The organism is Ruegeria sp. BA12 (assembly GCF_056539625.1).
Genome location: NZ_JBQFVF010000011.1, coordinates 1 through 57,508 on the forward strand (window position 1 = coordinate 1; position 57,508 = coordinate 57,508).

Annotated in this window: 53 protein-coding genes (1 of these 53 cut by a window edge); 14 read left to right on the forward strand and 39 right to left on the reverse strand. The window is 59.1% G+C overall.

What is annotated here, in order from left to right; translation table 11 throughout:
* The 11 genes from ACR0B0_RS17625 to ybgC form a co-directional block, all read right to left on the reverse strand.
* Window positions 1–148 (reverse strand): formate--tetrahydrofolate ligase (locus ACR0B0_RS17625; RefSeq protein ID WP_480648903.1); only part of this gene is annotated, 148 nt, incomplete at its 3' end.
* Between the two features lie 163 nt (window positions 149–311).
* Window positions 312–890, reverse strand: coding sequence for an MOSC domain-containing protein (locus ACR0B0_RS17630; protein ID WP_480648911.1), 579 nt, complete (start codon window positions 888–890; stop codon window positions 312–314).
* 105 nt (window positions 891–995) lie between these two features.
* Entirely contained in the window at window positions 996–2,912 is a 1,917-nt protein-coding gene (gene ftsH, locus ACR0B0_RS17635) for an ATP-dependent zinc metalloprotease FtsH (RefSeq protein WP_170362401.1), read from the reverse strand.
* A gap of 76 nt (window positions 2,913–2,988) precedes the next feature.
* Complete coding sequence (gene tilS / locus ACR0B0_RS17640) at window positions 2,989–4,242, reverse strand: tRNA lysidine(34) synthetase TilS (protein ID WP_480648913.1); 1,254 nt, start codon at window positions 4,240–4,242, stop codon at window positions 2,989–2,991.
* Window positions 4,239–5,069 (reverse strand): tol-pal system protein YbgF, encoded by an 831-nt coding sequence (gene ybgF, locus ACR0B0_RS17645; protein ID WP_170351825.1) that lies wholly within the window; start codon window positions 5,067–5,069, stop codon window positions 4,239–4,241. Before ybgF ends, tilS begins: the two co-directional genes overlap by 4 nt.
* A gap of 4 nt (window positions 5,070–5,073) precedes the next feature.
* On the reverse strand, window positions 5,074–5,583 hold the full coding sequence (pal, locus tag ACR0B0_RS17650) for a peptidoglycan-associated lipoprotein Pal (protein ID WP_170351705.1): 510 nt from the start codon (window positions 5,581–5,583) through the stop codon (window positions 5,074–5,076).
* 88 nt (window positions 5,584–5,671) lie between these two features.
* On the reverse strand, window positions 5,672–6,991 hold the full coding sequence (gene tolB, locus ACR0B0_RS17655; protein ID WP_170351706.1) for a Tol-Pal system beta propeller repeat protein TolB: 1,320 nt from the start codon (window positions 6,989–6,991) through the stop codon (window positions 5,672–5,674).
* The gene (locus tag ACR0B0_RS17660) at window positions 6,988–8,088 is read right to left on the reverse strand and encodes an energy transducer TonB (RefSeq protein ID WP_480648915.1); all 1,101 of its coding nucleotides are present in this window, start codon (window positions 8,086–8,088) and stop codon (window positions 6,988–6,990) included. Before ACR0B0_RS17660 ends, tolB begins: the two co-directional genes overlap by 4 nt.
* Window positions 8,089–8,097: 9 nt before the next feature.
* Entirely contained in the window at window positions 8,098–8,574 is a 477-nt protein-coding gene (gene tolR / locus ACR0B0_RS17665; protein WP_170351708.1) for a protein TolR, read from the reverse strand.
* Between the two features lie 2 nt (window positions 8,575–8,576).
* Window positions 8,577–9,272 (reverse strand): protein TolQ, encoded by a 696-nt coding sequence (gene tolQ / locus ACR0B0_RS17670; RefSeq protein WP_170351709.1) that lies wholly within the window; start codon window positions 9,270–9,272, stop codon window positions 8,577–8,579.
* Window positions 9,273–9,381: 109 nt separating this feature from the next.
* On the reverse strand, window positions 9,382–9,777 hold the full coding sequence (ybgC, locus tag ACR0B0_RS17675; RefSeq protein ID WP_480648917.1) for a tol-pal system-associated acyl-CoA thioesterase: 396 nt from the start codon (window positions 9,775–9,777) through the stop codon (window positions 9,382–9,384).
* A 180-nt stretch (window positions 9,778–9,957) separates the two neighbouring features.
* Between ybgC and ACR0B0_RS17680 the strand changes: the two genes are divergently transcribed.
* Window positions 9,958–11,664, forward strand: a complete 1,707-nt coding sequence (locus ACR0B0_RS17680) for a SulP family inorganic anion transporter (RefSeq protein ID WP_480648919.1) — start codon at window positions 9,958–9,960, stop codon at window positions 11,662–11,664.
* Between the two features lie 3 nt (window positions 11,665–11,667).
* Here ACR0B0_RS17680 and ACR0B0_RS17685 read toward each other — a convergent pair whose 3' ends face one another.
* The 4 genes from ACR0B0_RS17685 to ruvC all read right to left on the reverse strand — a co-directional run bounded on the left by ACR0B0_RS17685 (window position 11,668) and on the right by ruvC (window position 14,549).
* Window positions 11,668–12,291, reverse strand: a complete 624-nt coding sequence (locus tag ACR0B0_RS17685) for a hypothetical protein (protein ID WP_170351712.1) — start codon at window positions 12,289–12,291, stop codon at window positions 11,668–11,670.
* 62 nt (window positions 12,292–12,353) lie between these two features.
* Window positions 12,354–13,373, reverse strand: a complete 1,020-nt coding sequence (gene ruvB / locus ACR0B0_RS17690) for a Holliday junction branch migration DNA helicase RuvB (RefSeq protein WP_058283170.1) — start codon at window positions 13,371–13,373, stop codon at window positions 12,354–12,356.
* A gap of 4 nt (window positions 13,374–13,377) precedes the next feature.
* Complete coding sequence (ruvA, locus tag ACR0B0_RS17695) at window positions 13,378–14,055, reverse strand: Holliday junction branch migration protein RuvA (RefSeq protein ID WP_170351713.1); 678 nt, start codon at window positions 14,053–14,055, stop codon at window positions 13,378–13,380.
* Window positions 14,052–14,549 carry a crossover junction endodeoxyribonuclease RuvC gene (gene ruvC, locus ACR0B0_RS17700; protein ID WP_170351714.1) on the reverse strand — a complete coding sequence of 166 codons (498 nt, stop codon included), beginning with the start codon at window positions 14,547–14,549 and terminating at the stop codon, window positions 14,052–14,054. Before ruvC ends, ruvA begins: the two co-directional genes overlap by 4 nt.
* Window positions 14,550–14,878: 329 nt before the next feature.
* Here ruvC and ACR0B0_RS17705 point away from each other — a divergent pair, with 329 nt between their 5' ends.
* Window positions 14,879–15,091 carry a DUF1127 domain-containing protein gene (locus ACR0B0_RS17705; protein ID WP_170351715.1) on the forward strand — a complete coding sequence of 71 codons (213 nt, stop codon included), beginning with the start codon at window positions 14,879–14,881 and terminating at the stop codon, window positions 15,089–15,091.
* Between the two features lie 100 nt (window positions 15,092–15,191).
* On the opposite strand, the gene ACR0B0_RS17710 is transcribed toward ACR0B0_RS17705, so the two are convergent.
* From ACR0B0_RS17710 to ACR0B0_RS17725, 4 genes are all read right to left on the reverse strand, one after another.
* A complete protein-coding gene (locus ACR0B0_RS17710; RefSeq protein WP_170351716.1) occupies window positions 15,192–15,536 on the reverse strand; it encodes a hypothetical protein in 345 nt (114 codons plus the stop codon).
* Between the two features lie 98 nt (window positions 15,537–15,634).
* Window positions 15,635–16,513 carry a 50S ribosomal protein L11 methyltransferase gene (locus tag ACR0B0_RS17715; RefSeq protein WP_480648921.1) on the reverse strand — a complete coding sequence of 293 codons (879 nt, stop codon included), beginning with the start codon at window positions 16,511–16,513 and terminating at the stop codon, window positions 15,635–15,637.
* A gap of 66 nt (window positions 16,514–16,579) precedes the next feature.
* The gene (locus ACR0B0_RS17720; protein WP_170399256.1) at window positions 16,580–17,812 is read right to left on the reverse strand and encodes an MFS transporter; all 1,233 of its coding nucleotides are present in this window, start codon (window positions 17,810–17,812) and stop codon (window positions 16,580–16,582) included.
* Window positions 17,813–17,890: 78 nt separating this feature from the next.
* A complete protein-coding gene (locus ACR0B0_RS17725; protein ID WP_480648923.1) occupies window positions 17,891–20,086 on the reverse strand; it encodes a primosomal protein N' in 2,196 nt (731 codons plus the stop codon).
* 90 nt (window positions 20,087–20,176) lie between these two features.
* Here ACR0B0_RS17725 and fsa point away from each other — a divergent pair, with 90 nt between their 5' ends.
* From fsa to ACR0B0_RS17745, 4 genes are all read left to right on the forward strand, one after another.
* Complete coding sequence (gene fsa, locus ACR0B0_RS17730) at window positions 20,177–20,830, forward strand: fructose-6-phosphate aldolase (RefSeq protein ID WP_480648925.1); 654 nt, start codon at window positions 20,177–20,179, stop codon at window positions 20,828–20,830.
* Between the two features lie 198 nt (window positions 20,831–21,028).
* On the forward strand, window positions 21,029–21,736 hold the full coding sequence (locus tag ACR0B0_RS17735; protein WP_480648927.1) for a DUF484 family protein: 708 nt from the start codon (window positions 21,029–21,031) through the stop codon (window positions 21,734–21,736).
* Complete coding sequence (locus ACR0B0_RS17740) at window positions 21,733–22,653, forward strand: tyrosine recombinase XerC (protein WP_480648929.1); 921 nt, start codon at window positions 21,733–21,735, stop codon at window positions 22,651–22,653. Before ACR0B0_RS17735 ends, ACR0B0_RS17740 begins: the two co-directional genes overlap by 4 nt.
* A gap of 83 nt (window positions 22,654–22,736) precedes the next feature.
* A complete protein-coding gene (locus ACR0B0_RS17745; protein WP_170351723.1) occupies window positions 22,737–23,450 on the forward strand; it encodes a CDP-alcohol phosphatidyltransferase family protein in 714 nt (237 codons plus the stop codon).
* Here ACR0B0_RS17745 and ACR0B0_RS17750 read toward each other — a convergent pair.
* From ACR0B0_RS17750 to ACR0B0_RS17795, 10 genes are all read right to left on the reverse strand, one after another.
* Window positions 23,435–23,902 (reverse strand): hypothetical protein, encoded by a 468-nt coding sequence (locus ACR0B0_RS17750; protein WP_170362413.1) that lies wholly within the window; start codon window positions 23,900–23,902, stop codon window positions 23,435–23,437. The two genes, ACR0B0_RS17745 and ACR0B0_RS17750, sit on opposite strands and share 16 nt — an antisense overlap.
* A 75-nt stretch (window positions 23,903–23,977) precedes the next feature.
* A complete protein-coding gene (locus ACR0B0_RS17755; RefSeq protein ID WP_170517813.1) occupies window positions 23,978–24,433 on the reverse strand; it encodes a methylated-DNA--[protein]-cysteine S-methyltransferase in 456 nt (151 codons plus the stop codon).
* Between the two features lie 75 nt (window positions 24,434–24,508).
* A complete protein-coding gene (ileS, locus tag ACR0B0_RS17760) occupies window positions 24,509–27,421 on the reverse strand; it encodes an isoleucine--tRNA ligase (RefSeq protein WP_480648931.1) in 2,913 nt (970 codons plus the stop codon).
* A 165-nt stretch (window positions 27,422–27,586) separates the two neighbouring features.
* Window positions 27,587–30,274, reverse strand: coding sequence for a DUF2339 domain-containing protein (locus ACR0B0_RS17765; RefSeq protein ID WP_480648933.1), 2,688 nt, complete (start codon window positions 30,272–30,274; stop codon window positions 27,587–27,589).
* Window positions 30,275–30,367: 93 nt separating this feature from the next.
* Window positions 30,368–30,847, reverse strand: coding sequence for a DUF2269 family protein (locus ACR0B0_RS17770; RefSeq protein WP_480648935.1), 480 nt, complete (start codon window positions 30,845–30,847; stop codon window positions 30,368–30,370).
* Entirely contained in the window at window positions 30,847–32,154 is a 1,308-nt protein-coding gene (locus ACR0B0_RS17775) for an SDR family oxidoreductase (protein WP_480648937.1), read from the reverse strand. Before ACR0B0_RS17775 ends, ACR0B0_RS17770 begins: the two co-directional genes overlap by 1 nt.
* Window positions 32,155–32,247: 93 nt before the next feature.
* Window positions 32,248–32,958: a VIT1/CCC1 transporter family protein gene (locus ACR0B0_RS17780; RefSeq protein WP_170351729.1), complete on the reverse strand. Its 711-nt coding sequence runs from the start codon at window positions 32,956–32,958 to the stop codon at window positions 32,248–32,250.
* A gap of 54 nt (window positions 32,959–33,012) precedes the next feature.
* On the reverse strand, window positions 33,013–34,002 hold the full coding sequence (locus ACR0B0_RS17785) for a YcjF family protein (RefSeq protein WP_170351730.1): 990 nt from the start codon (window positions 34,000–34,002) through the stop codon (window positions 33,013–33,015).
* Window positions 33,995–34,450 (reverse strand): GNAT family N-acetyltransferase, encoded by a 456-nt coding sequence (locus ACR0B0_RS17790; protein WP_170351731.1) that lies wholly within the window; start codon window positions 34,448–34,450, stop codon window positions 33,995–33,997. Before ACR0B0_RS17790 ends, ACR0B0_RS17785 begins: the two co-directional genes overlap by 8 nt.
* Window positions 34,447–35,859 (reverse strand): YcjX family GTP-binding protein, encoded by a 1,413-nt coding sequence (locus tag ACR0B0_RS17795; protein WP_480648939.1) that lies wholly within the window; start codon window positions 35,857–35,859, stop codon window positions 34,447–34,449. Before ACR0B0_RS17795 ends, ACR0B0_RS17790 begins: the two co-directional genes overlap by 4 nt.
* A gap of 107 nt (window positions 35,860–35,966) precedes the next feature.
* Between ACR0B0_RS17795 and truA the strand changes: the two genes are divergently transcribed.
* Entirely contained in the window at window positions 35,967–36,734 is a 768-nt protein-coding gene (gene truA / locus ACR0B0_RS17800; protein ID WP_170414207.1) for a tRNA pseudouridine(38-40) synthase TruA, read from the forward strand.
* Here the strand turns inward: truA and ACR0B0_RS17805 are convergent.
* From ACR0B0_RS17805 to ACR0B0_RS17815, 3 genes are all read right to left on the reverse strand, one after another.
* The gene (locus ACR0B0_RS17805) at window positions 36,731–37,666 is read right to left on the reverse strand and encodes a nickel/cobalt transporter (RefSeq protein WP_170414205.1); all 936 of its coding nucleotides are present in this window, start codon (window positions 37,664–37,666) and stop codon (window positions 36,731–36,733) included. The genes truA and ACR0B0_RS17805 overlap by 4 nt on opposite strands.
* Window positions 37,651–38,298, reverse strand: coding sequence for a DUF1007 family protein (locus tag ACR0B0_RS17810; protein ID WP_480648941.1), 648 nt, complete (start codon window positions 38,296–38,298; stop codon window positions 37,651–37,653). The genes ACR0B0_RS17805 and ACR0B0_RS17810 overlap by 16 nt, the downstream gene beginning before the upstream one ends.
* 73 nt (window positions 38,299–38,371) lie before the next feature.
* A complete protein-coding gene (locus ACR0B0_RS17815) occupies window positions 38,372–39,178 on the reverse strand; it encodes a thioesterase family protein (protein WP_480648943.1) in 807 nt (268 codons plus the stop codon).
* A gap of 152 nt (window positions 39,179–39,330) precedes the next feature.
* On the opposite strand from ACR0B0_RS17815, the gene ACR0B0_RS17820 reads away from it, so the two are divergent.
* Window positions 39,331–40,266, forward strand: coding sequence for a 2-hydroxyacid dehydrogenase (locus ACR0B0_RS17820; RefSeq protein ID WP_480648945.1), 936 nt, complete (start codon window positions 39,331–39,333; stop codon window positions 40,264–40,266).
* Window positions 40,267–40,273: 7 nt separating this feature from the next.
* Here ACR0B0_RS17820 and ACR0B0_RS17825 read toward each other — a convergent pair whose 3' ends face one another.
* Window positions 40,274–40,630: a hypothetical protein gene (locus tag ACR0B0_RS17825; RefSeq protein WP_170351738.1), complete on the reverse strand. Its 357-nt coding sequence runs from the start codon at window positions 40,628–40,630 to the stop codon at window positions 40,274–40,276.
* Between the two features lie 363 nt (window positions 40,631–40,993).
* Between ACR0B0_RS17825 and ACR0B0_RS17830 the strand changes: the two genes are divergently transcribed.
* From ACR0B0_RS17830 to ACR0B0_RS17845, 4 genes are all read left to right on the forward strand, one after another.
* Window positions 40,994–41,317: a hypothetical protein gene (locus tag ACR0B0_RS17830; protein ID WP_170351739.1), complete on the forward strand. Its 324-nt coding sequence runs from the start codon at window positions 40,994–40,996 to the stop codon at window positions 41,315–41,317.
* A gap of 54 nt (window positions 41,318–41,371) precedes the next feature.
* The gene (locus ACR0B0_RS17835; protein ID WP_480648947.1) at window positions 41,372–42,358 is read left to right on the forward strand and encodes a type I glyceraldehyde-3-phosphate dehydrogenase; all 987 of its coding nucleotides are present in this window, start codon (window positions 41,372–41,374) and stop codon (window positions 42,356–42,358) included.
* Window positions 42,359–42,652: 294 nt separating this feature from the next.
* Window positions 42,653–44,458 carry an autotransporter assembly complex protein TamA gene (locus tag ACR0B0_RS17840; RefSeq protein WP_480648949.1) on the forward strand — a complete coding sequence of 602 codons (1,806 nt, stop codon included), beginning with the start codon at window positions 42,653–42,655 and terminating at the stop codon, window positions 44,456–44,458.
* Window positions 44,455–48,537 (forward strand): translocation/assembly module TamB domain-containing protein, encoded by a 4,083-nt coding sequence (locus ACR0B0_RS17845; RefSeq protein WP_480648951.1) that lies wholly within the window; start codon window positions 44,455–44,457, stop codon window positions 48,535–48,537. The genes ACR0B0_RS17840 and ACR0B0_RS17845 overlap by 4 nt, the downstream gene beginning before the upstream one ends.
* Here the strand turns inward: ACR0B0_RS17845 and ACR0B0_RS17850 are convergent.
* From ACR0B0_RS17850 to ACR0B0_RS17870, 5 genes are all read right to left on the reverse strand, one after another.
* Window positions 48,534–49,046, reverse strand: a complete 513-nt coding sequence (locus ACR0B0_RS17850) for a thioesterase family protein (RefSeq protein ID WP_480648953.1) — start codon at window positions 49,044–49,046, stop codon at window positions 48,534–48,536. The two genes, ACR0B0_RS17845 and ACR0B0_RS17850, sit on opposite strands and share 4 nt — an antisense overlap.
* Window positions 49,039–49,830: a cyclase family protein gene (locus ACR0B0_RS17855; RefSeq protein WP_480648955.1), complete on the reverse strand. Its 792-nt coding sequence runs from the start codon at window positions 49,828–49,830 to the stop codon at window positions 49,039–49,041. Before ACR0B0_RS17855 ends, ACR0B0_RS17850 begins: the two co-directional genes overlap by 8 nt.
* A 112-nt stretch (window positions 49,831–49,942) precedes the next feature.
* Window positions 49,943–52,726 carry a formate dehydrogenase subunit alpha gene (fdhF, locus tag ACR0B0_RS17860; RefSeq protein WP_480648957.1) on the reverse strand — a complete coding sequence of 928 codons (2,784 nt, stop codon included), beginning with the start codon at window positions 52,724–52,726 and terminating at the stop codon, window positions 49,943–49,945.
* 13 nt (window positions 52,727–52,739) lie between these two features.
* Window positions 52,740–54,443 carry an NAD(P)H-dependent oxidoreductase subunit E gene (locus ACR0B0_RS17865; protein ID WP_480648959.1) on the reverse strand — a complete coding sequence of 568 codons (1,704 nt, stop codon included), beginning with the start codon at window positions 54,441–54,443 and terminating at the stop codon, window positions 52,740–52,742.
* Between the two features lie 85 nt (window positions 54,444–54,528).
* Complete coding sequence (locus ACR0B0_RS17870; RefSeq protein ID WP_170399292.1) at window positions 54,529–55,410, reverse strand: LysR family transcriptional regulator; 882 nt, start codon at window positions 55,408–55,410, stop codon at window positions 54,529–54,531.
* Between the two features lie 237 nt (window positions 55,411–55,647).
* On the opposite strand from ACR0B0_RS17870, the gene ACR0B0_RS17875 reads away from it, so the two are divergent.
* A complete protein-coding gene (locus tag ACR0B0_RS17875; RefSeq protein ID WP_170362432.1) occupies window positions 55,648–56,079 on the forward strand; it encodes an ester cyclase in 432 nt (143 codons plus the stop codon).
* A gap of 54 nt (window positions 56,080–56,133) precedes the next feature.
* Here ACR0B0_RS17875 and ychF read toward each other — a convergent pair whose 3' ends face one another.
* Window positions 56,134–57,231, reverse strand: a complete 1,098-nt coding sequence (gene ychF / locus ACR0B0_RS17880) for a redox-regulated ATPase YchF (RefSeq protein ID WP_170399188.1) — start codon at window positions 57,229–57,231, stop codon at window positions 56,134–56,136.
* A 198-nt stretch (window positions 57,232–57,429) separates the two neighbouring features.
* Between ychF and ACR0B0_RS17885 the strand changes: the two genes are divergently transcribed.
* Window positions 57,430–57,508, forward strand: the beginning of a protein-coding gene (locus ACR0B0_RS17885) for an acyloxyacyl hydrolase (RefSeq protein ID WP_226688947.1). 407 nt of this gene lie beyond the right edge of the window; 79 of the gene's 486 nt are visible here — the first part of the coding sequence; its start codon is at window positions 57,430–57,432; the stop codon falls past the right edge of the window.

Below are 57,508 nucleotides of genomic sequence, written 5' to 3' on the forward strand. Positions count from 1 at the left end.
CCGAGTTGATGAAGTCCTGGCTGACCTTCGCCTTGTCGTGGCCGTAAGGCAGCAGATCGTCACTGGAGATGCCAATTTTCGCACCGATTTCCTGAATCGGCTTCTTGTTCGCCTCACGGGCGATTTCGATGTCGGATTTGTAGCTCATTGGGCAGGGTCCCTGATTGAATGCCGTGCGTGCCGACGCAATACGTCGGTGCTGATCAATCCATACCGTCGTGTACAATCGCAATGGATATGAATTCCGACATAATCATGGCGTGAAACGGCGTTGACCCAGTTCTGGCGCTGTTAGCGCAACATTCCGAGGCTTATGAGGGTTCCCACGCGCGCTGATCCGGCACAAAAAGCGAGACGGAGTCGTTCAGCTTCAACGTTCCCGGACGTTCGATCCAGGCCGTGACGCCGCGACGGCCCCTGGCGGCGGGTTTGAACGTCTTGCCATAGCCTGGAATGTCAGATTCGATTTCTTTCCCTGGATAGATGCAAGGGCGGTTCTCCATATCAACGGTCATCGTAAGCCCATCGAGGGCCTGCAGCCGCGATGAGGGCGGAATATGGGTAAAATCCGGTATTCCCTTTAGCACGATTGACGCCCCCAAATAGGTGGGGTCGAGCGTTTCCAGCCCCATTTCACTTGCGATCTCGTCCATTTCTTCGGACGACAGAATCGTCAACTGACGCACATTTCGAATTTCAGTATCTTCGGGGTACAGGTTCTTCATACGCATACATGAGGCTCGATTGACCCCTGCGTGACGGGCGCCTGTTTCCCCGGCAAAATCAAGATCCAACCGATCGACCGGACGGGCGCGCAGCGAGCCACCTGACGGTACATGCCCCAACCAGACAACCTGCGCCGAATACTCGGTTTTTCGCATCACCGGCATGTGGGGCCTCGCTCCAAATTCCTGACAACGGCTCTTCGCACCGTACGTATCCCGACTGTGAAGTGAAGCAAAAAAGACCCGGGACAATGCCCGGGTCTGATGTACTTAAGCTGAAGGTTCCGGCTCCATCCCACCATCGGGCGGAGACTTCTTGACCTTTGTCTTAGGAATCGCTGTCACGCTGGGCGCGCTGCCCTCGTCGGGATTGTCACCATCATCATCACCCTCGCTGGGCGATTCACCGTTCATGACGCGCTTGATCTCGTCCCCGGTCAGCGTCTCATATTCCAGAAGACCCTGTGCCAGACGCTCCCATTCCTCGTTCTGTTCGGTCAGAATCTGGTGGGCGCGCTCGTAACCCTGCTGGATCAGACGCTTCACCTCTTCCTCGATCAGCTCTTTGGTATGGGCCGAAACCGAGAACCCGGCGGTATTGCCAGAGTATCCATCATGCGCCTCGGCATAGTCGATATTGCCGACCTTGTCCGACATTCCCCAGCGCATCACCATGGCGCGCGCCAGTTGGCTGGCCTGCATGATGTCACCGGCAGGACCGTTCGAAACATGGTCTTCGCCGTACTTGATCACCTCTGCGGCTTTGCCCGCCATGGTCATGGCCAGCTTTTGCTCACATTCGTCACGGTGATAGTTCAGGCGATCCATTTCCGGCAGCGAAACAACCATGCCCAGCGCACCACCGCGCGGGATGATCGTCGCCTTGTAGACCGGATCACACAGCGGCAGAGTCAGGCCGACAACGGCGTGACCGGCCTCGTGATAGGCGGTCTTTTCCTTCTGATCCTGTGTCAGCACCATCGAGCGACGCTCGGCCCCCATCATCACCTTGTCCTTGGCATTCTCAAAATCTTCCATGGTGACAAAGCGACGGCCCACGCGCGCGGCCATCAGCGCGGCCTCGTTAACGAGGTTCGCCAAATCCGCACCCGAGAAGCCTGGTGTACCGCGCGCGATGATGCGCAGGTCCACATCGGGGCCCAGAGGCGTCTTGCGTGCGTGAACGCCCAGAATCTTTTCGCGGCCTTTGATGTCGGGGTTGCCGACAGTCACGTTACGATCAAACCGGCCCGGACGCAGCAGCGCAGGGTCCAGAACGTCCTTACGGTTGGTGGCTGCCAGAATGATCACGCCTTCGTTGGCCTCGAACCCGTCCATCTCGACCAGCAACTGGTTGAGGGTCTGTTCGCGTTCGTCATTACCACCGCCATAACCGGCACCACGATGGCGACCCACGGCGTCGATCTCGTCGATGAAGACAATACAAGGCGCGTTCTTCTTGGCCTGTTCGAACATGTCGCGGACACGGGATGCACCGACACCAACAAACATCTCGACAAAGTCAGAGCCCGAGATGGTAAAGAACGGCACACCCGCCTCACCAGCAATGGCACGGGCCAGCAGCGTTTTACCAGTACCCGGGGGGCCAACCAACAATGCGCCTTTCGGAATCTTACCGCCCAGACGGCTGAATTTCTGCGGGTTGCGCAGGAATTCCACGATCTCTTCCAGCTCCTCCTTGGCCTCATCAATGCCCGCGACATCGTCAAAGGTCACGCGGCCATGCTTTTCGGTCAGCATCTTGGCCTTGGACTTGCCAAAGCCCATCGCGCCGCCTTTGCCACCGCCCTGCATCCGGTTCATGAAGTAAATCCAGACACCGATCAGCAGCAGGAAAGGCAGCAGCGTGATCAGGAAGGACTGAAACCCGGATTGCTGCTGTTTCACGGCCTGAACGGGAATGTTTTCATCGATCAGCAGCTTGGTGACTTCGGCATCGGCGGGTTTGATGGTGACATAGGTCGCGCCGCTTTGCGTGGAATAGCGAATCTGTTCACCGTCCAGCGTCACATTTTTGACTTCGCCGCTTTCAACTGCGCTGACAAAATCGGAATAGGTTCTTTCATTGCTCTGAAGCGTTCCGCCCTGGCCACTGAAGAAATTGAACAGTGCAAGGATCAGCAGAAAAAGAACGACCCAGAAGGCGATGTTACGAGCGTTGCCCAAGGAATATCTCCCAAAAGATTTCGGCAGGTGCGGGTCTGCCGGTTTGCCCTATAAAATAGAGATGATTCAAGCATGTTCAATGCGATAAAAGCGAAGAGTAAAACTCGGGCCTTTGTGGGGCCATTTCGGCTGTCCAACCGTTGGAATAATCAACTAGGGGTGCAGCAAGCAGGTTTTCACCGCTCCACACGGCAGGCGAGGCCAAAAGCGCCATACGTGGTTTGCCCAATGCGCGCCATTCCGGCACCTGCGGCAAACCAGTCTCACCCAGCGCACGCACCTCGGCGCCCACGGCCCGAGGGCCGGACAGAACCCAGCGGTCATCCCAAAGCTTTTCCGGGGCGGTGATTTCTGTCGCCACGGCGTTTAGCTCTCTGCAAAACCACATTTTATCGCCGTGTGGGATCAACAAACAGCCCGCCAGAGTCAGGGTCTTTGCATCCCGAACGGCTGCCACGGCCTGATCCACCGCAGCCCCGCGCGGCGGATAGCCCGGTCCTGCGATCCACACGGTGATTCCAATGACCAGCCGCCGTTGAATCTCTGCCGGAAGCAGTTCAAAGCCGTTGCGGTCCACGCAAATGTCCCCGCTATCCACATCAGTAACTCGTCGTGCGGATTCCTGCGTATAATGCGCCAGTGCTTCACGCGCTTGTGCAAGATTTTCGGCCACGCGCGACAGCGATTGTGCAGAAATCCCCAGCGGTTCCAGCCCTATCAGGGCTTCACGCGCTTTGATCCGGTCGAATTTGAAGTCCTGATTCGACGGGTCTTCGATCCAACTTGCGCCGATCCGTGACAGGTAGCCGCGCAGGGCTTGCCGGGTGATTCCCAGCATCGGGCGCAGCAGCGACACGCCGTTTTGGTCCCGCACCCAAGGCATCCCCGACAATCCCGTCACACCGGCCGCCCGGCCCAACCGCATCAGAACGGTCTCGGCCTGATCATCGGCTGTATGCCCCAAAGCAATCGCCGGGATGTCATTCCGGTTCGCCCAGTCTGTCAACAATCGATACCGCGCCTGACGGGCCTGATCCTGCAGGTTGCCTGCACCATCCCACCCCCGCCACCGCAGCGTTTCGTGCGAGATATTCAATCCAGCGGCCTGTTCGGCCACGCAAATAGCCTCAGATGCCGATTCGGGGCGCAATCCATGATCCACGGTCGCAGCGAACAGATCGACCTGCTCGGACCGCGCGATTTCATGCAACACATGCATCAGCGCCACCGAATCCCCGCCACCAGACACGGCGATACCCAAACGTGGCGGCAGTCGGTCAGGAAGCCGCTTGCGGAGTTCAGATCGAAGTGTTTCGCCCTCGCCCGTCAAGAACAGCCCAGCGAAGCCATTTCCTGAGTGGCGGCGGATACTGTGGCCGAGGCCGGGAACCGCACGCCAACCTCTGTCAGGGTGATACAAGCCTGTTCGGTTTGTCCCAGACGCCCCAACGCGGCACCCAGTTCAAACAGGGCCTCGGGGGCAAACGCACCTTCGGAGTCGCCGGTGAAGCTGGCCAGGAACGCCCGCGCGGCCTCACGCGTGTCGCCCAATCCGTCCAGCGCCTGCCCGCGCTTCAAATGTGCTTCGGGCGCAAGCGGGCTGCCTGGATACGACGAATCGAACTGCGCGAACTGGTCGGCTGCGGCCTGAAAATCCCCTTCGGACAGGGCCAGCGCAGCAGCTTCGAAGTCTGATTGTTCACCGATCGCCAGTTCCCCCTGCTCACTTACCGAAGAGGGCGTTGGTGAAATGGGTGCCGCAGAACCGACCGTAGCTCCTGAATCACCACCCAGGGTCGAGGTTTCGCCAAGCGTACTCAGATCTCCGCCTTCCAGTTCGACCAGACGGAACTCCAGGTCGCCGATCCGGTTGGTGCCATCGGTCACGACGTTCTGAACCCGCTGATTAAGCTGCTCGGTCTGGCTCGTGAGGCGTTGCAACTCGGCCTCGATCGCGTCGACTCGTTCCAGAATGGAACTGCCAGACAGGTTCGGCGCCGGAGATCCGGTCGTCGAAAACTCACGCTTTAGACGTTGAATCTCCACGTGCAGCACTGTCAATTCCTGACGGATATCCGCCAGCGTCTGCTGATCCTGTGCTTGTGCCACACCGGCGGTCGCAATAACTGCGGCCAGAACCCATCCTGCAAGTCTCATCATTTTACCCCAAGGTTGAACCGGTCAGCACCGTAACCGCGCGGCGGTTCTTGGAATAGCATTCCTCGGTGCTGCAAATCTCAATCGGGCGTTCCTTGCCGTAGCTGACTGTTGTCAGGCGGTTCCCTGCCACCCCGCGCGAGATCAAATAGTCGCGGGCCGCATTCGCCCGTTTCGCGCCCAGACCAAGGTTATACTCGCGTGTGCCTTGTTCATCTGCATGACCCTCGATAGTAGCCACGAAATCCGGGTTGGCCAAAAGCCAGTCTGCCTGCCCCTGCAAGACCGTTTGCGCCTGTGGCGTCAGTGTGGACTGATCCACTGCAAACAATACCCGGTCGCCAACAGTTTGCTGGAAATAGGCGGGCGAGCGCGGATCGCTGGGCGAGCCCGGCGCAATGGCACCATTTGCGCCATTTCCAAAACCGCCACCCAGTGCCGATGGATCGTTGTTGGTACAGGCGGCGATTACACTCAGCGCGCCTATAGCCAGAACTTTGCCCAATACGTTCATTTCAAGTGCCTCGTTGTTTTATCGGTTTATTGCCGTCTCTGTATCACAGTGCAGGATTTTTGTGAACTTTTCCAACCGCCTGCCCCGATCAATTCTGCAATGGCCCCCAAGACGGATCGCTGCCGCCATCCGGAGTGCGCACCGGATGCAAGTTCCGCCCCGAAATATCCACGGAATACAGCGTCGCCCGCCCGCTGGCCCCCTGCGTTTCGCGGGTAAACATGATGACGCGGCCATTGGGGGACCAGGTCGGCCCCTCATCAAGGAAGGATGAGGTCAGCAGTCGTTCTTCACTGCCATCCGTACGCATGACACCGATGTGAAAACGGCCCTTGTTTTGCTTGGTAAACGCAATCAAATCGCCACGCGGCGACCAGACCGGGGTGCCGTAGCGGCCTTGACCAAAGCTGATCCGTGTTGCCTCACCCCCATTGGCGGGCATGATATACAGCTGCGGTGTGCCCGAGCGGTCGCTTTCAAACACGATCTGCGAACCGTCCGGGGAATAGCTAGGCGCGGTTTCAATGGCCGTCGTATTGGTCAGACGAACGCTTTGGCCCGAGGCCAGGTCCATCTTCCACAGGTCGGTATTGCCGCCCTGAATCAGCGAATAAACAATCGAGCGGCCATCGGGCGAAAAGCGTGGGGAAAAGCTCATCGTGCCTTCTTGCGTCTGCAATTCGGTTCTTTTCACTCGGTCGACGTCCAGAACATAGATGCGTGGCTGACCGGTTTCATAACTGGTATAGAGCAACCGATCGCCCGACGGCGAAAAGCGCGGGGCAAGGACGATGGCGGCACTGTCAGTCAGGTACTGCACGTTGGCTCCGTCATAATCCATGATCGCCAAACGTTTCAGGCGCTGATCCTTGGGCCCGCTTTCGGAAACAAAGGCCACGCGGCTGTCGAAATATCCGCCCTCTCCCGTGATGCGGCTGTAAACCTGATCGGCTACTTTATGCGCCATGCGTCGCCACCCTTCGGTAGTGCCTGCAAATTGCAGACCGTTGCCCAGTTCCTGACCCGAAAACACATCCCACACCCGGAATCGCACAGTCAGCCGGTTGCCGGAGACGTTCACAGCACCCGTCACCAGCGCATCTGCGTTGATGGCTTTCCAGTCGGCAAACTGGACCGGCGCATCAAAACTACTGACCCGACTGATGAATGCGTCCGATGAGATTTCGCGGAACAGCCCCGTACCGGTCAGGTCGGCGGCTACGACTCGAGAGATGTCGTTGGCATATTGCGCCGCGGCTGGCCCGTCAGGCACAAAATTCGGAACCGCAAAAGGCAAGGGTTCAATGATCCCCTGATCCAGTTCCAGACGCAGCGGTCCGCTCTGTGCGTATACCGGCGCTGTCATAATCGTCAGGCCAAGCAATAGGCTGGTCAGAAATCTCATCATTTGATCCGCATCCTCTCGGGATTGAATGTAATCTCAATATCTTGCCACTGAGCATATTTGTCAGCAGGCAGGTCGTATCCTTTGGCGCCACAGCGCAATATTGCCCGTCTGGCGGCTTCGTAAGCTTGTTTAGCAGACGCCGTTGTTCCGCCCGAGCTATCGATCATACGCAGGCTACCGCCTTCCACCTTCCCTTCACGGGTCAATGAAAATCCAACGACTACAACCGTTTGCAAGGCATCCGTGGACAATGACCCCACGTTCCAACACTGTGACACAGCCAGACGCATTGCATCTTTTTCACCGCTTGTCAGTGGAGGACCAGCAGGCTCACTACTCTCTTGCAAAGCCTCGGCCAAAGCATCTTCAACGGCGCTTTCGTCAACTTGTGTTGGTGGCGTCGACTCCTGCTCCTCAGGTTCTGCCACTACCGGATCTGCCGGTGGCGCGGGTCGGTTTGGCCGCTCCTGCGGTCGCGGGGACGTACGCGGAGCGTTCTCTTTGGTTTCCTCGGCTTCGGTCACGATCTGATCCGTGGCCTCTTCCGGAGCGGTTTGATCCTGCTGTTCCTGCTGGGTATCCGCACCCTCATCCAGCGACACAGCGGGCGTTTCCACTTCGTCCGGTTCCGCCTCGGGCGGTGGTGGCGCAATGGGTTCCGGTGCAACCTTGTCAGCGGGGCGCGGCTGCGCCTCGGGGCCCGGAGCCACGGGCAGCACTTCGGTCACTGGCTCGGGCTGATCCAGTGTCGGCGCTTCGTCGACCACTTCGGGTTCTGGCGGAGCCTCGACCGGTTCGGGTACGGGATCGGGCTCGGGTTCAGCTGGGGTCACAACCTCGGGTGGGGTTTGTTCTTCTTCAACCGGTGCGGGCGGTGTCACATCTTCGGTGGGCACTTCGGGCGGTTGCAGGGCAACGGGTGTCGACACCTCAGGCGCGGTGCGCTGTGCGGTTAAAGCATCGAACTGATCAACCGAGACCACCGACACCTCCTGCACAGCCATAGGCAGGGGGTCGGACCGGAACGTGCCGCCGAAAAAAGCCCATCCAATCAAGACGACATGGGCAATAGCCGAGATCTTGGTGCCGGTATCCACCGCGCGGCCTCACTCTCCACCTTCGTCCAGGGCCGGCCCGCCGCTATCGGTCACAAGACCCACATTGGAAAACCCACCCGCATTTAACGCACCCATTACCTGCATCACCTGCGCGTAAGGAATCGCCCCGTCGGCCCGCAGGAACACGCGATCACTGCTGCGTTCTGCCGCAATGGCGCGCAGTTTGCCAATCAACTCTTCGCGCACCACGTCCGTCGTCTGGATCTGCACGCGTCCATCCGCGGTCAGTGTTACGGTCAGTGGTTCTTCGTTATCGCCGGGCAAGGCACTGGCCGCCGTTTTCGGCAAGTCTACAGGCACCCCAACGGTCAAAAGCGGGGCCGCAACCATGAAAATAATCAGCAACACCAGCATGACATCCACAAACGGCGTCACGTTGATTTCGGCCATTGGCTGCGCCCGGCCGCGACGCCGCCCGCGTCTGCGCCCGTTCCCACCACCGTTTTGCTGAACTGCCGCGCCCATCGTTAGCTGTCCAACTGTCGCGACAGGATGGTGGCGAACTCGTCAGCAAAGGCTTCGTACCCGCCAACGATCCGGTCACTATCCGCACTGAGCTTGTTGTAGAAAATGACCGCCGGGATCGCCGCCAGCAGGCCCAGACCCGTGGCCAGCAACGCCTCGGCAATACCCGGCGCCACAACGGCGAGGTTTGTGTTCTGTTGCTCGGCAATCTCGATAAAGGCGTTCATGATGCCCCAAACGGTTCCAAATAGACCAATAAACGGCGCGGTCGAGCCGACGGTCGCCAGAATAGGAAGGCCCTTTTGCAGCGTCTCAGCCTCTTTCGCGATGGCAACGTCCATGGATCGGTCGATCCGCGCCGTGGCCCCGGCGATCAGCCCGCCATCAGTGCGATGAGACCGCCGCCATTCGATCATACCGGCGGCAAAAATCTTTTCCGAACTGCCATCAGGCTGCGTTCCAATCTGTTCGAACAGCTCATCAAGGGGGTTCCCTGACCAGAAGCTTTCATCAAACACCTGGGCCTCACGTCGTGCCGCGCGGTAGTTGATCAGCTTTTGAATGATGATGCCCCAGGACCAGATAGATGCGCCGATCAGCATCAGCATCACCAGTTTGACGATAAAGGTCGCGCGGGCATACAGCCCCCACATGGAGAAATCGATCTCCTGCGCCAGCGCCAGCGTTTCAGCTTCCATGAACCTGCTCTTTGTTTTGCCTGTTGGCCGTTCGTTTGGCCTTGTTTTGCCAAACGCTAACCCAGATGGTCCTGAAAAGCCAACAGAACCACCCCAACGCCGCAATTTGTTACAGCAATGCGCGAATCTCTGCCGGAAGCCGCACCGGTTTGCCCTGTGCATTCATGCAAACGGCGGTGACAGTGGCACGAAAAATCTCGGTTTCGCCTCTTTTCACCAACTGCCCCATCGTAAGCCGCACGCCCGAGCGTGAAATGAAATGAGTTTCGATGGTCAACTCATCGTCGAACTTGGCCGGGGACAGGTAATCCGCCTCAATCCGCCGGATGACCCAAACGATCCCATCATCGCGCATCGCATTTTGGTCATTGCCCAACCGGCGCACATAGTCCGACCGGGCGCGCTCGATGTATTTCAGGTAATTCGCGTGATAGACCACGCCGCCCATGTCGGTGTCTTCATAATAGACGCGAACCGAATAGATGTGCTTTTGCGGGTCGGTCATACTGGCATTCCATCCTGTTGAAATCTTTGGAACGGGGCAGGACATGCCTCACACAGATACAGGCCAACGCGCAATCCCTATAAGGTTACAAAAAATCAGGTCACCCAACACTTGGTATCGAAATTTATCCCCTAGCTGGCTAGGCTGACCAAATAGAGGTTTGAATTTAAAGGGGATCCCATGGCCACCCCCCACCGAGAAGAGGGCAAATTCCCACTGCCCATCCTGCAGGGTATCGTGCCGATCAAACGGTCGTCCCTGCCGACTGAGGTTCTTGCCGGACTGACCTTTGCCTGTCTCGCGATCCCCGAGGTGATGGGCTACACCAAAATCGCAGGCACCCCTGTGGTGACGGGACTGTACACGATCCTGATACCGATGGCGCTGTTCGCCTTGTTCGGATCATCGCGGCATCTTGTCGTCGGGGCGGATTCCGCCACGGCGGCCATAACTGCGTCTGCTCTGGCGGGTATGGCGGTGTCAGGATCTTCGGAATATCTGGCGCTGGCCTCTCTGCTGGCGCTGATGGCAGCAGTGCTGTTGATTGCCGCGCGCCTGATCGGCCTTGGCTTTCTAGCCGATTTCCTATCTCGGACAGTACTGGTTGGCTTTCTGACTGGCGTAGGCATTCAGGTGGCCACGGGAGAGGTGCCCGGAATGCTGGGGATCGAGGCGTCGGGCCACGGAACGCTGGCCAAACTTCAGGGCTTGATACAGCACTATGACCAGACAAGCTGGCCAACGATCGCGGTATCCTTGTCCGTTCTGGTCGTCGTCATTGGGTGCAAAAGTCTATCGCCCAAAATACCCGGCCCGCTGATCGCAATTTTGGGCATCATCCTTTGCAGTTGGACTTTCCAGTTCAGCGCGGCAGGCGTCACCGTGCTGGGCGCGGTTCCCGGTGGCCTGCCCGCCCTTTCAATCCCGGATGTGGATTGGAACTGGGCTCTGTTCAAGCAACTGACCCCTACCGCCCTGTCGATCTTTGTGGTGATCCTTGCCCAGAGCGCCGCAACCTCGCGCGCTTATGCGGCCCGGTACGAGGACAAGTTCAGCGAAAACACCGATCTTGTCGGGTTGGGTTTGGCCAATCTCGGCGCGGCCTTTACTGGCACTTTCGTCGTCAACGGCAGCCCCACCAAAACCGAGATGGTGGCCAGCGCCGGAGGCCGCAATCAAATCGCACAACTAACGACGGTGGCGATTGTTCTGGTGGTGATCCTGTTTCTGACCGGGCCGCTTGCGTTCCTGCCAAATGCCGCGCTGTCCGCGGTAGTCTTCCTGATCGGTGTAAAGCTAATCGATTTGAAGGGCCTTGCTGCCATTTATCGTCAGGCACGGTCAGAATTCTGGATCGCGGTGGCCACAGCAGGTGTTGTGGTTCTGATCGGGGTCGAGCAAGGGATCATCTTTGCCATGGTTCTGTCGCTGATCGACCACACGCGCCGGGGGTACCACCCCAAGAACGCGATCATCGCCCAAAGCCCTGATGGCGGCTGGCATATAAGTCCCGTCACCACGTCAAACCAGTTCAAACCCGGCCTGGTGATCTATCGCTTTTCCCACAGCATTTATTACGCCAACACGCAACGACTGTCGGACGAGGTCGCTTCAATCGTCAATAGGGCCGACCCCAAGTTGCGGTGGTTCTGCATCGAAGCTTCTGCCATTGATGATGTGGATTTCACCGCAGGTTACTCATTGCGAAATATCCACGGCTTGCTGCAGTCCAAGAACATTCGACTGGTTTTTCTGCTGGTCGAACCGGATGTCCGCAAAGAACTGGACCGCTACGGTGTCACCGATCTGGTCGGGCCTGACGCATACTTTGACACCGGCAGCGATCTAATTAAGGCGTTTCAGCACCAGAGCAAACCACCTGCCTAGGCTTTATTGCGGCGCTTGTAGCCGCGCAAACAGCCTCAGCGCGTGTGACGCATCCTGCGCAGCCCCGGGCAGGATCGGGTCATAGGCCGCGCGGATCACCTCGGCGATTTCGGGTCGCAGAACGGTTGTTTCCCCGGCAACAGCCAATGGGGATTGGGTTCGAAATGCGGTGTCCGACCATAGCAAGATGGTCTGCACCACCTGGCTAAGCGCCAGTGTTTCCGCCGGAACCTTGGACAGTTCCTTGTCCATTCTCAGAAAAACAAAAGCCGCGCGGATCGCTCCGTCTTCTTCAAAGCGGAAAATCCGGTACTGGTTGGCATCCGCAGCCATCAGACGATCCACCAGGGGTGCCAGATCGGGAATCAGCCGATCCAGATCGGGAACCTCCAGCAGCTCTTGCCAGTCGCGGAAAAAGAACACCATGCAATTGGCACCTAGTTCCGGATCCGTTTCGGCCATCTTGTGCCCGGCCAATGCCACCACGGCCTCGATCGCGCCTTTGACGGTTGCCAGTGTTTCATCCTCAACACCAAAGACAATCGGCACGATGGGGCGCCCCCAACGGGCAAACAGAAACTCACCACTTTCGCGCGTAAACAGCGCCTCGATCTGATCGGGTGTCACGCCCTGCCCCTTTTCTGAATCTAATACGGCCGCCGGTGGCATAAAATCTAATGGTGCGTACTTCAACCAAACAGATCGCTCTGTCCCTTCGGCGCGGCCATGCCCAGATGCGTCCATGCCTTTTGCGCCAACATCCGGCCACGCGGGGTGCGTTGGATTAGACCCTGTTGCAACAAGAAGGGCTCGATCACCTCTTCCAGCGAATCGCGGCTTTCCGACAGCGCCGCCGACAGGGTCTCAATCCCCACCGGACCACCTGCGTAATTCTCGGCAATCAGCTTCAGATAGCGCCGGTCTGCGCCATCCAGCCCCAGATGATCCACGCCCAGCCGCGTCAAGGCCCCGTCCGCCAGTTCGCGCGTGATCCGGCCGTCGCCTTCGACAATGGCGAAATCGACAACCCGCCGCAGCAGCCGCCCAGCAATCCGCGGTGTTCCGCGCGAACGTCGCGCAATCTCGCGCGCACCGTCATCATCCGCAGGTGCCCCCAGTTTTCGGGCGTTGCGGGTGACAATCTCATGTAACTCGTCGACCGTATAAAACTGCAGCCTGGTCGGTATCCCGAAGCGGTCGCGCAGCGGCGTGGTCAGCAGACCCATCCGCGTGGTCGCACCGACCAGCGTAAAGGGCTGCAATTCAATCCGAACGGTCCGGGCGGCAGGGCCTTCGCCGATCACCAGATCCAGTTCGAAATCCTCCATCGCCGGATACAGCACTTCTTCGACCGCTGGGTTCAGTCGGTGAATTTCGTCGATAAACAGCACGTCCCGCGATTCAAGATTGGTCAGGATCGCCGCCAGATCCCCCGCCTTGGCCAGAACCGGCCCCGAGGTCATGCGGAAATTCACCCCCAACTCACGCGCCATAATCTGCGCCAGAGTGGTTTTCCCCAGCCCCGGAGGGCCGTGAAACAACGTGTGATCCATTGCCTCGCCCCGCTGACGGGCGGATTGGATGAAGATACGCAGATTGGCGCGTGCCTCGGCCTGACCGATGAATTCGTCCAGACCCTGCGGACGCAGGGCGCGGTCATTATCCTCGGGCATCGGCTCGGGCCGCAGGGTGGGATCTGCATCTACCATTCAATCACCCCTTCGGAGCAAGCAGTTTCAGCGCTGCTCGGATCAGATCAGCCTCACCCGCGTCAGGCAGGTTGGCTGCCGCTTCGGCCACGGCGGATGCCGCGTCAGACGGCCCATACCCCAGATTTGACAGCGCCGACAACGCCCCTGCCGAGGCCGCCGCAGCCCCCGAAGCCTGCTTAACCGCTCGCTTTGGCGCGGGTGCCGGTTCCGCCAGTTCGACAACCTCTAGCTCTGGGCCGTCCATTGCCTCGGTCACGGTTCCGCCCATGGCCATCACACCCGGCGCCTTGTCCTTGAGGTCCAGCACAATGCGCTGCGCGGTCTTTGGTCCGACACCCTTGGCCGCCTTAACCGCGCCCCAGTCGCCCAGAGCAATTGCACGGCTGACCCCATCGGGGCCCAATGCCGAAAGGATAGCCAAAGAAACCTTGGCCCCAACCCCCTGCACCGAGCACAGCAGCCGGTGCCATTCCTTTTCGACCAATGACAGAAAACCATAAAGCTGCATCAGGTCCTCTCGCACCACCATGTCGGTGTAGATCGAGACAGCCTCACCCACCCCCGGCAGCGCCGCCATCGTCCGGTCCGAGCAATAGACGAGGTAACCCACGCCGCGAACGTCGATCAGCACGTGATCCGCCGCGCGATAATCTAGCCGCCCCGTCAGTTTCCCAATCATGCCCGCACCTCTTTCATGCGCGCCTGTGGCGCTGTGCCGTAATACGAATGACAGATGGCAATCGCCAGCGCATCCGCCGCATCCGCCCCTTTGGGCTGACACCCAGGCAGCTGTAGTTTGACCATGTGAAGTACCTGCTCTTTTTCGGCATGACCGACACCCACAACCGTTTTCTTGACCCGGTTGGGTGCATATTCCCCCACCGGCAATCCGGCCTGCGCCAGTGTCAGCAAGGCCACTCCGCGCGCCTGACCAAGCTTTAGCGTTCCGGCCCCATCTTTGTTGACGAAGGTCTGTTCGATAGCTGCCTGATCAGGTTGATGCTCGGCGATGACCTCGACGATCTGATTGTGCAGTGACAACAACCGCTCACCCAGATCATCCCCGTCCGACTTGCACAAACCGTTGGCAACATGAGTCAGGCGGCTGCCATGTGATTCGATGACGCCCCATCCCAGGGTCCTTAGCCCCGGATCAATGCCCAGAATTCGCATGTCGTGCCTCGGCCTGCTCGGGTTTTTTGTGATCTTTGTTTCCGATTAGCACGAAGCGTGAACATTTTCCAAGCGAATTGACACGAAGTCTGAAAACGACACACCTAACCCACCCGCGACAGCGCGGCTTGTTTGCGACAGTGAAATGCCTGAATTCGACACGTTCCATGACCGTTAAATGGCTAATAAATTAAGGGTTTTTTAGAAAAATCCACCCTTGCAAAAATTGCATAGGACACATGCAATTTCTGCTCTTGCGCGGCCAAATCCACGTCACTAGATGCCCGCTTAGTATCAAAACTGTAACACCAACCAGAAGGAAACAGGATATGGCTGCATTGGACACCACCCGCGCCACCACTGGCTCATTCGGCCTCGTCGGCCGTATCGGCGCAACTTTCGCATCGGTCGTAAACGCCGTCGCAGAATGGAATGACGCCCGTGTAACCCGCAACACGCTGAGCGGTCTGACTGATCGCGAACTGGAAGATATCGGCCTGTGCCGCGGCGATATTGACGTCGTGGTGGAAGGTCGTCGGTAAGACGCAACCATCACTCATTCGCCCCTTTCCTCCCTCAGGGGCACAAAAGAACGCCGCGCATTTCACGATGCGCGGCGTTTCTTTTCAAAGCTGACCGAATTCAGCGAATGAGGCTATTGATATTCGTCGCCAAAAACTCTGACACGGGGTCAATCTGCATGACCCAGGCGCCGGCCTGTTCAACCGACGTACCCTGCGCCAGACTATCAACGCGATATTGATAGGCCGAAGCGCCAAGGCTGGTTAGCAAAAAGGTCTTGAATGCAAACAGCCCAGCAAGACAGATCAAAAGCAGCTTAGCCGGAACCGCAGATTTGACTCGCTGCGGTTTCATCACCACCAGGCCATCTTTGCGCATCGTGGCGCGATAGCCCCGGCTGAGCTTGGCGTGTTTCTTGTTCAGGCGATGAACGCGCTGACCAAATTCCAGTTGTTTTCCCGTCATGGCAGCCTCCAATAAACCGCCCCCGTAACCACGTCCTGACGGTAGTTACAGATTGCGACAAAAAAGAGGCAAGAATCCATGAAACTCCTGAAAATGGTCTAAATTACGCCCTGTTTGCTTAAGATTAGCGTTGTCCATTCACCAATCTCATCTCTTTTAGTTAAATTGAACCCGTTTTGTAGATAAACCGAGATCACATCATCGGCCTGCTCATTGAGGATTCCCGAAAGAATTGCATATCCTCCGGCCCGCAGATTCGCTCCGATTTCGGGGGACAAGGCAACCAATGGACCTTTGAGAATATTGGCAAAAATCAGGTCGTAAGGGGCGTGCGACTGCAGATCCGGGTGATCGAATCCAGCGGCTTCGATGCATTGAACCCTACCGGCCATATTGTTGGCTTTCAGATTGGCTTCGGCCACATCTACCGCAACCTGATCTATGTCGCTGGCTATGATATCACCGTCCCAAACCCGCGCGGCGGCCATGGCCAAAACGGCAGTCCCGCAGCCGATATCGGCAACTTTGGATGCCGTGAATCCATCGTCCAGCAGGAAATCCAGCGCCTTGAGGCAACCCAAGGTCGTGCCATGGTGACCGGTGCCAAAGGCCATCGCGGCCTCGATCAATAGCGGGATGCGCCCTTCGGGCAGCTTATCGGCATCGTGGCTGCCATAGACGAAGAACCGCCCTGCCTCGACCGGGGCGAGTTCGCGGCGCACATGGGCAACCCAATCGGTTTCGGGCAGTTCCGAAACCACAAACGGCTTGGCCTCGAAGGCCGCGGCCAGAACGGCCAATGCGGTGTCATCGGGGGCTTCGGTAAAATAACCACCAACTTCCCACAGGCCCGAGCCGTCTTCGACCTCGAACACGCCGACACCGGTGGGTTCCGGTTCTAGCCGCTCCATCGCTTCGCCCAGACCTTCGGCGGCTTTCTTGCCGGTCAGAGTGGTAAGCGCAGTGAATGTGGGCATGGGGGCCTCCTGTCTCAGTTGAAACAGCGCCTAGGGCGTGGGCCCGCCAAGGTCAAGCAGTTGCGCCTATTCTGCGGGGGCCGGGGCGTATTTCGACAGGATGGTTTCGTTGCCAGCCTCAGGATGGCGCGGGATCAGCAGCGATAAGCCCAGCGACACCATCGCCATCGCGGCGGCCAGTGCAAAGACCGCTCCTGGCGAGGCCACCCAAAGCAGGCCCAGCAACGCAGGCAGGAACACTGCCGCGATGTGGTTGATGGTAAAGGCCACAGCCGCCGTGGGCGCGATATCGGCCGGATCGGCGATCTTCTGGAAATAGGTCTTCAGCGCCAAAGCCAGCGCAAACAAAACGTGGTCGATCACATAGAGGGTTGCGGCCAGTATGACGCCCCAGCCAAACCAGTAGATGCCGCCATATGCGGCGAACACGATGGCCAGACCGGCATATTCAAAGATCAGCGTACGCCGTTCACCGAACCGTGCCACCGCCTTGCCCAGCAACGGGGCGGCCATCATGTTGATCATCAGATTGATCAGATAGAGGCTGGTCAGTTCATGCACTTCAAATCCGAACTTCTCGACCATCATAAAGCCTGCGAAGACGACGAAAATCTGCCGCCGAGCGCCAGCCATGAACTGCAAGGCATAATACAACCAGTACCGGCGACGCAGAACCAGTTTCTTGGTCTGCGGTGTAGGCGCATCAAATTGTGGGAAAGCGAACAAGCAAAACAGCGCCAGCAGGGCCGTTGCTCCACCTGCCGCCATAAACACGAAGTTATAGGACAGATCGAACCGTTCCCAGGTCAGCACGATCAAACCATACACAACCGCCGTAGCTGCCGAGCCCATTGCAACCAGCCAACCCAGTACCTGTGGTGCGCGGTCCTTAGGCAACCATTGCAGTTGCAGCGATTGGTTGACGGTTTCGTAGTAGTGAAAGCCTATCGAGCTGAACAGGGTAACGAACAGCAGCCCGCCCAAACTTGGGAACCACGCCGTCACCGCCGTTGCCACACCCAGCATCATCAGCGAGATCATCGCCAGCACTTGTTCGCGGATAAAGATGATCACCGCGATCACGCCGATGGCAAGAAAGCCAGGAATCTCACGAACCGTGTGCAACAGGCCGATATCTGCACCGTCGAAATTGGCAACCTCGATCACGAAGTTGTTCAACAGCGCGCTCCACGCGTTGAAGGCAATGGGCATGGTCAACGCCATTACGAACAAGAGCGTCACCGGGCGGCGCCAGAACGGAAGGCTCTGTGCCTCAGCAAGGGGCATGGGTTTCAGCATGAGACCCCTCTACGCCCATTTATGCTGCTTGGCGAGAGGAAAGCTGCACATGCACAATCGCTCTGCGCCAGTGCAGAGTCAGTAAAAGCTCTGCGGGTCGATATCCACAGTCAGTCGGATGTCGCCTTTCAGGCGCAATGGGGCGATCCAACGGGCGATAGCGTCTTGAATAGGCGCACCTTTCGGGGCTTTGACCAGCAGGCGTATACGGTGTCTGCCCCGGATACGCGCGATGGGCGCGGGGGCCGGGCCGAACACCTGCGCCCCGATCTCGCGCAGCGGTGCATCGTTTCGGGCCATGGTATTGCCGATGTCAAAGACAGGGCCGACCTCGGGCCCGGACAAAACGATCCCGGCCATGCGCCCGTAAGGCGGCACGCCAGCCGCCTGCCGCCCAGCGGCCTCGGCCTTCCAGAAACCTTCCTCGTCACCCGACAGGATGGCGCGGATCACCGGATGTTCTGGCTGAAACGTCTGTAACAACGCCTGCCCCGGCTTGTCCGCGCGCCCAGCCCGACCTGCGACTTGTCGCATCAACTGGAACGTGCGTTCGGCGGCGCGCAGGTCGGCGCCATGCAGGCTGAGATCGGCATCAATAACTCCCACCAAGGTCAGTTTGGGAAAGTTATGTCCCTTGGCCACCAGCTGCGTGCCGATAATGAGGTCGGCATCCCCCTCGGCGATCTCCTCGATCTTGGCCTTCAACGCCCGCGCCGATCCGAACAGATCAGAGCTGAGCATCGCGATCTTTGCTTCGGGGAATGTCGCCTCGGCCTCTTCTGCCAACCGTTCGATCCCGGGCCCGACAGGGGCCAGCTTGCCTTCGACACCGCACGAGGGGCAGGCGTCAGGCATCGGTTTGGTCTCCCCACATTGATGGCACATCAGACGCTTGAGAAACCGGTGTTCAACCATCCGCGCATCACAGTGATCGCAGGCAATCTGTTCGCCGCATGCCCGACACAATGTCACCGGCGCATAACCGCGGCGGTTGATGAACAAAAGCGACTGCTCGCCCCTTTCGATCCGCTGCCGCACGGCCTGCCGCAAGCTTGGAGAAATCCACGTGCCCGGCTGCATCTGCTCGGCCCGCATGTCGATCGGCTTCATCTCGGGCAGTACTGCCGCCCCAAACCGCGATGTCAGGTCGAGCCGCTCATACTTGCCCGCCTCCGCATTGGCCCAGCTTTCCAGCGACGGCGTTGCGCTGGCCAGAATCACCCGCGCACCGCAAATGGCCGACCGCAGAACCGCCATGTCACGGGCGCTGTAATGCACGCCGTCTTCCTGTTTGTACGAGGTGTCGTGTTCTTCATCGACCACAACCAAACCCAAATCCCGAAAGGGCAGGAACAACGCCGAACGCGCCCCCACGACCAGTTGCGCGTCGCCCTGCCCGACCATCCGCCAAACCCGGCGGCGTTCGGTCATTGTCGCACCCGAGTGCCACTCGGCCGGGCGCGCGCCAAACCGCGCCTCAACCCGCGTCAGAAATTCGGCGGTAAGGGCAATCTCAGGCAGCAACACCAGCGCCTGCCGACCCATCCGCAACGCCTCGGCCACAGCTTCCAGATAGACCTCGGTCTTGCCTGAGCCGGTCACCCCCTTCAGCAATGTCGTTCCATAGTCGCCGGTTCGCTGACCGGTCTGCAACTTAGCAACCGCTGCCGCCTGATCCTCGGTCAGGGTCTTGCCCGGCAGATTCGGATCCAAATTTGGATAGGGCAAATCGCGCGGGCTGTCCTCCTCGCGCACGGCACCCTGTTTCACCAAGCCTTTGACAACTGACGATGTCACACCAGCCTGTTCCGCCAATTCCTTCAGCGTAAATGCCAACCCGCCATAGTCCCGCAGAACCTCCAGAACGCGGGTCCGCGCGTCGGTCATCCGGTCTGGCTCACCTTGTCCAAGGCGGTAAATCTTGCGCATTGACGGTGGATCACTCAGTCCAGGCGCGCGCGTCGCCAACCGCAGCATTGATGGCATCGGCGTCAGCGTGTAGTCAGCCACGCGCCCCAGAAACACGCGCATCTCTTCGCGCATCGGCGCAACCTCAAGCACGCGGATCACCGATCGGGCCTTGCTTAGATCAAAGCCGCCCTGCCCTGGCCCCCACACCACGCCTAGAACCTTGCGCGGGCCCAGCGGCACCTCGACAAACGCACCCAGAAAACACCCGCCCTCGGGCGCCTTGTAATCCAGCGTCCGGTCCAGCGGCTGTGCTGTCAGCACGGCCACCAGCTCACCTTGGTCGAAATACTCCTGAGTGCTCAATGCATATCCTTGGGCCAGGGGGTTTCAGCATGGGTCTCTTTGAGGTAAAGGCATCCGCGACCAAGGCCAACCCATCAAAGGACTGCCCTCATGAAATTCTTCGTAGACACCGCCGAGATCGACGCCATCGCCGAACTGAACGATCTGGGCATGGTGGACGGCGTAACCACCAACCCCTCGCTGATCCTGAAATCGGGACGCGACATTCTGGAAGTGACTAAAGAGATCTGCGATCTGGTCGACGGCCCCGTGTCCGCCGAAGTGGTTGCGACCGAAGCCGACGATATGATCGCCGAAGGGCGCAAGCTGGCCAAGATCGCGCCGAATATCGCTGTCAAAGTACCGCTGACATGGGCCGGCCTGAAGGCCTGTAAAACGCTGACCGACGAAGGCCAGATGGTTAACGTGACCCTGTGCTTCTCAACCAATCAGGCGATTCTGGCTGCCAAGGCGGGTGCAACATTCATCTCGCCCTTTATTGGCCGTCTGGATGACATCAACCTCGACGGCATGGACCTGATTGCCGATATCCGTCAGGTCTATGACAATTATGGGTACGAGACCGAGATTTTGGCGGCTTCGATCCGCACCGTGAACCACGTGACAGATAGCGCCCGCATCGGCGCAGACGTGATCACCGCACCACCCGCCGTGATCAAAAAACTGGCCGATCACCCGCTGACAGACAAGGGTCTTGAAACCTTCCTGGCTGATTGGGCCAAGACCGGTCAGAAAATCATCTGATCCTGTAACGCACCCGCGCGGCGCCGTCAGGCGTCGCGCCCGGCCCAACTGCAGAATCTGATCTTTTGATCAGGGCATTGCAGGCGGGAGCTTTTCCGACACAGCCCAAGTTTAATTCTACTTTTGCCTGTATTTTTTCCAAGGCAAATGCACCAACCCGTGTTATAAGCCGCTCAACAAAAAAAGACCGGACGGGACATGAGCAGCAACACCAAACTCAAGGATAATCTCCGCGCCGCGATTCTAGCTGAACCGGACGCTGTGCTGGACGACAAAGATCTGATGCAGGCGCTGGTCGCCGCCAACGAACAGGCGCGCGGTGACAATGTCATCGACCTGCGCGGCATCGCCATGCAACGGCTTGAGGCGCGGCTGGACCGGCTTGAGGACACGCACCGTTCGGTCATCGCAGCGGCCTATGAGAATCTCGCTGGCACCAATCAGGTACACCGCGCCATCCTGCGCCTGCTGGAACCGGTCGAGTTCGAAGATTTTCTGCGCGCGCTAGGCAGCGACGTGGCCGACATTCTGCGCGTCGATCACATCACGTTGGTTCTGGAAACAACAGTGATGCAGGAAGATCAGGCAATCGAAAAACTGGGCGGCGTGCTGACCGTGGTCGAGCCGGGCGCAATCAACGCCTATCTCAGCCAAGACCGCGGCGGCCCCGCACGCGAGGTTGTTCTACGTCAGGTTCCAAATCCAAATCCCCGGATTTTTGGGGCTACGGCCAATCAGTTCAGGTCCGAGGCCTGTCTGAAATTGGATTTGGGCGATGGGCGCTTGCCCGGCATGATTGTCATGGGATCCAAAGACGCCAACCATTTCACTCCGCAACTGGGCACCGATCTGCTGTCGTTTTTTGCCAGTGTGTTCGAACGATCAATGCGCCACTGGTTGTCATGAGCCTGATCTCTCCGGCCTGTCGCGATGCGTTACAGCATTGGCTGGACAGTCTGGGGGCGTTGGCCGGGCGGTCTGAGAATACACAGACCGCTTATCGCGGCGATATTACAGATTTCCTGTCCTTCATGACCCTGCACCACAGCGAGCGGCAGGGTCTGGCGGCGTTGGCGCGGATCACAGTATCCGACATGCGCGCCTGGATGGCCGATCAACGCGCGTCTGGCGTGGGCGCACGCTCGCTTGCCCGCAAACTTTCGGCCGTCAAAAGCTTTTATCGCTGGCTGTCCGAACGTGAGGGGTTTGAACCCACGGCCGTGCTGTCGACCCGCGCGCCGAAGTTTACCAAGAAACTGCCCCGGCCACTGGCCGAAGACGCCGCCCGCGCCATGATCGAAACGGTCGAGCTGCAATCGACAAACGATTGGGTCTCGGCCCGTGACGTGGCGGTGGTCACGCTGCTCTATGGCTGCGGCCTGCGCATTTCCGAGGCGCTCTCGCTGACCGGCTCAGATGCCCCCCTGCCGGAGACCCTGCGCATCATCGGTAAAGGCGACAAAGAGAGAATCGTCCCGGTTCTGCCCGCGGCCCGCGCAGCGGTGGACCACTACCTGCGACTTTGTCCGCACCTGCAGGCCAAGGACAAAGCACTGTTTCGTGGCGTGCGCGGCGGCCCACTGAATCCACGCGCGATACAGGGGGTAATGGCCAAGGCCCGAATGCAACTCGGCCTGCCGGCAACAGCCACACCGCACGCGATGCGACACAGCTTTGCCACACATCTTCTGTCCGCCGGAGGAGACCTGCGCGCCATTCAGGAATTGCTTGGACACGCATCGCTTTCGACCACACAGACATACACTGCTGTGGATACAGCGCGGTTGATGGAGGTCTACAACCGCGCCCATCCCAAAGCGTGATGTCTCTACATCGTAACGTTGGGTACTCACTCTAATCTTGCTTTTGGTTTGCATCTGCCGAATGCATCGTACATGAACCCTTCATGACTCTTAGATTCAAAGCCCTTTCCGTCCATCTGTTCACTGCCACAGGTGCTGTTTTCGCAATGCTGGCCATGTTGGCGGCCGTCGAGGAAAAATGGAGCCTGATGTATCTGTGGCTGGTGGTCTCGTTTATCGTGGACGGGATCGACGGGCCGTTGGCGCGGCACTACCATGTCAAAAAGAATGCGCCCGAATTCGACGGGGTGCTGTTGGATCTGATCATCGACTATCTGACCTATGTATTCATTCCGGCCTTCGCGCTGTTCAAATCCGGGCTGATGGATGGCTGGACCGGTTGGTTTGCCATCATTGTCATCACTTTTGGTAGTGCGATGTATTTTGCAGACACTCGCATGAAAACAAAAGATAATTCATTTTCTGGCTTCCCCGGTTGCTGGAACATGTTCGTGATCGTCATATTTGCGTTAGAGCCCAATTTCTGGGTCATCCTGCTGCTGGTGTCGCTGTTGTCCCTGGCGATGTTCCTGCCGCTGAAATTCATCCACCCGGTGCGGACCGAGCGGTGGCGTGCGGTGTCGCTGCCGATGGCTTTTGCCTGGACATTCTTTGCAGGCTGGGCGGCCTGGGTCGATTTCCACCCCGAAAGCTGGGCGCACTGGGGTCTGGTGATAACTAGCTTGTATCTGGTCTTCGCAGGAATAGCGCAACAGATCGTCCCGCAGCGCAAAAGCGCAGGCTACAAGACCTCTTGAACCTCGAACTCGGTGCCGTTGTGGGTGAACACGTCACCCTCTTGCAGGCCGACCATGGCCAGATAAATCGGGCTTTGTGTTGAGATGCCCATATAGGTTTTGCCGTCCACATCGAACCGCGTGGTCGAAACGCAGACCACGAAGCGGCGATTGTTGAACTTGACGACGGCCCCGGGCTGCACCCTATCGGTGATACTGAAATCGGTGTTTTCAATCACATCAATCTTGGCGTGATGGGCATGCACAGGGGCATCAAAAGCCGCCGCCAGATCCGCGTTCTCGCGCGAGGCCGCGATATCGTCCTTGTCATGCCCTTCCCGGTCATCCAGCTGAGAATCCTTCAGGAAAGCGTCGTAATGGGCCTGTGCCGTCGCCAATTCCTGTGCTTCCAATGACATCAGTTTATCAATGATGGCCTTTTTTCGGACGGCCGGGTCTGTTGAGGCAGTCATGCAATGCGATCCCTTGAATTCTCTATCTGATACAAGTTGAGCCTCAACCAGCCGGATTGCAACAGATTTCCGTGATCAGATCAGCAGGCCCGCTGCCCGTTCATGGCGCAGCAGGGCAACCTTGGTCTCTACCCCACCCTTGGCCGAGAACCCACCCAGACCGCTGGCCGACAGAACCCTGTGGCAGGGGATGATCACAGGGACGGGGTTACCGCCACAGGCCTGCCCAACAGGTTGTGGGGGCTGTCCAACTTCTTTGGCAATGTCACCATACGTTCGAGTTTCGCCGAACGGGATGGCATACATCACGTCGCAAATCTGCTTTTGAAAGGCTGATCCGGCGACGAAATATGGAAGATCAAACTGCTCTAACTGCCCAGCATCATAGGCTTCCATCTGTGCGGCTGCTTCTTGCAACAAAGCGGAGTCTGGTTGGTCGTCTTCACCGTCCCAGACAACGCGTGTGATCGCACCATCTGTCTCTTCAATTCCAAGGCGACCAAACTGGGTATCTACAGCAATCATAGGCATGACCGCAGCGTTTCAGATCGCCAGGCTGGGCGCAAGAAGAGAAAACCCCCGGCGTGTGGGCCGGGGGTTCAAAGATTAGCTCAGCGCCTCGTCGCAGCGTCCGCAGACGCCTTCATGGGCGTGGCGGCCCACATCGGGCAGGATTTTCCAGCAACGTTGACATTTGTCGCCCTCGGCCTTTTCGAACAGCACCGCGACGCCTTCGATTTCCGGCACGCGGAACGCCTCGGCCGGGGCCGGGTCGCCAGTGACGGTCAATCCGGACGTGATGCACATGTCATCCACGTCGAAGGTCGCCAGCAGGTCACGGGTGTCGCCATCCTCGACATGTACGATCGGGGCGGCTTCGAGACTGGATCCGATCACCTTGTCCTGACGTTGGATTTCCAGCGCGGCGGTTACAGCTCGGCGCACACGGCGAACCTTGGCCATGTTGGTTTCCAGCTCCGTATCGCGCCACTCGGTGGGGGTATCCGGGAAATCCACCAGATGAACCGAACTGTCGTCGCCGGAGAATCGCTCCAGCCAAACCTCTTCCATGGTGAAGACCAGAACCGGGGCCAGCCATGTGGTCAGGCGGTGGAACAGGATATCCAACACGGTGCGCGCAGCGCGGCGGCGCAGGGTGTCGCCGTCGCAGTACAGCGCATCCTTACGGACGTCGAAATAGAACGATGACAGGTCAACGGTGGCAAAAGTGAAGACCGCGCTGAACACGCCCTGGAAATCGAAGGACGCATAGCCCTTGCGAACCTGCTCATCCAGATCGGCCAGACGGCTGAGAACCCAGCGTTCCAAACGTGGCATATCCGCCGGATCAACCCGATCCGCTTCGGTGAAGTCAGCCAGCGAGCCCAGCATGAACCGCATGGTGTTGCGCAGGCGGCGATAGCTGTCGGCGGTGCCTTTCAATATCTCAGGCCCGATCCGCTGGTCAGCGGTATAGTCGGTCTGAGCCACCCACAGGCGCAGGATATCGGCACCGTATTGCTTGACGACCTCTTCCGGTACGATGGTGTTACCCAACGATTTGGACATCTTGTTGCCCTTGGCGTCCAGCGTGAAGCCATGGGTTACCACATTGCGATAGGGCGCACGGCCCTTGGTGCCGCAGGCCTGCAGCATTGACGAATGGAACCACCCACGGTGCTGGTCAGTGCCTTCCATATAGACGTCGGCGATGCCGTCCTCGGTCCCATCTTCACGGTCTCGCAGAACGAAAGCGTGGGTTGAGCCGGAGTCAAACCACACGTCCAGCACGTCGAATACCTGATCGTAGTCGTCGGGGTTGGCGATACCGTCGAGAATTTTTTCTTTGAACCCGTCGGTGTACCAGATATCCGCGCCGTCTTTCTCGAACGCTGCTTTGATGCGGGCGTTCAGGTCATCGTTACGCAGCAGATAGTCCGCGTCAGTCGGCAGCGCGCCCTTCTTGGTGAAACATGTCAGCGGCACGCCCCAGGCACGCTGGCGAGACAAAACCCAATCCGGGCGCGCTTCGATCATGGAATACAGGCGGTTGCGACCGGTCTGCGGCGTCCATTTCACCAGTTCGTCGATGGACCGCAAGGCACGTTCGCGGATGGTGTCGCCCATCTCGCCCATGCCGTCATCCAGCTTGCGGTCGACCGAGGCAAACCACTGCGGCGTGTTGCGATAGATGATCGGAGCTTTCGAGCGCCACGAATGCGGATAGCTGTGCTTGATCTTGCCGCGTGCCAGCAGACCACCGACTTCGACCAGCTTGTCGATCACGGCCTTATTGGCGTCACCTTCGCCACCCTTGCGGGACAGGATGTATTTTCCACCAAAGAACGGTAGATCGGCGCGGAACGAGCCGTCATCCATTACATTGTAGGTGATGACCTGCTCGAGCATGCCTAGATCGCGGTAAAGCTCGAATTCTTCCATACCATGCGACGGCGCGCAGTGGACGAAGCCTGTACCCTCGGTATCGGTCACGAATTCAGCCGCGCGGAAGTCGCGGATGTCATCCCATTCGCCGTCGCCACCTTCGGCACCGGCCAGCGGGTGGGTCAGTTGAACATTGGCCAACTCATCCGTCGTCACGTCGCGGACGCGGGTCCACTGATCGTCGTTCAGACGGGCGCGGCCCAACACGTCAGCGGCAAGGTTGTCTGCCAGCAAGAACTTGTCGCCGACACTGGCCCAGCATTCCTCAGGTGCGCCGGTGACTTCGTACAGGCCGTAGGAGATATCCTTACCGTACACGACCGCCTTGTTCGACGGCATGGTCCATGGAGTCGTCGTCCAGATCACGACAAAAGCATCATCCAAGTCGCCTGCATTCACGACTTTGAACTTCACCCAGATGGTGAAGCTTTCCTTGTCGTGATACTCGACCTCAGCTTCGGCCAGCGCGGTCTTTTCGATGGGCGACCACATCACGGGTTTCGAGCCCTGATAGAGCGTGCCGTTCATCAGGAACTTCATGAACTCGTCCGCGATCACGGCTTCGGCATGGTAATCCATGGTGATGTAGGGATCGGGCCAGTTGCCGGTGATGCCCAGACGCTTGAACTCTTCGCGCTGGATGTCGATCCAGCCTTCGGCGAACTTCCGGCACTCCTGGCGGAAATCGACGATGTTCACCTCATCCTTGTTCTTGCCCTTCTTGCGGTATTGTTCCTCGATCTTCCATTCGATTGGCAGGCCGTGGCAATCCCAGCCGGGCACATAGCGCGCATCATGACCCATCATCTGATGGGACCGGACGATCATATCCTTGATCGTCTTGTTCAGCGCGTGGCCGATATGCAGGTGGCCGTTGGCGTAGGGGGGGCCGTCATGCAGGGTAAAGGGCGTGCGGTTTTCTTTTTCACGCAAGCGGTCATAGACGCCGATGGTCTCCCACCGCTCCAGCCATGCGGGCTCGCGTTTGGGCAGGCCGGCGCGCATGGGGAAGTCGGTTTTGGGCAGGTTCAGCGTGTCTTTGTAATCAGGTGTCTGGATCGTGTCGGCGCACATTGGGGGCGTCCTTTGGATGATCTGGTCGTCTTATGGCTCGAAGCGGTCGGTGCGAAGTCTCAAACACCTTTGCCCGGCGTCTCAATGGGTCAGAGCGCCGGGGATATAATTCGAATAATGATGGCCATCCGGTCATACATGGCCGCGCTTATAGGACGCCCGCCCTCAATGGTCCAGAGGTTCCGGGTCCTGCGGCGAATGGCGCAGCTTGGCCCATCGGTTCAGCCATGCCAGCCCTGCCAATGCCAGGCCCAGCGCCAGCAGCGAGAACACCCGGATCAGCCCACCCAGGCCAGCGATATCGATCAGGAACACCTTGGCCACGGCCAGTCCGATCACCACCAGACCCGCCTTGCGCATCAGGTCGGATCGGCGCGCCAGCGATTGGTAGAACAGCACCGCACCAATCGCCAGCAGAGCCATGGTGTAGGTGTAAAGTTCGGGCTGTGTCACGCCGTTGCCTTCATACATCCCAGCGGCGCCCTGCCAAACATGGCGGATCATCAACCCCAGCCAAAGGGCGGCAAGTACACTGGTCAATCCCCAACTGGCACGCTTTAGCCAAAGCGGGGTCGCGTAAATGCGCCAGACCGAGAAACCGATAATCAGCGCAGGCAGCAGATAGGCCACCGCCAGCGTATTCAGAACCGGCGGTCCCAGAACCGGTGGCACGGCTGTGCCGAGCAGCGGGTTCGCCTCGACCACCGCCTGCGCCAGACGCAACAAGCCGTGGCTGGCAAAGAACGCGGTCAGCAGATAGCGGACGTAGTTCAGCTTACCCCCCAGTTCCAACCGCTGGACTTGCGCGAAGGCTAGAAGCAGCCAGATGATCGCCAGCAAGCCCAACCCCCAGTGGCTGTTGGTGGCGTTGCCTTCGCCAAAGCTTTGCAGCCAGCGCTCCAAAAGCAAGGACAGCAGAATGCCCCCGGTTGCCCAAGCCGCGCTTTCCAACAACAGGCGCGCCACCGGGCGATGCATCGGCCGCAGTAGCAACCACCCGATCACAAATCCCAAAGTGGCCCCGCCATACACCAGCGCCATCTCAGGCACCGGTGCATAGCTGGCCCAGGCAAGGCCCGGTGTCAGAACCAACCGAACGGTGACTGTGAATACGCCTGCCCAGATGAACCAAGTCATCGGTGGCAGATTGAATTGGCGGTCCAGCGCCGCTGCCACCACGACCATCACAACCAGCGCAATGGTTAACGCGGCCGAGCTAAGAACAATGATGCAGGCAAAACTCAGGCAGGACAGGGCTGATATCGTAGCCAGCGCCGGACGCATCCGATCCTCGCCATCTAATCGCGCAAAACGCTCGGCCAGAATGACCATCAGCACGCCCAGCGCAATTGCGTGCAAGGCCCAAGGGTATGCCCCGATGACGTGGGCCGGATGCCAGCCGACCTCAAGCGCGATGGCCAACGCGGGGGCAAACACCGCCGCTGCTCCGGCCCAGATTGGCGCGTATCTTTGCGCATTCATCGACCGCCACGCCGCAGTGATCGAAATCACCACGCCAAGGGCGATGAGAATGGTTACCACCCAAGGAAAGTCAGCCTCGGGCGTTTCTGCAAAGGTCTCGGCAAACTGGCGCAAAACGATCCCGTTGTCCAAGCCATGCATCAGGACAAACCAGACGAGACCAAGCGCAGGCAGTGCCGTAGCATCCTGCAACGCTTCGGCCCGCTGTGCCCAGAACATCAATCCAAGGGTCATCCCGGATAGCAGAACAACGCCCAACCAGAACTCATCAACACTGTCCGCCCAGTGCAGCGACACAATCGCCGAGCTGACAGCGACCGCGCCAAAGCCCAGTCGGGTCGGGAATTCTGGCCATGCATCGCCCTTTTTCCGCCTAACGATTTCGCAGATCATCGACCCGCCATGATTGGGCCAAACGCGCCGGACCGGAATTGCGATGGCGATCACAGCCAATGCCGTCACGCAAATCAAGTATGCGGCCTCGGTCAGGGGCGAAGACAACACCAGCAGTAGGCAGGTTGTGTAGACCCCAAACAAGGTCAGGACCGAAATCCATGCCCATCGCCGCACCGTGTCGATTCCCAGACCCAGAACAGCGATGACAACGAAATAGGCATACAGCCAGCTTGGGTTCTCTGACGTGCCACCAACCACGAAGGGGGCAGAAAACGCACCCATTAATCCGACAGCGGCCAGCAAAGGGCCGTGAAACCAGCCCAAAACCAATCCCACCAGCGCAACCGCGACCATTGCGGTCAAAGCGACCTCGGGGCCGATCAGGTCATAAAGCTGCCGCGCGGCCAGAACGCCTCCGAACAGCGTGACCAGCCCAGCACCGGAAAAGACCGACGGCAGATAGGCAGTCGCTGTGCTTTCGTCATCACCATATCTGCGCCGGATGACCTCGCCAGCAACAATCAGCACTGCACCGAAAAGCAACGCCGCGATCACCCGAGCGAATGGCGGCAACAGCCCGCTTTCAACGCCGTACTGAACCAGAAATATCCCCGCCAGTGCCAGCGACAGGGCCGAGACCGCATAGAACCAGTTCTCGCGCAGCCAGATTGTCAGCGCGGCCAGACGATCCTCGCGGAAGACAACGGCTGCGGGTGGCGTTTGCTCGGCCACAGGTTTGACCGATTGCGCCTTGGCTGCAGACCATGGGGCAGGTTTTGATGCCCTGTCCGGCTTTTCGGTCGGTTTGCGCGGCTCAACCTGCTGCGGTTCCGGCGCATCGCTGCCAAGGGACAGTATTTGGCGCTCCAGATGCTCAACCCGTCGACGTAGGCGTGTATGGTTGACTAACAGCACAATGATGGTGACCGGAATGGCCAGCACGATCAATCCGACAAGGACAAGAAGGGATTCCAATGGGTTCTCCGGGCGGTTTCGATGTCAGGCTACCCGAGGCGCACAGTCAGCAACAGCCAGAATTCCCGATAAATTGTTTGTCGGTCTTTAGGGCTACGCCCAACCAATCGACGGACGGGCGATCATCAGCCAGATGATAATCAAAACCGACGCAAAGGCAGGAAATCCGCAAGCGAACCAGATGCGGAACAGACGGTGATAAGCCCAAGGCAGCGGCGCGTCCGCATCTGCAGAGGCCTGCGCCAACCTGCGCATTCGAACCTGTATCCACACCACCGGCAACCAAAACGCCCCCGCAACCGCATAGAGCACCAGCGAGGCCAAAACCCAACCTTCGGTCAAATGCCAGCCCAACCGCCACGCCAGCAATCCGCCTGTCATCGGTTGCAGTACAACCGCTGTTGCCGTGAACAGCAGATCGGCCAGCGCCACGGTTCCTGCGGTCTGCGCGATGAACCTGGCGTCACCAGAACGATGCGCGATCAGCATGAAAAACGCGATGCCTGCCCCCGTGCCCAACAGGACGCAGGCGCCGATAACGTGTAACCAACGCAGGATCAGGTCAGGGTCCATCAGCGGCTCTGCAACAGGGGCCAAGCGATAAGCGACAAGGTCATCGCCGGCAGGATTTTGATCAACGGGCCAAGCGGATCCAGCCACAGGCCGGGTACGGTGAAACTGGCCACCAGCAAATAGAACAAGGCCACCGCGACCTGCGCCAGACAGGCGCGCGCAGCCCAGGGTCGCCACAGGATCGCAAGCCCCAGAAAAATGTCGACCAATGACCAGAACAAAACGCTGGCAACGGCCATTCTGGTGCTCCACCCGGCCACGGTCAGAACCGATGTAGCCTTAGGCAGACCAATCAGCCCGAAAAGGCCGGACAGCAGCCAGAACAGGCTGAGCGCGGCGACGACCAGTGGCATCAGCAAGGACATTCGCGCAACCAGCCGATGTTCACGGGCGCAAGTCAGGCCCGCATAAACCTGGAGCAAGGGTGCCAGTGACCGGCCTGTTGCGGCGCGATATGGTTCCGGATCACCAACCACACCCTCGCCCATCACGGTCATCGCATTGCTGCGCAGAGGCGAGCGCCAACCCAAATGGCCCAACGCATCAGCGCCGCGTGCGATTATGGCTGTAACAACCGCCGGCATTCTCACAGTGAGTCGCGCTGCGGGAAAACCCATCCAACGCCGTGTCTCGGCCAGGACCTCAGATAGTGGGGCGGGCGTGTCTTCGACCAGATCGTAAGTGCCCTGTGGGACCTCATCGGCCACGGCTGCGGTCACGGCACGGCACAGGTCCGACATGCCGACGCATTGAACCAAAACATGCGGATACGCGATGGGTTGTACCATAGGAACCGCTGCCAGCATGCGCAGCAGCGCTGTTCCGCCATAATCGGATTGCCCGATCACCAGACCGGGTTTGAAAATCCAAAGCGGCAAATCACAGGCCCGCAGCGCAGCGTCCCCAGCCGCCTTGGTGCGCATGAAATCCGTTTCTGCATCGAGGTCGGCACCAATGGCCGAGATTTGAACCACCGCAATGCCCCTTTGCGCGCAGGCTTGCCCCAAGGACGCAATGGCGGTGTGATGCACAGCCTCGAGATCATCGGCGGGACCATCCTGCAATGCTCCTGCACAGTTCACGACACAGTCAACGTGCTCCAGATGCGCGACCCAGTCCTTGGGCTGCAGACAAGCCCGCAAATCGCCTTGCACCTGCGTGACATCCGGCAGAACCTGCACCCCGGTTTTCAAGTTACGCACAAAGGCCGCCACATGCGCGCCCTCGGCTTGCAGAGATCGCGTCACCGCAGCGCCGATAAAGCCATAAGCCCCTAGAACCAGGACGTTTTTATTCTCAATCCGCAATGGTTGCTCAACCCGATGAACCTGTCTGCGGCAGCGTAACCGTTGGCCAACAATTGACCAGCCCCATGGGACCCACTGCGACAATCTTGGCCGTCAGGGGTGAAACAGCGAGCCGACAAGATAAGCGATCAAGGCCGCTGCACCGCCGATCAAAAAGGTCTCGAGCCCGGACCGCCACCACGGGGACAGCGACCAATGGGCTTTGAAGGCCCCAATGGCAAAGAAAACACCCATCGTCATGCAGACCGAGATGGCAAAGGCATGATCGACCGATAAAAGGAATGGCAGCAATGGCACCATGCCCGCGACAAGAAAGGCGATGAAGGTCGCCATGGCAGCTTTGAACGGATGGGGGTCAACGCTGCCCAACCCGTATTCGCCTTCGACCATCAGGTTGATCCAATTGTCGTGGTTGGCGGTGATTGCATCGGTGGCCTCATCCAGAACGTCGCCCGACAGGCCCTTTTGGGCTAGTATCTCGCGCACCTCGCGGCGCTCGCCCTCCGGGTAAAGGCTGATGTGGCGTTCCTCGATGGCGCGGATGCGGCGGATGTTGTCCAACTCGGCCTTGGTGCCCGAGTAATTTCCGGCAGCCATGGAAAACCCGTCGGCCAGAACATTGGCAAGCCCCAGCGCCACGATGATGAACGGCGAAAGCCCCGCTCCGGCAACCCCGGCCACGATGGCAAAGGTGGTGACCGATCCGTCGATACCGCCATACACCACGTCCCGCAGCACCCCTCGCCCCGGAGGCGCATTGATCCGCGCGGCAATTTCCTGCTGGCTGTGTCCGTGATCGGTCATGGCTGGCTCCGGCTTTGTTATGCACACCAGCGGGCCACAGGACTTTGCGTCAGGTCAAGTTTTGAAAAACAACCCGCTGAGCGCGCGTTTGATCATCCCGCGCGTAGATGGCTTGTGCCGGTCGGAAAACGGCAGTGGTCGGCAAACCTCCATCGCAGCCACACCAACCCGCGCGCTGAGCGCGCCGTTCACCAGCCCCTCGCCAAACCGGCGCGACAGTTTACTAAGGACCGATCCGCCCAGAATAGGTTCCAGCAGATCATCACCCACGGCCACGGCCCCTGTCGCCACCAGATGCACGAACACTGCACGGGTCAGGCGCCAGCTGCCCAGAAATCCAGCGCGTCCGCCATAAATCTCAGCAACCCGACGGATCATCCGTAATGAGGCCGCAAGCGCGGTCACCACATCGGCCAACGCCAAGGGCACCAGCGCCGTCACCGTTGCGACCTGCCGGGCGGCGGCCTCGACCTCGCGGCTGGCGGCGGCGTCCAGAGGGGCCAGCAATTCGTCCTCGGCCAAGGTCAGCAGGGTTGTGGCGTCGAATTGCTCTTCCATCCGTTCAGCCAGACGGTCACGGCCCCACCGGGTTTCTTCGCGCCCTTTGTAAAACGCGATCAGGCGGTTGGTGACCGCACGGGCCTGTGCCAAATCCGCCTCAGCCAACGCGGCATCTGCGGCGCGGCGCATCCCATCCACGCGGGACAAGCGCCCGATGGCTGCCAGCTCCCGTAGGGCGATGATCAGGGCGACCAGAACCAACGCACCGATCAGACCAGTTACAACCCAGCCCAATATCGGTGACCGCAACAACAGCGAGGTGGCGAAATCCCATGCGGCAACAGAAACCACCGCTCCAATCACGGCCAGCGCCAGACCCCAAAACCATCGTGATAGAACCGAGGGTTTCCGCGCAGCCAAGCGGGCGGCCACTTGCATCGCCTGACCTTGAGGTGGCTCAATATCGGGGACCGGCGGAGCCTGTGCGACGTCGGCAGCAGGTTGTTCCGTATCGAGATCAATCAGTACCGGACCTTTAGCCATCCGCCACCCCTTTCCGCCGCCAGACATATTTGATGTCTGGCAGATTTTCATCGTTATCGGCCCCGTCGCTGCGGGCAACTTCGGCAAAACCGTTGCGCTCATAGAACCGGCACGCCCCGTGGTTGGCCTGAAACGCAAAAAGGGACAGTTCGATCTGATCGGACTTGGCGTGGTCCAACAAGCGCTGTCCAATGCCTTGTCCACATTCTGACGGTGTCAAATACAGGGAATGAACTTCTGTTTCATTGAGCGCAAGAAATCCCACAACGCCAGTATCGGTTTCGGCCACCGTGACCCACCCTAGATCGATCATCCAACCGCAAAAGGCGATGGTTTCAGCGCAGGTATGTAGCTCGGGCATCCAATCGTTTTCGCGCGAAAAGCCGTGCAGGATCTCTCCGATCTTTCCGGCATCCGTGGTACGAGCGGGGCGGAGAGTCACGGTCACAGGCGGTCTCCGATCAGAAACTGCGTGGCACGGTCCAACCGGATATGGGGCGGGCCATCGCCCGGACGCAAGGTCAGATGCGCTGGGGCAAAGGCCATAAACCCAAAATCCTTGTCCAACCAGTTTTCAGCCCCGTTACGGGCCGGACCCAGTAAATGCGCCGGGTCATCTGGCAGATCACCGGGATAAAAGGCCGCCTGTTTGCCGTTCAGCAACGTCCCACGCACACAAGGCAGATCCGCCCCGTTATGCGTCCGGATTTCCTCGGTCGTGGCACGCAGGGCGGCCAGCGACAGCGCCGCCGTCTCGGCCCCGGCAAAGCTGGCCCGGTCGCGGGCATCGCGGGTTAGAGCCTCCATGATATGGGTTAGGCGAGGATGCTGCGTGTGGTGCAGGTGATCGGCCTTGGTGGCTGCGAACAGGATACGTTCAACCCGCTTGCCCAACAGCAACTGGCTGAGCCACGCATTGCGCCCCGGTCGAAAGGCCGACAGGATATCGGCCATCGCGCGTCGCATATCCTCAACCGCTTGCGGCCCCTTGTGGATTGCACCCAGCGCATCGACCAGAACCACCTGACGGTCGATCCGCGAGAAATGATCGCGAAAGAAGGGTTTCACCACTTGCGATTTATACGCCTCATACCGCCGCGCCATTTCGCGGTGCAGGCTGCGGCGCGGTGCGTGGCCCTCCACCGGCAATGGCGCAAAGGTCAGCACCGGAGAACCCGCCAGATCGCCGGGCAGTAGAAACCGCCCCGGCGTACAGTCGTAAAAGCCTGCATCCCGTGCGGCGTTCAAATACGCAGCAAAGGCTTTGGCCAACGCCTGAGCCGTGGGTTCGTCATGAGCATCCGCAGGGTTTGCCACCCGGGCCTGCGTCAAATACGCGGCCGCTTCGGTCCGCGTTTCGATACGGTTTAAGGTTTCGGCTGACCAGACCTCATATGATTTGTCCAGTAGTGCCAAGTCCAGCAGCCACTCACCCGGATAGTCCACAATATCCAGATGAACCGTGCGCGGCCCCTGCAGACCCGCAAGCAACCCTGCCGGACGGGCCTTGAAGGAAAGGCGCAGCTCGGACACGGCGCGCGTGCTATCTGGCCAATGAGGCTGCGGCCCGGTCAGCGCAGCCAGGTGGTTTTCATAATCAAAGCGCGGCACCGTATCGTCCGGCTGGGGTTGTAAGTAGACCGAATTGATGCGGCCCTCCTGCTGTGCGACCAATCCTGGCATACGCCCCCGGTCCAGCAGATTCGCAACCAGGGATGTGATGAACACCGTCTTTCCCGACCGCGCCAACCCGGTAACGCCCAGACGGATGACTGGTTCAAACAGAGTTTCAGACACGCGGTCGCCCACGGATTCAACACCGCGCACAAGACTGTCTGCCAGGGATGAGATGACCAAACTGTCGCCCCGCTTTTATCGTTTCGCTCAAGATAGGTAGAGGGCGCCGTACATGCCAGAGCTTTCCCACCCTTGCCCCCTTTCGCAGGGCGGGTTACCAGCGGCCCATGCCTAGATACGCGCTGAAAGTCGAATACCAAGGGGAACCGTTTGCCGGATGGCAGCGGCAAAAGGAATTGCCGTCTGTGCAGGGAGCAATCGAACAGGCCTTGTCGCGAATTCAACCCGGTGATCACACCATTGCTGCAGCGGGCCGCACCGATGCGGGCGTTCATGCTCTGGGTCAAGTCGCCCATTGCGATCTGGTCAAGGATTGGGACCCTTTCCGCCTGTCTGAGGCGCTGAACTATCACCTCAAGCCGCAACCGGTGGCCATCGTCAAAGCAGCGCAGGTGGACGATGACTGGCACGCCCGGTTTTCCGCGTTAGAGAGACAATACCTGTTCCGCATCCTGATGCGTCGTGCGCCTGCAACCCATGACGCCGGGCAGGTCTGGCAGATCAATCACCAGCTGGATGTCGATGCCATGCAGTCCGGGGCGGATATGTTGATCGGGCAGCATGACTTCACCACCTTCCGCTCATCCATCTGTCAGGCTGCGAGCCCGGTCAAAACGCTGGATGAGTTGCGGGTTGAACGGGTTGAGGGCTTTTCCGGCCCCGAGATACATTTTCACGTCCGCGCCCGGTCGTTCCTGCACAATCAGGTGCGCAGCTTTGTGGGGACTCTGGAGCGTGTCGGTGCAGGCGCGTGGACGCCCGAGGATGTGCGCGACGCGTTGCAGGCCGCTGATCGCGCCGCCTGTGGGCCCGTATGCCCGCCGCAGGGCTTGTACCTGGCGCGGGTCGGGTATCCGGAACCGGTCTTCGGTTAAATCGCGCGCAGTAGCAAACCACTGGCGATAACCGCGATTGTCAGACCCGCCACCAATTCAATGGTCGGCGCCAGCACAGATGCAAACCGCGTGGCCGAGGCCGACGCCAGCAATCCACCGCGCAACCCAAACGACGTCCACCCGACCAGAGTCGTGACCAGCGCCGTGCCCAGCGCCATGGCAAACGCCCCGGCGATGCCAACCATCGCGATTCCCATCTGCCAAGTCAGGATCAACACAAACAGCGCCCCGGTACAGGGTCGGGCCGCGATACCGGCAATCAGCAGCAACGCCTCGCGCAGACTACCGACCTGCGCTACTTCTTCCGCTGAGGGGCCGTGACGATGGCCGCAATCTGAACAGACATCGTGGTCTTGATGATGGTCGTGACCATGGTGATGACCGTGGTCGTGATGCGCTTGCGCTGTGTTACTGCGGTGTCTGCGGGCAAAGCTGCGAATGGCGCGAAACACCAGCCACAGACCGATCGCGGCGATGGCACCATAGCTGATCGGGGCCATGACCTGTTCGGTTGTTCCTACAAGGCTTTCGCGTGACATCTGAAACACCAAAACGCCAGCGTAAACCAGCACGACTGCTGTCACTGCCTGCCCCAGACTGGACAGCACGCTGATTGCGGATAACCGCCAAAAGGCGACCCGACGACCCAGCCCGTACCCGCCGATCAGCACCTTGCCATGACCTGGACCGATGGCATGAAAGAACCCATAGGCGAAACAAACCGTCAGCAGGGTGGCGACGGCCTCGGGCTGTTCTGCCCGTGCGGCGCGTAAGGATCGGGCGATCTGGTTCTGAAACTCGCGCTGCTCACCCGCAGCCCATGCGGCCAGACTGTCAAACCCACCGCTGCCCCAAAACCACAGAAGCAACGCAATGGCGATGGCAACCGGAACAATCAGGTATTTGGACATGAAACGAAAATCTCGGTCGCAAAGTTTTCCCCGACCAGCGGGATATCGTTTTCCTGAAGGTCGTAATCGGCGTCCAGTGTCAACAAAAAGGCCTGCATCTGCGCCAGCTGACCATCGATATCGGGGTCGATCCGATCCATCTGACAGGACGCAGGGCCACTCACCGTCACCGGGCGGGTCAGTTCATAGGCAATGTAGAACGTCTCATCAAAAGCCTTCGCCGTCAGCGAAGATGCAGACACCGCGTCGCCATCAACCGCGCGCAAATGGGTTGTCACGATACGACCATCTTCGGTGGTTGCTGTCGGTTCCAATGGGCCGGACAGCGACACGGGCACGCCATCTGCAAAGACAACCAGATCGCCATTGTACCCTTCGATCCACTGTGCGTCGAAACCGGCCAGGAATTTCTCTTCATTTTCAGTGAGAACTCCGTCGAAATCCTGATCCAATTTCATGTCTTCAAGTTGATACAACGAGTAAAGTTCATCATAAGCCCAGGTCACCCGCACATGGGTCAGTTGGCCGGCGTCATCCACAATGAATTCCAGCCCGGTGTCGATAAAGACATGCGGGTGCGCCATGGCCGGGATCGGCAGGCAGCAAGTCAACAGGGTTACAATCCAACGCATGCGTGAAAGATAGGGCCTGCGTCCGCGCGCGGCAATGCGATTCAATCAGCGCCCGCAGAAACCGGCCAAAGGGTCATTTTGGCGGGAACAGAACCAGCGTTTGCAGGGCCGTACCGACAGGGCCTTGCGTGTCATACAATACGGACTGGGACATTCCGATCCCCGACGGTTGCCAATGGCACAGCGATTCTGAGGCCAGCCAATCCGACCCCGGCTCGCGATGGATTTGCACGGTCAGATCGGTGTTCATGAACCCCATCTCGGTCGTCGGTGCGTTCCACGAGATGCCGTTGCCACAATCGGCAAGCGGGCACAGTGCCTGAATCGGCGAAGGGTCCTCGCCCTCAAGCAAAGCCGGGGTGCGCATCCAGACCGTCTTGGGACCGGCGCCCTGATTGCCGTCTTTCGGGTACAGCACTTCTGAGTGGTTGGCGAAGCCCGGCAGACCGTGGCGTATCTCACCGATCGGAAATGGCCCCGTCACCGCATCTTCCAGCCGGGGTGGAGCAACCGTGACATTCGGGACCGGTCCCAGGTTACGGCGGGCCAAGTGCATCGTGGTCGCGGTGGCGCAGAGCGTGTCGTCCAGATCGTGAACCGTTACCCGCGTGGTCGCCAGCGTCTTGGTGTGGCGCGTAGTCTCGGCAGCCACGCGCAGCCCTGCCAAGGGTTGTGGGCGCAGCAGATCGACCGTCAGGCGGGTCAGCATCTTTTTCGGTCCCACCTCGGTTTCTGCGGCACGCACGATCAGACCGCTGACAGGCCCGGCGTGGCAGTGATCGGCCGACCACGGCCCCCGGGCGGAGTCATTGCCCACAAAAGCGCCATCAGGGCGCAGATGAAAATAGGCCTGTTGGCTCAGGTCTTGTGTCCCGTTCATACGCTGCCTCAAAAGTTTTCTGTGCGTGTCTGGTCATCCGATCCGATGACCGGGCTTTACCTTGGGACAAAGAATGACTTAGCTGCGGCAACGATGTCCAGTTCAGTGACGGCACGTCATCACTGGCAAATTGAAGCAGAGGGGGGCGCGACATGGCGTTGCTGATCGAAACCGGGTTGTCCGACTGGATAAGCGACAACGACATCGCCCAAGACATTCGGCGGCTGTACCCGGACATGGATGTACGCACGCCTGAAACACTTGGTGATCCGACCGACATCACGATGGTCGCCGTCGTCGTGCTGTGCAACGATCACCCCAAGCGGCTGCCCAACCTGAAACTGGTGCAAAAGCTGGGCGCCGGGGTAGAGACCATCGTCAGCAATCCGCACCTGCCCGCGCATGTGCGTATAACACGGCTGAAACCGGACGCCCCCGCGCAGGGTATTGCCGAATGGTTCGTCGCTTATGTTCTGCGCCATCAACGACACATGACCTTTCATGAAAAGGCACAAAACCGCGCGGAATGGGCCCCCAGAGCACCACTCTATTCGCCAGACACCGTGGTAGGTGTGCTGGGTCTGGGCCATATCGGTGCCCGCAGCGCCAAAATGCTGCGTGCGGTCGGGTTTCAAGTGATGGGTTGGAGCCGCTCAGCCAAGCAGATCGATGGGGTTACCTGCCTGCATGGCGACGCGGCTCTGCCGGAACTGCTGGGTCAGTGCGACCATGTCTGCGCGATCCTGCCTTCGACCCCGCAGACAATCGGTTTGTTCGATGCAGGGATGCTGTCGGCAATGAAGCCAGGTAGCCAGTTACTGAACGCGGGTCGCGGGGATCTGATTGAAGAAACCGCCCTGATCGTCGCGCTGGACCATGGTACACCCGGTCATGCGGTGCTGGACGTGACTTCGACCGAACCACTTCCGTCCGACAGCCCGCTCTGGACACATCCCAGTGTCACCATCACGCCGCACGTGTCGGGCTGGCATCTGGGCGAAGCGCTGGCTGATGTGGGCGAGAATTTCCGCCGCCTGAGCGCCGGAGGCCCTTTGCTGCACGAAGTCGACAGGGCCCGCGGTTACTAGACCCAGATCAGGGTGTCAGGATCCAGTTTCCGCCTGCGTCGCGACACCGGCGGGTTCTGACCTCGCGAGTCTGATCCGATCCTTCGGGTCGAATGAAATGCTGCAGGTGTACGCAGTTGTCACGTACGTCGCGGACGCGAATCGTGCCTTTCGAACCGGTGGCTTCGTTCACCCAGGAACTTTCCTCACCCACCCGGGGTGTCGCGCCTGACAGCATCGCGTCAGCGGCTGTGTTCACAACCTCGAAATCTGCAGGTGTCAGCCCCATTTCTGCGATGATTCGGGAAAGCGGCTTGGCCTGCACGGTCGGGATTGCAGCCAGAACAACAACAGCTACCAATGTAGAAGAAATCCAGGCTTTCATGATCGCCTCACCTTGCTGAAATAGATTTGCATTCAAGACTATACCGGCAGCGAACGGGGGCCAAGCCCTGTTGGGCAAACGCTAAAACTATCCAGAATAATTCTTTTGACAGTCTAAGGCCGCTACTGGCATGGCATTCCATTCGTGGCGTTCGCCCGGCACAACTGAGTTACCCCGCACGAATGCCCCCTAAGGTGCGTGGGCGGACCGAAACAACCACGATCAACTGTGCAAAGACGCGAACCAGCAACCACCCCGTAACTGGCTAACCACTTACGCCGATTCAGTTTTTCCCGCGCAGGGGTTCACAGAAGCACTTGAATCTGGTGAAATAGCACCGTTTTTAGCACTGGAGATTGTTCAATGGTACTGCGCGGATCCCTGCTGGCACTGGCAGCTGTAATTGGCCTGACGGCCTTAGAGGCGACCCCTGTAGTCGCCAAAGAGGAAACCAAATCGGTCTTCGTTATGAGCCGCACATGGGCCGTTACGCAGGTTTCGGATGCTCCGGTCGTGTACCGCGCCACGCGTGACAACAACAATCTGAACCCGTTCGGTCCGCCACCGCGCCTGCGCACCATTCAAGCTATGGCCGCCATTCAGGCAGCCACCGGATGCAAGCCTATCCGGGCCAGCATGTATCAAAACATCTCAGGCCAGTTCTTTTCGCAGGTCAGCTGCAATTGATCTTGCCGCGAAACGGGCATTGAGGTCAGCGCGGCCCACTGCCATAGCTTGCGCATGAAACTTGCAATCAATGGATTCGGCCGTATTGGCCGCACGATCGTGCGGCAGCTGCTGGCTTTGCCGTGGGGCAAGGATATTGAGCTGGTGCTGATCAACGATATCGCACCGCTGGAAACCTGTGCCTACCTGTTCAAATACGACAGCACGTTCGGCCCCTACTCTGGGCCTGTCGATACCGGCGACGGAACCCTTGTCATCGACGGCCACACAATCCCGGTGACCCACAGCCCCGACCTGTCCCGCGTCGACCTGAGCGGCGTGGATGTCCTGATGGATTGCACCGGCGTCGCCCGTACCTCGGATGTTGCCAGCCAGGGGCTGACCGCCGGGGCGGGCAAAGTGCTGATTTCGGGCCCCTCGCCCGCAACCGAAGTCACGATCGTTCTGGGCGCCAACGAAGCGCAGTTGGGCAACGCCCGGATCGTTTCGAACGCGTCCTGCACCACCAATGGGCTGGCCCCACTGATCAAGGTGCTGGATGGAATCGGCGGCATCGCCTCGGCCCATATGACGACCATCCATTGTTATACCAACAGCCAACCCATGATTGACGCCCCGCGCGGCGATCTGGCCCGGTCACGCGCCGGGGCGCTTTCCATGGTGCCCACCACCACCAGCGCCACGCACTTGATTGATGAGGTCATGCCGCATCTCGCGGGTCGCATCTCGGGCGCGGCGGTGCGTGTCCCCACAGCCAGCGTGTCTGCGGTGGATTTGGTCGCAACACTTGAGCGCGGTATGTCCGCCACTGACTTTGAAGCCGAGCTGCGCAAGACGGTCGCGCAGTCTCCCGTTCTGGGATGGACCGATCACCCGCTGGTGTCGTCAGATTTGCGTACACGACCGGAATCTTTGGTCATTGCAGGCCGCGAGACGCGGATGGTCGGCGACCGGCAGGTTCGCATTTTCGGCTGGTATGACAATGAATGGGGCTTTTCAGCACGTATGCTCGACGTCGCCCGCCTGATGGCACAGCCTTGAATTCGCGGAACCGCAGCGCGCGGGCCTGCCCGGGCGCTGCCCGGCCCAACGGGTCACGAGCATCCTTGATGCGATGTGATCGGGCGGGAGGAGCCCGTCAATGCGTTCATGGGTTGGCGCCACATTACCGCCCCGCAAACGGGGCTGACGGGGCACACAAACCGGTAATTTGGCATCTCATTCGATAAGTTCTTTCCCTGTGTGGAAACTGATGCTCTAACATGAACGGTATCAGCCGTTGTTTTTCATAAGACGGTGAAATTGATTTCGACTTGGGGCAGTTGGAGCCATTCGATGCGGGGAAGCAGGCCACAGGCCTTTGTGAAATATTGTCTGCTTGGCGTTATTGCCGCCGCTCAGCCCTCATCTCTGGCCGCGCTGGAAACATCCCTGTCCGCGCCCGGTGCGCCCCAGGGAGTGGTTGAACGTATCGAAGAAACCTCCTCGGTCTTAACGGCGGATGAACGTGGCTTGGATACACCGCTCGAGGTTCTGTCTGCCGCCCTGTCAGATTACCGCACACTCGTTCAGATTCTGTATGACGAGGGCTATTTCAGCCCCGTCGTCAGCATCAAGCTGGATGGCCGGGAAGCGGCTGACATCAGCTCACTAACCGTACCCAACACGATCAACCGAGCGGTTATCACGGTAAATACCGGACCGACCTTCACTTTTGGAACGGCTATCGTCGCCCCTGTTACGCCGGAGACAATCCTGCCAGAGGAATTCGCTCCCGGAAAACTGGCCACGACCGGTGCCATCCAACAGGCGGCCTCGGCCGGGGTACAGGGCTGGCGGGACGCGGGTCACGCCAAAGCCCAACTTGAAGACCAAACCGTTATCGCTCGCCATGCGCAGAGAAAGCTGGATGCTGAAATCGACCTTGAGCCCGGTCCGCGCCTGACCTTCGGCAAGATGTTCATCAAAGGCGATACAGATGTACGCCACCACTCGATCAACAAGATCGCCGGCTTTCCCTCGGGCGAGGTTTATTCGCCAGCGGAAATCCAGAAGGTCGGCACCCGCTTGCGTCGGACAGGCACGTTCAGCATCGTTTCAATCGAAGAACATGAAACGCCCAATCCCGATGGCACGTTGGATTTCGATGCAACTTTTGAGGACATGCCCAAACGCCGCCTGACCTTCGGGGTCGAGCTGGCCTCGAATGCCGGGCTGGACGTCACCGCGACCTGGACCCATCGCAACGTCTTCCGCCGCGCGGAACGGCTGCGGTTCGAAGCCGCTCTGCGCAATATCGGCGGAACCGAGGATTTGGACGGCCGCATTGGTTTGCGCCTTGATCAACCCGACCGGCTGGGCCCGGACGACAACACCTTTTGGAGCGCCCTGCTGGAGCGGCGGAATACCGAGAATTACAACGTATCCGTGGCCTCGCTGGCCTATGGTGCGCGTCGCACCTTTTCCGACCGGCTTTATGCCGAAGCCTCGGCTGGATTTCAGTGGTCGGATGCAGATGACGCCTATGGCAGCGGCCGCAAGTTCCGCTATTTCATTATCCCAACCCGGTCTGAATGGGACGAGCGTGACAGCAAGGTCAGCGCGACTCGCGGATTCTATCTGGATGCGCAAATCATGCCCTTTGTAGGTTTTTCTGGCACAGACACGGGCATCAGGCTGTTCGCCGACACACGCGCCTATACCAGCCTGGGCACGGGCGGGCGGCTCGTTTTGGCTGGTCGGGCTCAGATAGGATCGATAATCGGTCCTTCCCCAAGCAATGTGACACCGGATTTCCTGTTCTTCTCGGGTGGTGCCGGCACAGTGCGTGGGCAGCCGTTCGAAAGCCTCGGCATTCCAGTCAACGGTGGTGAAGCAGGCGGCAAGTCCTTCCTCGGGCTGTCGGGAGAAGTCCGTGGCAAGATCACCGACACGATATCGCTTGTCGGGTTCTATGATTTCGGTACTGTGGACACTTCTTCTTTCATCGGCAGCGGTGCAGAATACCATTCCGGTGCCGGGCTTGGGGTGCGGTATGATCTTGGGGGGTTCGGCCCTCTACGCGTTGACTTAGCCCTGCCGGTTCAGGGCGACACTGGCGATGGTCTGCAATTCTATATCGGGATCGGACAAGCGTTTTGATACGGCAGTTTTCATATCCGGTTGTGACAACTGTGCTGATCCTGACAGCGCCGCCCGTACTCGCGCAAGAGGATGACGGCGGCGGCAGCATGCTGGAACGTTTTCTGCAGGACACCCTGTCGGGGGATGATCAGAACGTCACCGTTAAAGGCTTGCAAGGCGCGTTGAGCGCCCGCGCGACGATTGAAGAGATCACCGTATCGGACGACGAAGGTGTCTGGCTGACCATCAAAGACGCTCAGCTGGACTGGAACCGGCTGGCCCTGATCCGGGGTCGATTTTCCGTCAATGCCCTGACCGCGCAGGAAATCGACATCGCCCGCACGCCGGGCACAACCACCAAGGACACGCCTGCGCCGACAGCCGAAACCAAACCGTTCGAACTACCGGAACTGCCCGTTTCCATCGAGATCGGTGAAATCAGGATTGATGAGCTGTCACTGGGTGAACCTCTGATCGGGGTTGCCGCCGATCTGGCGGTGACGGGGAACCTGTCACTGGCCGATGGTACATTGGACACCAACCTGGATGTCACCCGCCTGGACCGCGGAGGGGATGAGGTGACACTGACCGCCGGGTTCCAGAACACCTCGCGCGAGATCAATCTGGACCTGCAGGTGAAAGAGGCCGCAGGCGGCGTGATATCAACTGCGCTGAATATTCCCGACAGCCCACCGATCGGCCTGTCGGTCACAGGCTCGGGCCCAGTGACCGATTTCACTGCTGATATCGCCCTGAGCAGCGACAATCAGCAACAGGTCACAGGGCAGATACAGCTGCGCGCCGCTGAAACCGGTGCGGCAGACGGGATCGCCTTTACCGCCGATCTGGGTGGCGACCTGACTCCCTTTATGGCCGAGGATCTGGACCCGTTCTTTGGCCCGAAAACACGCCTGTTCGTGGACGGCCAAACCAAACCGCAAGGCGCGCTGGACATCCCCGATCTGGAATTGACCACCCAAGCCCTGGACCTAAAGGGTGAGTTGCAATTGGCCGAAGGCGGCACGTTACAATTGGCGGCCTTGCAAGGCCGGATCACCCCGCCCGACGGAACAACGGTGGTTTTGCCGGTCAAAGGCGGCGAAACCTCGATTGAAGCGGCGCAGATTTCCGCTTTGTTCGATCAGAAAAACGGCAATTTGTGGGATCTGAGCCTGACGGCGAATGCGTTTCAATCTCCGCAAGCGAAACTGGACACGGCCCGCATCACCGCGCAGGGCACGTTAGAACAGGGCACTTCATTCAGTGTAATGGGAGACCTTCAGGCCATCGTCGACGGGATCGATCTGAATGATCAGGCCCTGAACACGGCCTTGGGAGAGAGCATCACGTTGGATGGGCAGTTCGATTACGGCAGCGATCAGTCTCTGAACCTGTCGGGGTTCGAACTGGTGGGAACCGACTATACCCTTGGGCTGGATGCGTTGATCGACGGATTGAATAGTGGACTGACGGTTGACGGTTCGGCCACGCTTGAGGCATCGGACCTGTCGCGTTTTTCGGACCTGGCGCAGCTTGATCTGGGCGGTAGTGCCTCGGCCCGCGTTGACGGCACAGGCTCACCATTGGAGCGTAGCTTTGACGGCAAACTGGTGCTTGAGGGCAGCAATCTGGTCACCGGGCGCGACGATATCGATCCCGTCATCAAAGGCGAAACCACCATCACCCTGGATGCCAGCCGAGGCAGCGACGGCATCACCATTCGCGAGTTTGACCTGAACAGCGAAGCTGCGCAGGCAAAGGCCAGCGGCGAGGTCACGACACCTGACGGCAACCTGACCATTGACGGCAAGGCCCGCGTGAATGCGTCTGACCTGTCGGTCTTTTCCGGTCTGGCCAAGCGTGAACTGGGTGGCGCCCTGCGGGCGGAAATGGACGGCAAAGGCACCGTGCAGACTTTGGAATTCGACGGCACGGCCAGCGTGATCGGACAGGATATACAAACCGGAATGTCCGACATCGATCCGCTGCTGACCGGCAAGACCACGATCACCTGGGACGGGGCACGCACGACAGATCGGATTGAAATTCGCGAAGCGACGGTCAACGGTACCGCCTTAACTGCAAAAGTCGCCGCAACGGTGGATGACCCTACCGGAGAGCTTTCGGTTGACGGCACCGCCCGTGTGAACGCCCCGGATCTGTCGCTGTTCTCGGGGTTGGCCAAGCGGGATCTGGGCGGCTCGGTCACCGCGAATGTGCAGGGCAACGGAAATCTCGCCAATCGTGTCTTTGACGTTCAGGGCAATGTGGACGCTGACGACCTTCGGACCGGGATTGATTTGGTCGATAAATTGATCCAGGGCCGCACGACCCTGAACATTGATGCCGACAAAGACGACGATGGCATGGAAGTCCGTAAGTTTAGCCTGAGGGGCACTGCCCTATCGGCTACAGCATCGGGCAAACTGGACCGAGAGGCGGGTGGCCTGACCTTCTCGGCCCAGCTTGACGACCTGTCCCGTGTCATGACGTCGATGTCCGGCCCGCTGACGTTGGACGGGAATGTTGCCCCAACGGGATCGGGACTGGAAGGGGACATGCGCCTGAGCGGCCCGGACAGTTCCTATGCAGCCCTGACCGGAACAGTAGACACCGATGGTTCGGCCGATTTGGATTTCGACGCCAAGTTGAACAGGATCGAACGGTTCGCGCCCGAATTCCCTGGCACCGTTGCGGCAACCGGCACGGCCAAGCGCGACAATGGCGTCTGGACCATTGACGGGTCAGCCAATGGCCCGGCCGAGATCAACAGCACTATCGCTGGAACCTTCGATGAAAACAGCGGCGAGGCCGATCTGCGGGCGCAGGGTGGCATCAACCTGGGCGTCGCCAACATCTTTATCTCACCCAACAAGATCGAAGGATCGGCCCGGCACAATCTGCGGCTCAAGGGAAAGCCCGAGCTAAGTTCGCTCAGCGGTTCTATCACCACTTCGGGCACGTCAATTGCGATCCCTGAGATCGGACAGACAATAACCGGCATCAGCGGCTCGGTCGAATTGGCGCAGAGTCGCGCCAATATCTCGTTGAATGGTGGCATGCGCGCGGGCGGCACTTTTACCATCTCGGGGCCATTGGACCTGACACCGCCGCTGAACGCGAACATTGTTACGCGGCTCAATCAGTTGGTGCTAACAGACAAGCTTCTGTATGAGACCACGCTGAACGGTGAGATCGCCATGACCGGAGCGCTGGCGGGCAACAGCGCCATTTCCGGTCAGATCACGTTCGAGGAAACCAATATCAACCTCGCTGCCGCGGCTGGTGCCGTGGGCGCTGCACCGATCCCCGAGATCAGGCATGTCAATGAAAGCGCGGCTGGTTACCTAACACGGGAACGCGCGGGCCTTGTTGTCGAGGAAGGCGCGGAAAAAAGCGATTCACGTATCGCGCTGGATGTCAGCCTGCTGGCACCCAAGGCGGTTTTCGTGCGCGGCCGGGGTGTGAACGCCGAACTGGGGGGGCGGCTGAATATCGGCGGCACGACCACCGCAGTTATCCCATCCGGCCAAATCGAACTGATCCGGGGAAATTTCGACATTCTGGGCCGCAGGCTGGCCCTGACAAAAGGCATCGTGACACTGCAAGGCGACCTGACGCCGTATATCGAGTTCGCCTCATCCACCAGCACGTCCGATGGCACCGCCACAATCGAAATCGCGGGCCCGTTGGATGCGCCGGAGGTTGACGTTTATTCCGACCCTGAACGCCCAGCCGAAGAGGCGCTGGCCATGCTCTTGTTCGGCAACCGGTTTTCCGAAATTTCACCCTTTGTCATCGCCCAGATGGCGGCGTCTCTGGCGCAGCTCAGCGGTGCCGGGGGAGATGCAACCAAAGGGCTTCGCGATTCGACCGGCGTTGACACGGTGGATATTGGCGCGTCCGAAGGCGGTGCGGGCCGACTGGGGGCCGGCGCGTATCTGAGCGACAATCTCTACACCGATTTCACCGTCAATACCGAAGGTGACACCGAGGTGAACCTGAACCTTGACGTGTCGGACAGTTTTACTGTCCGCGGTTCAGTCGACGGGCGCGGAGAAACCGGGGTTGGCGTGTTTTTCGAACGGGATTATTAATCGCTGCGGCGGATGCCAATGGTGTGCCCAACCTGCGGTGCGGGGTCCAATGGTGCATGATCTTGAACCATCCGGGCCAACCGCGCTACCGCCCAGTCCGGATAAGGAGTGGAACGCCCGCTCGTATGGCTGACGTTCATGAACAGCGCCTCTTGCGTCGCACAGAGTTCGCCATCATCGGACAGCATCTGTGCAAAGTAATGCCCCCGTTTCTGATCGGAATCCAACATCCGAAAGCGAAACCAGAACGGTTCGTCCTGCCTAATCTCGCGCAGAAAATTCATATGCGACTGCAGGATGTAAGGCCCCTGTCCCAACGCGCTGACCTGCGCTTCGCCCAGACCCAGATGATCAACCATCAAGTGATCCAACGCGCGGTCGAAGGCCACGCCATAGAACCCCACATTCATGTGGCCGTTATAGTCGATCCATTCCGGCAAAACTCTAAACCCTCGTATTTCAATCGGGGCGTCATAGGGCCCATCGTGACCGCTGAGGGGGTTAGTCATCTGGATCTTCCTCGAATATTGCGACGGCCCGCACAAAACCCGCCGAGGCGCCCTTGATCTTGAACGGAAAACACGAAATTTCGAAACCCGTTGGTGGTAGGTCTTCCAGATTGGTCAATTTCTCAATGTGGCAATAACCGATATCCATCGACGCCCGATGGCCCTCCCAGATAATCGACGGGTCGCGCGTTTCGGCATATTCCTGGGCCGTCAGCGCAAAGGGTGCGTCCCAGCTCCAGGCGTCTGTGCCAGTGACCCGCACCCCGCGTTGGGTCAGGTACAACGTCGCCTCACGCCCCATACCGCAGCCTTTAATCAGGTAATCGGCCTGTCCGTATTGCGTACCGGCTGAGGTGTTCACGACCACGATATCCAATGGCTGCAAGGTATGCCCGATCCGCTTCAACTCGGCCTCAACATCGGCGGCAGACACCACATAGCCGTCGTCGAAATGGCGAAAATCCAGTTTTACGCCGGGGTTCATGCACCATTCCAGCGGCACCTCATCGATGGTGATCGCCCTCTCGCCATTATTCATGGTCGAGTGGTGGTGATACGGCGCGTCCAGATGGGTGCCGTTATGCGTGGCAATTTGCAGCCGCTCAATGGCCCAGCCTTCGCCGCCCGGTAGGTCCTGTTTTTGCAAGCCAGGAAAGAAGGACATGACCTGTTCTGCGGTCTGATCATGGGTCATGTATTCGATTTCGGGCAGCATGATTGGCGGGTCCGAAACGATCCCGGTTTCCAACGGAACGGACAGATCGACGAAAAAACGGCGGGTCATGTAAAACTCCTGCACCAGTGACGGCGACAGGGTTGGCTGCAAGTAACTTGCTGTCAAGGAAAGAAAAAAGGCGGCCCAATCGGCCGCCTTTCATGCTGCGTACGCAACAAGGTTATTCTGCCGCAACCGCGTCTTCGATTTTTTCAACCCGGATTGCCGAGAACTTGAACTCGGGGATTTTGCCAAACGGATCGATGGCCGAGTTGGTCAGGATGTTCGCAGCCGCCTCGACATAGGCGAAGGGGATGAACACCATGTCCTCGGCAATGGCCCGGTCCGCGCGTGCCATGATCTCGATCGAACCACGCCGTGTGGTCAGACGGATCATTTCGCCCGGCTCGATCCCCATCAGCTTGAGTGTTCGGGGGTTCAAGGAACAGTTCGCTTCCGGTTCTACGGCATCCAGAACTTTAGCACGGCGGGTCATGGATCCGGTGTGCCAATGTTCCAACTGACGGCCGGTCGTGGCGATCATCGGGTATTCGTCATCCGGCGCTTCGTCCGGTGGGATGACGCTGGCAGGGGTAAACCGCGCACGGCCATCGGCACGCGGGAAACCATCGCCAAACACAATCGCCTGACCCGGATCGGTTTCGCTGAGCGACGGGTAGGTGATCGTTTCTGTTTCCAGACGCTCCCACGTAATGTTGTCCAGCGACGCCATGGTCAGCTTCATCTCGGCAAAGACCTGAGACACATCCGTGTAATCCCAGTTCAGACCGATGCGCTGCGCCAGTTCCACCGTGATCTTCCAATCCTCGCGTGCCTCACCCGGAGGCGTCACAGCGGGGCGCACCCGCTGCACCTGACGGTTGGTGTTCGACACGGTGCCGTTTTTCTCATACAGCGCCGAGGCGGGCAGGATGATGTCAGCATAGTTCGCCGTTTCGGTCAGGAAGATATCCTGTACGATCATCAGATCCAGCTTGGCCAATGCCTCGCGCGCGTGACCCACATCCGGGTCGGACATGGCCGGGTTTTCACCCTGAATGTACATCCCCTTGATGTTGCCCGCGTAAGCCTGATCAATGATCTCGGTAACCGTCAGGCCCTTCTCGTTCGAGAAATCCTCAGAGTTCCATACGTTGTTGAACTTGGCGCGGATATTATCATCAGTAACCGATTGATAATCCGGCAAGAACATCGGGATCAGACCCGCATCAGAGGCACCTTGCACGTTGTTCTGACCGCGCAGCGGGTGCAAACCCGCGCCTGGCTTACCAACATTTCCGGTCATCAGTGCCAGCGAGATCAGGCAGCGCGAGTTATCGGTGCCGTGGATGTGTTGGCTGACCCCCATGCCCCAGAAAATCAGACCGGCTTTGGCCTGCGCAAAGGTGCGGGCGACGCGGCGCAGCTGGTCCGGTTCAATACCACAGATCGGTGACATCGCTTCGGGCGTGAACTGGCGCAGATGCTCTTTCTCGGCCTCCCAGTTCTCGGTCCAGCGGTGGATATACTGGCTGTCATACAGCTCTTCTTCGACGATCACGTTCATGATCGCGTTGAGCATCGAGACATCCGCACCGGGGCGGAATTGCAGCATCTCATCCGCGAACTTGCGCATTCCAACGCCGCGCGGATCCATCACGATCAGCTTGCCACCGCGCTTGGTGAACTGCTTGAAATAAGTCGCTGCAACGGGGTGGTTTTCGATCGGGTTGGCCCCGATGATGATCGCCACATCCGCGTTTTCGATCTCGTTGAAGGTCGCGGTCACCGCGCCCGAACCCACGTTTTCGATCAGCGCCGCTACTGACGACGCGTGGCACAGACGGGTGCAGTGGTCAACGTTGTTGTGGCGGAAGCCCTGACGGATGAACTTCTGGAACAGATAGGCCTCTTCGTTGGTGCATTTGGCCGAGCCAAAGCCCGCAACGCTGCGCGGGTCCTCGTCGCGCATCGCCTTCAGCTTGGTGGCCGCCAGATCCATCGCCTCTTCCCAGGTCGCTTCGCGGAAATGGGTCGATAGGTTGCCGGGATCGACGTTCAGGCCCTTGGCAGGTGCATCCTCGCGCCGGATCAGCGGTTTGGTCAGGCGGTGCGGGTGGTGGATATAGTCGAAGCCAAAGCGGCCTTTGACGCACAGACGGCCTTCGTTTGCGGGGCCGTTGATGCCTTCGACATACTTGACCTTGCCATCCTTGACCTTCAGCGAGACTTTGCAGCCAACACCACAGAACGGGCAAACGCTTTCGGTTTCAGAGTCGTAATCCTTGCTGTCCCCATGTTGCTGATCGTCCAGCACGGTGGCCGGCATCAAGGCACCCGTCGGGCAGGCCTGAACACATTCGCCACAAGCTACGCAGGTCGAAGTCCCCATCGGGTCGTTCTGATCGAACACCACCTGCGAGGTATGTCCGCGACCGGCCATTCCGATCACGTCATTGACCTGCACGTCACGGCAGGCGCGGACACAGAGGTTACAGTTGATGCAGGCGTCCAGATTGACGCGCATCGCAACGTGGCTGTCATCCAGCAGCGGGATCTTTTTGGCCTCTTTGGCCGGGAAGCGGCTGTCGCTGACATCGTTCAGCTTGGCCATGTCCCAGAAGTGGCTGGACTCATCATGCGGGTGTTCGGGTTGGTCGGCGACCAGCAGTTCCATGACCATCGCACGTGATTTCTCGGCGCGGTCGGTGTCGGTTTTGACGACCATCCCCTCAACCGCCGGACGGATACACGAGGCGACCAGAGTGCGCTCGCCTTCCACCTCGACCATACAGGCGCGGCAGTTACCGTCGGGTTTGTAGCCCGGTGCCGGTTTGTGGCACAGATGCGGGATTACCAGTCCACGGCCGTTGGCCGCGTCCCAGATCGTGGTGCCTTCGGGCACGGTGACGTCGTCGCCGTTAAGGTTGAAGGTGACGGTCTTGGTTGGGCTTGCATCAAGCATGGCTCTGTCTCCCTCAGATTTCGTCAGCGAAATGTTTCATGACCAGGCGGATCGGGTTCGGGGCCGCCTGCCCCAGACCGCAGATGGACGCGTCGCCCATGACTTGACACAGATCCTCCAACAGGTCCTGATCCCACTTGTCGGCCTGCATCAGCTTGACCGCCTTTTCACAGCCCGCCCGGCAAGGCGTACACTGGCCACAGCTTTCATCCTCGAAGAACCGCAGCATATTCAGCGCCGCATCACGCGCGGTGTCTTGATCAGACAGAACCACCACGGCGGCCGAGCCGATAAAGGTGCCATGTGGTTGCAACGTGTCAAAATCCAGCGGGATATCGTCCATCGACGCTGGCAACAGGCCCGAAGACGGTCCACCCGGCTGATACGCCTTGAAGGTCTGGCCCTCGGCCATGCCACCAGCGGCCTCAATCACATCCAGAATGGTCGAGCCTGCGGGCAGCAGGTAAACGCCAGGCTTCGCCACCCGGCCCGAGACCGAATAGCTGCGCAGGCCCGTGCGACCGTTCTTTTCAGTGCTGTTGAGGCATTCCGGCCCTTCACGGCACACTTTGGTGACCCAATACAGCGTCTCAACATTGTGCACCAAGGTCGGGCGGTTAAAGACCCCAACCTGCGCTACAAACGGAGGACGGTGACGCGGCAGGCCCTTTTTGCCTTCGATCGACTCGATCATCGCGGATTCTTCACCGCAGATGTAGGCGCCAGCCCCCCGGCGCAGGTCGATATAGCCTGGCTCAACGATCCCGGCCTCTTCCAGCGCTACAATCTCACGGCGCAGGATTTCCAGCACTGCCGGATATTCGTCGCGCATGTAAATAAAGCAAGTCTCAGCCTCGACCGCCCAAGCGGCGATCAGCATGCCCTCAAGGAAAACATGCGGCGTGCGTTCCAGATAGTAACGGTCCTTGAACGTACCGGGCTCACCCTCATCGCCGTTCACAGCCAGATAGCGCGGACCTTCGTTCATGCGAACGAAGCCCCATTTCTTGCCGGACGGGAAGCCAGCGCCACCCAAACCACGCAGGCCCGAGGACAGGACGTCTTCCTGCACCTTCTCCCAATCACCATTGTCGCGCAGTTTTTTTAGCTTGGCGTAACCGCCGTTTGCCTCATAGGCAGCAAAGGTCTCGTAGTCGGGCAGATGGGCGTGAGTGTCACCGGCGGCAATCGCTGCCTGCACCTTTTCCGGCGTCGCATGGTCGATATGGTTGTGGCCGATCTCAAGCACCGGGGCCGTATCGCAGCGACCCATGCAGGGGGCACGGACTACGCGAACCTCGGACGCGTCCAAACCATCCTCAAGCGCCTTTTGCAATTGCTGGGCACCAGCCATTTCGCAGGACAAAGAATCACAGACCCTGATCGTCAACGCGGGCGGAGGGGCCTCGTCTTCTTTCACTACATCGAAGTGGGCATAGAAGGTTGCCGTTTCATAGATCTCTGCCTGCCCCACCCGCATTTCGACCGCCAAAGCGGCAATGTGGTCGGCGCTGATATGGCCGTGTGCGTCCTGAATCAAATGCAGGAATTCAATCAGCAGATCGCGACGGCGTGGGCGGTCGCCCAGCAGACGTGTAATTTCCGCCTGTGCCTCATCCGTGAATTGACGGCCTTTGGGCGTGTGCCGCCCCTTGCCTTTACCTGACTTCCAGACGCCCTTGGGTGCGCCTGATGGCTTGGTGTCTAATGGTGCCATGATGCCCTCCGATTGAGGCTCCGTGTCTCATCAGAATAGCATATCGTCAAATCGCATATTTCAATCGCACGATAACGACAGTTTATCACCGCAAAGACGTCACTACGGCACGCAGCGCTTCGACTGTTGGCAATTCGGGATCCCGTGTAAGGGTCGCAAGACAAATCGGCTTGCTGACAACGGGATCGACCAGTGGCAGCACCTTTGTTCCCTTAAGATCACCCAGCGCTCGCACCAGCACTCGAGGGACCACGGTGGCTGCCAACCCCTCGCGCGCCATGACCATCGAAGCGGTAAATCCGCTGGTTTCGGCGACAACATCCGGGTGCAGGCCCTGTTCAGCGAAAATCCGGTCGAGGATGCGCCGGTTCTGCATCTGTGGCTCCAGCAGGCTGAGCGGGAATTCGGCCACACGTGCCCATGGTATGGGGCCGGTTTCATCCGTCATATGCGACGGCACCAGCAAGACATAGGTCTCTTCGTACAAAGGTTGCACCTGCCGCAAATCGGTTCCGATGCTGTCCCCATAGGTGATGCCCGCGTCCAGACTGCCCTCGTCCAGACGGTGCTGGATCGCTGTGGCAGACATTGTCTCGATGCGCGTAATGATGCGGGGATGCGCATCCCGCAACCGTTTGGTCAGCCGCCCGGTAAAGGCAATCGCGGTCGGGATCACACCCAGTATCAGGGTGCCGGTGATCTCACCCTTGGCGGCCAGCACCTGCTGTTCCAGCGCCTTGGTATCATCAAGGATACGCCGTGCTCGCTGGACGATCATCTCGCCCTCTTCGGTCAGGCCCTGAAACCGGTTGGCGCGGCGGACGATCGACACGCCCAAGCGATCTTCGAGGTTGCGGATACGCATTGAAAAGGCGGGTTGCGATATCCCGCATTCCTCGGCCGCTTTGGCAAAATGACGGTGCCGCGCCAAGGCGCTAAGCAGTTGCAGGTCACGGATTTCGATCATGCCGTTCTTCTTCTTAAGATCAGAAGCGCAGAGTAACGTGTTTGCGGCCCGGTGAAAGCACAAGTTGCGATCCGGCGACCCGCAGACGGCACTTTCCGCAATGGCCTGGCGCGCGCTATCGTAAACTGGTGTCGACATGACTGACGGAGGAAGCCAATGACCAGACAGTTCACCGGCTTGGCAGGGCGTATTTTGACGTTAACAATACTACTGACAATTGCGGCAGGAGGAAACGTGATGGCTCAACAGAATGATAACTCCGCAGCAAAAAATCTGTCACGACAGGCTGTTGAAATGTGGGCTGCGAATTCCACTATTGACCGATCAATTTTCGCTGACGAGTATCAAAACCATCAGGCGCCATTAGCAACCGGTGGAACCGGAAGCGTCGATTTGGCCACCTGGACCGACATTGTCGAGGCAAACCACAAAGCCTTTCCTGATTTAAAGGTCGAGATTTTTGGGCAGATCGCCGAAGGCGACCGGGTATCCACCCATTGGCGCTTTTTTGGGACCCAGAAAGGCGCATACCTTGGTGTGCCCGCGACTAACCGGCCAGTAAACTGGACCGGCGTTCAGATCGACCGGATCGCCGATGGAAAGATCGCGGAAAGCTGGGTTGTCTGGGACTATTTCACCCAACGGCAGGAACTGGAACCCGGAAACTAACCCCGGCGTCTAAAATGCACCCAGTCCCTTATGGACCGGGCACACAGAGACCTCTTAGGTATTGAACAAAAAGTGCATCACATCGCCGTCCTTGACGATGTAGCCCTTGCCCTCAGCCCGCATCTTGCCGGCCTCTTTCGCGCCCTGTTCGCCATTTGCCGAGATAAAGTCGTCATAAGCGATGGTCTCGGCGCGGATAAAGCCTTTTTCGAAATCGCCATGGATCACACCAGCAGCCTGTGGTGCGGCGGTGCCCGTGCGGATGGTCCAGGCGCGGGCCTCTTTCGGGCCGACGGTGAAATAAGTCTCAAGCTTCAACAGGTCGTAACCAGCTTTGATCAGACGGTCGAGGCCGGGTTCCTCCAAACCCATCTCCTCCAGGAACATCTGCGCTTCGTCTTCTTCCAACAGGCTGATCTCTTCTTCGATCTTGGCGCTGATGATGACATGGGCATTGCCTTGCGCCGCGGCCATCTCGGCGACTTTCGCAGAGTATTCATTGCCGTCAGCTGCTTCTTCTTCGGACACGTTGCAAACGTATAGCACTGGTTTGGTGGTCAGCAGTTGCAACATCTTCCACGCTTTGGCGTCTTCGTCCGAGACCTCAACCAGACGCGCGGGTTTGCCATTTTCCAGCATCGCCTGGGCCTCGGCCAGCAAGCGTTCCTGCTGCTGTGCTTCCTTGTCGTTGCCTTTCAGCTTGCGCACCAGATTGGCGCGCCGCTTTTCGATGCTTTCCAGATCGGCCAGCATCAGTTCCGTCTCGATCGTGTCGGCATCGGCCACGGGGTCGACGCGGCCGTCCACATGGGTCACGTCACCATCTTCGAAACAGCGTAGCACATGGGCGATGGCGTCGGTCTCGCGGATATTGGCCAAAAACTGGTTGCCCAGCCCTTCACCCTTGGACGCGCCTTTAACCAGACCAGCGATGTCCACAAAGGTCATCCGTGTTGGGATGATCTGCTTAGAGCTGGCAATCGCCGCCAGCTTGTCCAACCGGTCATCAGGCACGGCCACGTCCCCCACATTGGGCTCAATGGTACAGAACGGGAAATTTGCTGCCTGAGCGGCTGCGGTTTTGGTCAGCGCGTTAAAGAGGGTCGACTTGCCCACATTCGGCAGACCCACGATTCCCATTTTAAAACCCATAGCGGCCTCCTGATGCCATTCGAGGGGTGCTTCTATGCAGGTCCGGATCAATGCGCAAGCCAGACTGCGGAAATGAGGAAAAGACCAATTTACAACATCACGAAATCGTTCGTCATTCGTGAACTTGCCCGGATTGAAATTGGCACACTAAGATCACCACGTAAGGTGTTGCAAACAAACATATAGTGAATGTGTAATATGAAGTTTACCTCTGCAATTTTCGCGCTGCTTTTGACCGCACCAGCAGCGCAAGCTCAATCCCTTGTCTTTGGCGCAG

What these genes read in the sequence shown, in the direction of transcription:
- ACR0B0_RS17630 (WP_480648911.1), bottom strand. Translation starts at nt 890, where the DNA reads ATGCCGGTGATGCGAAAAACCGAGTATTCGGCGCAGGTTGTCTGGTTG.
- ybgF (WP_170351825.1), bottom strand. Translation starts at nt 5,069, where the DNA reads ATGAGACTTGCAGGATGGGTTCTGGCCGCAGTTATTGCGACCGCCGGT.
- pal (WP_170351705.1), bottom strand. Translation starts at nt 5,583, where the DNA reads ATGAACGTATTGGGCAAAGTTCTGGCTATAGGCGCGCTGAGTGTAATC.
- tolB (WP_170351706.1), bottom strand. Translation starts at nt 6,991, where the DNA reads ATGATGAGATTTCTGACCAGCCTATTGCTTGGCCTGACGATTATGACA.
- tolR (WP_170351708.1), bottom strand. Translation starts at nt 8,574, where the DNA reads ATGGGCGCGGCAGTTCAGCAAAACGGTGGTGGGAACGGGCGCAGACGC.
- tolQ (WP_170351709.1), bottom strand. Translation starts at nt 9,272, where the DNA reads ATGGAAGCTGAAACGCTGGCGCTGGCGCAGGAGATCGATTTCTCCATG.
- ybgC (WP_480648917.1), bottom strand. Translation starts at nt 9,777, where the DNA reads ATGACCGACCCGCAAAAGCACATCTATTCGGTTCGCGTCTATTATGAA.
- ACR0B0_RS17680 (WP_480648919.1), top strand. Translation starts at nt 9,958, where the DNA reads ATGGCCACCCCCCACCGAGAAGAGGGCAAATTCCCACTGCCCATCCTG.
- ruvB (WP_058283170.1), bottom strand. Translation starts at nt 13,373, where the DNA reads ATGGTAGATGCAGATCCCACCCTGCGGCCCGAGCCGATGCCCGAGGAT.
- ruvA (WP_170351713.1), bottom strand. Translation starts at nt 14,055, where the DNA reads ATGATTGGGAAACTGACGGGGCGGCTAGATTATCGCGCGGCGGATCAC.
- ruvC (WP_170351714.1), bottom strand. Translation starts at nt 14,549, where the DNA reads ATGCGAATTCTGGGCATTGATCCGGGGCTAAGGACCCTGGGATGGGGC.
- ACR0B0_RS17705 (WP_170351715.1), top strand. Translation starts at nt 14,879, where the DNA reads ATGGCTGCATTGGACACCACCCGCGCCACCACTGGCTCATTCGGCCTC.
- ACR0B0_RS17710 (WP_170351716.1), bottom strand. Translation starts at nt 15,536, where the DNA reads ATGACGGGAAAACAACTGGAATTTGGTCAGCGCGTTCATCGCCTGAAC.
- ACR0B0_RS17715 (WP_480648921.1), bottom strand. Translation starts at nt 16,513, where the DNA reads ATGCCCACATTCACTGCGCTTACCACTCTGACCGGCAAGAAAGCCGCC.
- ACR0B0_RS17720 (WP_170399256.1), bottom strand. Translation starts at nt 17,812, where the DNA reads ATGCTGAAACCCATGCCCCTTGCTGAGGCACAGAGCCTTCCGTTCTGG.
- fsa (WP_480648925.1), top strand. Translation starts at nt 20,177, where the DNA reads ATGAAATTCTTCGTAGACACCGCCGAGATCGACGCCATCGCCGAACTG.
- ACR0B0_RS17735 (WP_480648927.1), top strand. Translation starts at nt 21,029, where the DNA reads ATGAGCAGCAACACCAAACTCAAGGATAATCTCCGCGCCGCGATTCTA.
- ACR0B0_RS17740 (WP_480648929.1), top strand. Translation starts at nt 21,733, where the DNA reads ATGAGCCTGATCTCTCCGGCCTGTCGCGATGCGTTACAGCATTGGCTG.
- ACR0B0_RS17745 (WP_170351723.1), top strand. Translation starts at nt 22,737, where the DNA reads ATGACTCTTAGATTCAAAGCCCTTTCCGTCCATCTGTTCACTGCCACA.
- ACR0B0_RS17750 (WP_170362413.1), bottom strand. Translation starts at nt 23,902, where the DNA reads ATGACTGCCTCAACAGACCCGGCCGTCCGAAAAAAGGCCATCATTGAT.
- ACR0B0_RS17755 (WP_170517813.1), bottom strand. Translation starts at nt 24,433, where the DNA reads ATGCCTATGATTGCTGTAGATACCCAGTTTGGTCGCCTTGGAATTGAA.
- ileS (WP_480648931.1), bottom strand. Translation starts at nt 27,421, where the DNA reads ATGTGCGCCGACACGATCCAGACACCTGATTACAAAGACACGCTGAAC.
- ACR0B0_RS17770 (WP_480648935.1), bottom strand. Translation starts at nt 30,847, where the DNA reads ATGGACCCTGACCTGATCCTGCGTTGGTTACACGTTATCGGCGCCTGC.
- ACR0B0_RS17780 (WP_170351729.1), bottom strand. Translation starts at nt 32,958, where the DNA reads ATGACCGATCACGGACACAGCCAGCAGGAAATTGCCGCGCGGATCAAT.
- ACR0B0_RS17785 (WP_170351730.1), bottom strand. Translation starts at nt 34,002, where the DNA reads ATGGCTAAAGGTCCGGTACTGATTGATCTCGATACGGAACAACCTGCT.
- truA (WP_170414207.1), top strand. Translation starts at nt 35,967, where the DNA reads ATGCCTAGATACGCGCTGAAAGTCGAATACCAAGGGGAACCGTTTGCC.
- ACR0B0_RS17805 (WP_170414205.1), bottom strand. Translation starts at nt 37,666, where the DNA reads ATGTCCAAATACCTGATTGTTCCGGTTGCCATCGCCATTGCGTTGCTT.
- ACR0B0_RS17810 (WP_480648941.1), bottom strand. Translation starts at nt 38,298, where the DNA reads ATGCGTTGGATTGTAACCCTGTTGACTTGCTGCCTGCCGATCCCGGCC.
- ACR0B0_RS17815 (WP_480648943.1), bottom strand. Translation starts at nt 39,178, where the DNA reads ATGAACGGGACACAAGACCTGAGCCAACAGGCCTATTTTCATCTGCGC.
- ACR0B0_RS17820 (WP_480648945.1), top strand. Translation starts at nt 39,331, where the DNA reads ATGGCGTTGCTGATCGAAACCGGGTTGTCCGACTGGATAAGCGACAAC.
- ACR0B0_RS17825 (WP_170351738.1), bottom strand. Translation starts at nt 40,630, where the DNA reads ATGAAAGCCTGGATTTCTTCTACATTGGTAGCTGTTGTTGTTCTGGCT.
- ACR0B0_RS17830 (WP_170351739.1), top strand. Translation starts at nt 40,994, where the DNA reads ATGGTACTGCGCGGATCCCTGCTGGCACTGGCAGCTGTAATTGGCCTG.
- ACR0B0_RS17835 (WP_480648947.1), top strand. Translation starts at nt 41,372, where the DNA reads ATGAAACTTGCAATCAATGGATTCGGCCGTATTGGCCGCACGATCGTG.
- ACR0B0_RS17840 (WP_480648949.1), top strand. Translation starts at nt 42,653, where the DNA reads ATGCGGGGAAGCAGGCCACAGGCCTTTGTGAAATATTGTCTGCTTGGC.
- ACR0B0_RS17850 (WP_480648953.1), bottom strand. Translation starts at nt 49,046, where the DNA reads ATGACTAACCCCCTCAGCGGTCACGATGGGCCCTATGACGCCCCGATT.
- ACR0B0_RS17855 (WP_480648955.1), bottom strand. Translation starts at nt 49,830, where the DNA reads ATGACCCGCCGTTTTTTCGTCGATCTGTCCGTTCCGTTGGAAACCGGG.
- fdhF (WP_480648957.1), bottom strand. Translation starts at nt 52,726, where the DNA reads ATGCTTGATGCAAGCCCAACCAAGACCGTCACCTTCAACCTTAACGGC.
- ACR0B0_RS17865 (WP_480648959.1), bottom strand. Translation starts at nt 54,443, where the DNA reads ATGGCACCATTAGACACCAAGCCATCAGGCGCACCCAAGGGCGTCTGG.
- ACR0B0_RS17870 (WP_170399292.1), bottom strand. Translation starts at nt 55,410, where the DNA reads ATGATCGAAATCCGTGACCTGCAACTGCTTAGCGCCTTGGCGCGGCAC.
- ACR0B0_RS17875 (WP_170362432.1), top strand. Translation starts at nt 55,648, where the DNA reads ATGGCTCAACAGAATGATAACTCCGCAGCAAAAAATCTGTCACGACAG.
- ychF (WP_170399188.1), bottom strand. Translation starts at nt 57,231, where the DNA reads ATGGGTTTTAAAATGGGAATCGTGGGTCTGCCGAATGTGGGCAAGTCG.